The 57,671-nt window shown below is 69.0% G+C and carries 46 protein-coding genes and 4 pseudogenes (2 of these 50 running past the window's edge); 19 read left to right on the top strand and 31 right to left on the bottom strand.

The window, feature by feature from the left end:
• The 7 genes from K4B79_RS42585 to K4B79_RS42555 all read left to right on the top strand — a co-directional run.
• Positions 1-1,255 carry the 3' portion of a Rieske 2Fe-2S domain-containing protein gene (locus tag K4B79_RS42585; protein WP_232032812.1) on the top strand. 95 nt of this gene lie to the left of the window's left edge, so the window shows 1,255 of its 1,350 coding nt (coding positions 96-1,350); its start codon lies beyond the left edge, outside the window; the stop codon is at positions 1,253-1,255.
• Entirely contained in the window at positions 1,252-2,487 is a 1,236-nt protein-coding gene (locus K4B79_RS42580) for a M24 family metallopeptidase (RefSeq protein ID WP_232032811.1), read from the top strand. The genes K4B79_RS42585 and K4B79_RS42580 overlap by 4 nt, the downstream gene beginning before the upstream one ends.
• 121 nt (positions 2,488-2,608) lie before the next feature.
• On the top strand, positions 2,609-4,000 hold the full coding sequence (locus K4B79_RS42575) for an aldehyde dehydrogenase family protein (protein ID WP_232032822.1): 1,392 nt from the start codon (positions 2,609-2,611) through the stop codon (positions 3,998-4,000).
• A 259-nt stretch (positions 4,001-4,259) separates the two neighbouring features.
• Positions 4,260-4,727, top strand: coding sequence for a DUF6069 family protein (locus K4B79_RS42570; RefSeq protein WP_232032810.1), 468 nt, complete (start codon positions 4,260-4,262; stop codon positions 4,725-4,727).
• Between the two features lie 307 nt (positions 4,728-5,034).
• Entirely contained in the window at positions 5,035-6,237 is a 1,203-nt protein-coding gene (locus K4B79_RS42565; protein ID WP_232032809.1) for a hypothetical protein, read from the top strand.
• Between the two features lie 365 nt (positions 6,238-6,602).
• Complete coding sequence (locus tag K4B79_RS42560; protein WP_232032808.1) at positions 6,603-7,430, top strand: IclR family transcriptional regulator; 828 nt, start codon at positions 6,603-6,605, stop codon at positions 7,428-7,430.
• Positions 7,431-7,552: 122 nt separating this feature from the next.
• The gene (locus K4B79_RS42555) at positions 7,553-7,753 is read left to right on the top strand and encodes a hypothetical protein (RefSeq protein WP_232032807.1); all 201 of its coding nucleotides are present in this window, start codon (positions 7,553-7,555) and stop codon (positions 7,751-7,753) included.
• A gap of 254 nt (positions 7,754-8,007) precedes the next feature.
• On the opposite strand, the gene K4B79_RS42550 is transcribed toward K4B79_RS42555, so the two are convergent.
• From K4B79_RS42550 to K4B79_RS42510, 9 genes and pseudogenes are all read right to left on the bottom strand, one after another.
• Positions 8,008-8,466: a hypothetical protein gene (locus K4B79_RS42550; protein WP_232032806.1), complete on the bottom strand. Its 459-nt coding sequence runs from the start codon at positions 8,464-8,466 to the stop codon at positions 8,008-8,010.
• 346 nt (positions 8,467-8,812) lie between these two features.
• The gene (locus K4B79_RS42545; RefSeq protein ID WP_308280630.1) at positions 8,813-9,193 is read right to left on the bottom strand and encodes a carboxypeptidase-like regulatory domain-containing protein; all 381 of its coding nucleotides are present in this window, start codon (positions 9,191-9,193) and stop codon (positions 8,813-8,815) included.
• Positions 9,194-11,434: pseudogene (locus tag K4B79_RS42540) on the bottom strand (MMPL family transporter); the annotation flags it as partial.
• 120 nt (positions 11,435-11,554) lie between these two features.
• Positions 11,555-12,175, bottom strand: a complete 621-nt coding sequence (locus tag K4B79_RS42535; protein WP_232032805.1) for a TetR/AcrR family transcriptional regulator — start codon at positions 12,173-12,175, stop codon at positions 11,555-11,557.
• 390 nt (positions 12,176-12,565) lie between these two features.
• Positions 12,566-14,008, bottom strand: coding sequence for a carotenoid oxygenase family protein (locus K4B79_RS42530; RefSeq protein WP_232032804.1), 1,443 nt, complete (start codon positions 14,006-14,008; stop codon positions 12,566-12,568).
• A 662-nt stretch (positions 14,009-14,670) separates the two neighbouring features.
• Positions 14,671-15,000, bottom strand: coding sequence for a hypothetical protein (locus K4B79_RS42520; protein ID WP_232032803.1), 330 nt, complete (start codon positions 14,998-15,000; stop codon positions 14,671-14,673).
• A 40-nt stretch (positions 15,001-15,040) separates the two neighbouring features.
• Entirely contained in the window at positions 15,041-15,316 is a 276-nt protein-coding gene (locus tag K4B79_RS48105) for a hypothetical protein (RefSeq protein WP_308280628.1), read from the bottom strand.
• On the bottom strand, positions 15,258-15,437 hold the full coding sequence (locus K4B79_RS48100; RefSeq protein ID WP_269464606.1) for an aldehyde dehydrogenase family protein: 180 nt from the start codon (positions 15,435-15,437) through the stop codon (positions 15,258-15,260). Before K4B79_RS48100 ends, K4B79_RS48105 begins: the two co-directional genes overlap by 59 nt.
• 17 nt (positions 15,438-15,454) lie before the next feature.
• Positions 15,455-15,658: a hypothetical protein gene (locus tag K4B79_RS42510; RefSeq protein ID WP_232032802.1), complete on the bottom strand. Its 204-nt coding sequence runs from the start codon at positions 15,656-15,658 to the stop codon at positions 15,455-15,457.
• 1,249 nt (positions 15,659-16,907) lie between these two features.
• On the opposite strand from K4B79_RS42510, the gene K4B79_RS42500 reads away from it, so the two are divergent.
• From K4B79_RS42500 to K4B79_RS42455, 10 genes are all read left to right on the top strand, one after another.
• Positions 16,908-17,402 carry a VOC family protein gene (locus K4B79_RS42500; protein WP_232032801.1) on the top strand — a complete coding sequence of 165 codons (495 nt, stop codon included), beginning with the start codon at positions 16,908-16,910 and terminating at the stop codon, positions 17,400-17,402.
• A 43-nt stretch (positions 17,403-17,445) separates the two neighbouring features.
• Positions 17,446-19,218 (top strand): bifunctional 3-(3-hydroxy-phenyl)propionate/3-hydroxycinnamic acid hydroxylase, encoded by a 1,773-nt coding sequence (locus K4B79_RS42495; protein WP_232032800.1) that lies wholly within the window; start codon positions 17,446-17,448, stop codon positions 19,216-19,218.
• Positions 19,215-20,057, top strand: coding sequence for a fumarylacetoacetate hydrolase family protein (locus K4B79_RS42490; protein ID WP_232032799.1), 843 nt, complete (start codon positions 19,215-19,217; stop codon positions 20,055-20,057). The genes K4B79_RS42495 and K4B79_RS42490 overlap by 4 nt, the downstream gene beginning before the upstream one ends.
• Positions 20,058-20,101: 44 nt before the next feature.
• Entirely contained in the window at positions 20,102-20,890 is a 789-nt protein-coding gene (locus tag K4B79_RS42485) for an IclR family transcriptional regulator (RefSeq protein ID WP_232032798.1), read from the top strand.
• A gap of 828 nt (positions 20,891-21,718) precedes the next feature.
• On the top strand, positions 21,719-23,182 hold the full coding sequence (locus tag K4B79_RS42480) for an aldehyde dehydrogenase family protein (protein ID WP_232032797.1): 1,464 nt from the start codon (positions 21,719-21,721) through the stop codon (positions 23,180-23,182).
• 87 nt (positions 23,183-23,269) lie between these two features.
• The gene (locus tag K4B79_RS42475) at positions 23,270-24,829 is read left to right on the top strand and encodes a carotenoid oxygenase family protein (protein WP_232032796.1); all 1,560 of its coding nucleotides are present in this window, start codon (positions 23,270-23,272) and stop codon (positions 24,827-24,829) included.
• A 223-nt stretch (positions 24,830-25,052) separates the two neighbouring features.
• The gene (locus K4B79_RS42470; protein ID WP_232032795.1) at positions 25,053-25,982 is read left to right on the top strand and encodes an ABC transporter ATP-binding protein; all 930 of its coding nucleotides are present in this window, start codon (positions 25,053-25,055) and stop codon (positions 25,980-25,982) included.
• A complete protein-coding gene (locus K4B79_RS42465) occupies positions 25,982-26,857 on the top strand; it encodes an ABC transporter permease (RefSeq protein WP_232032794.1) in 876 nt (291 codons plus the stop codon). Before K4B79_RS42470 ends, K4B79_RS42465 begins: the two co-directional genes overlap by 1 nt.
• Before the next feature lie 25 nt (positions 26,858-26,882).
• Positions 26,883-28,244 carry a sensor histidine kinase gene (locus K4B79_RS42460; protein WP_232032793.1) on the top strand — a complete coding sequence of 454 codons (1,362 nt, stop codon included), beginning with the start codon at positions 26,883-26,885 and terminating at the stop codon, positions 28,242-28,244.
• Positions 28,241-28,909: a response regulator gene (locus tag K4B79_RS42455; protein WP_232032792.1), complete on the top strand. Its 669-nt coding sequence runs from the start codon at positions 28,241-28,243 to the stop codon at positions 28,907-28,909. Before K4B79_RS42460 ends, K4B79_RS42455 begins: the two co-directional genes overlap by 4 nt.
• Positions 28,910-29,462: 553 nt before the next feature.
• Here K4B79_RS42455 and K4B79_RS42450 read toward each other — a convergent pair.
• From K4B79_RS42450 to K4B79_RS42385, 14 genes and pseudogenes are all read right to left on the bottom strand, one after another.
• The gene (locus tag K4B79_RS42450; RefSeq protein WP_232032791.1) at positions 29,463-30,971 is read right to left on the bottom strand and encodes a glycoside hydrolase family 43 protein; all 1,509 of its coding nucleotides are present in this window, start codon (positions 30,969-30,971) and stop codon (positions 29,463-29,465) included.
• A 559-nt stretch (positions 30,972-31,530) separates the two neighbouring features.
• Positions 31,531-33,123 (bottom strand): FAD-dependent monooxygenase, encoded by a 1,593-nt coding sequence (locus tag K4B79_RS42445; protein ID WP_232032790.1) that lies wholly within the window; start codon positions 33,121-33,123, stop codon positions 31,531-31,533.
• Complete coding sequence (locus tag K4B79_RS42440) at positions 33,120-33,977, bottom strand: fumarylacetoacetate hydrolase family protein (protein WP_232032789.1); 858 nt, start codon at positions 33,975-33,977, stop codon at positions 33,120-33,122. The genes K4B79_RS42445 and K4B79_RS42440 overlap by 4 nt, the downstream gene beginning before the upstream one ends.
• A complete protein-coding gene (locus tag K4B79_RS42435) occupies positions 33,974-34,867 on the bottom strand; it encodes a dioxygenase family protein (RefSeq protein ID WP_232032788.1) in 894 nt (297 codons plus the stop codon). The genes K4B79_RS42440 and K4B79_RS42435 overlap by 4 nt, the downstream gene beginning before the upstream one ends.
• Positions 34,864-35,793 carry an alpha/beta hydrolase gene (locus K4B79_RS42430; protein ID WP_232032787.1) on the bottom strand — a complete coding sequence of 310 codons (930 nt, stop codon included), beginning with the start codon at positions 35,791-35,793 and terminating at the stop codon, positions 34,864-34,866. Before K4B79_RS42430 ends, K4B79_RS42435 begins: the two co-directional genes overlap by 4 nt.
• A 5-nt stretch (positions 35,794-35,798) precedes the next feature.
• The gene (locus tag K4B79_RS42425) at positions 35,799-36,722 is read right to left on the bottom strand and encodes an alpha/beta hydrolase (RefSeq protein ID WP_232032786.1); all 924 of its coding nucleotides are present in this window, start codon (positions 36,720-36,722) and stop codon (positions 35,799-35,801) included.
• A complete protein-coding gene (locus tag K4B79_RS42420; RefSeq protein ID WP_232032785.1) occupies positions 36,719-39,394 on the bottom strand; it encodes a family 78 glycoside hydrolase catalytic domain in 2,676 nt (891 codons plus the stop codon). The genes K4B79_RS42425 and K4B79_RS42420 overlap by 4 nt, the downstream gene beginning before the upstream one ends.
• Positions 39,391-41,820 carry a beta-glucosidase gene (locus tag K4B79_RS42415; RefSeq protein ID WP_232032784.1) on the bottom strand — a complete coding sequence of 810 codons (2,430 nt, stop codon included), beginning with the start codon at positions 41,818-41,820 and terminating at the stop codon, positions 39,391-39,393. The genes K4B79_RS42420 and K4B79_RS42415 overlap by 4 nt, the downstream gene beginning before the upstream one ends.
• A gap of 50 nt (positions 41,821-41,870) precedes the next feature.
• Complete coding sequence (locus tag K4B79_RS42410) at positions 41,871-42,869, bottom strand: oligopeptide/dipeptide ABC transporter ATP-binding protein (RefSeq protein WP_232032783.1); 999 nt, start codon at positions 42,867-42,869, stop codon at positions 41,871-41,873.
• Positions 42,866-44,833: a dipeptide/oligopeptide/nickel ABC transporter permease/ATP-binding protein gene (locus tag K4B79_RS42405; RefSeq protein ID WP_232032782.1), complete on the bottom strand. Its 1,968-nt coding sequence runs from the start codon at positions 44,831-44,833 to the stop codon at positions 42,866-42,868. The genes K4B79_RS42410 and K4B79_RS42405 overlap by 4 nt, the downstream gene beginning before the upstream one ends.
• Positions 44,830-45,771: an ABC transporter permease gene (locus tag K4B79_RS42400; protein ID WP_232032781.1), complete on the bottom strand. Its 942-nt coding sequence runs from the start codon at positions 45,769-45,771 to the stop codon at positions 44,830-44,832. Before K4B79_RS42400 ends, K4B79_RS42405 begins: the two co-directional genes overlap by 4 nt.
• A gap of 51 nt (positions 45,772-45,822) precedes the next feature.
• The gene (locus tag K4B79_RS42395; RefSeq protein WP_232032780.1) at positions 45,823-47,346 is read right to left on the bottom strand and encodes an ABC transporter substrate-binding protein; all 1,524 of its coding nucleotides are present in this window, start codon (positions 47,344-47,346) and stop codon (positions 45,823-45,825) included.
• Between the two features lie 114 nt (positions 47,347-47,460).
• A pseudogene (locus K4B79_RS42390) lies at positions 47,461-48,426 on the bottom strand (alpha/beta hydrolase fold domain-containing protein); the annotation flags it as partial.
• Positions 48,410-48,955, bottom strand: coding sequence for a quercetin 2,3-dioxygenase (locus tag K4B79_RS42385; RefSeq protein WP_232032779.1), 546 nt, complete (start codon positions 48,953-48,955; stop codon positions 48,410-48,412). The gene K4B79_RS42385 and the pseudogene K4B79_RS42390, both read right to left, overlap by 17 nt.
• 170 nt (positions 48,956-49,125) lie before the next feature.
• Here K4B79_RS42385 and K4B79_RS42380 point away from each other — a divergent pair, with 170 nt between their 5' ends.
• Positions 49,126-49,932, top strand: coding sequence for an IclR family transcriptional regulator (locus tag K4B79_RS42380; RefSeq protein WP_232032778.1), 807 nt, complete (start codon positions 49,126-49,128; stop codon positions 49,930-49,932).
• Positions 49,933-50,008: 76 nt separating this feature from the next.
• On the opposite strand, the pseudogene K4B79_RS48880 reads toward K4B79_RS42380, so the two are convergent.
• The 4 genes and pseudogenes from K4B79_RS48880 to K4B79_RS42360 form a co-directional block, all read right to left on the bottom strand.
• Positions 50,009-50,132 (bottom strand): annotated as a pseudogene (locus tag K4B79_RS48880) (glycosyltransferase family 1 protein); the annotation flags it as partial.
• Between the two features lie 173 nt (positions 50,133-50,305).
• Positions 50,306-52,465, bottom strand: coding sequence for an ATP-binding SpoIIE family protein phosphatase (locus tag K4B79_RS42370; protein WP_232032777.1), 2,160 nt, complete (start codon positions 52,463-52,465; stop codon positions 50,306-50,308).
• 85 nt (positions 52,466-52,550) lie between these two features.
• Positions 52,551-52,712, bottom strand: a complete 162-nt coding sequence (locus K4B79_RS42365; RefSeq protein ID WP_232032776.1) for a hypothetical protein — start codon at positions 52,710-52,712, stop codon at positions 52,551-52,553.
• A gap of 378 nt (positions 52,713-53,090) precedes the next feature.
• Entirely contained in the window at positions 53,091-54,587 is a 1,497-nt protein-coding gene (locus tag K4B79_RS42360; RefSeq protein WP_232032775.1) for an MFS transporter, read from the bottom strand.
• A gap of 234 nt (positions 54,588-54,821) precedes the next feature.
• Here K4B79_RS42360 and K4B79_RS42355 point away from each other — a divergent pair, with 234 nt between their 5' ends.
• Positions 54,822-55,427 carry a TetR/AcrR family transcriptional regulator gene (locus tag K4B79_RS42355; protein WP_232032774.1) on the top strand — a complete coding sequence of 202 codons (606 nt, stop codon included), beginning with the start codon at positions 54,822-54,824 and terminating at the stop codon, positions 55,425-55,427.
• 22 nt (positions 55,428-55,449) lie between these two features.
• On the opposite strand, the pseudogene K4B79_RS42350 reads toward K4B79_RS42355, so the two are convergent.
• The 4 genes and pseudogenes from K4B79_RS42350 to K4B79_RS42335 form a co-directional block, all read right to left on the bottom strand.
• A pseudogene (locus K4B79_RS42350) lies at positions 55,450-55,560 on the bottom strand (LuxR C-terminal-related transcriptional regulator); the annotation flags it as partial.
• Positions 55,561-55,621: 61 nt separating this feature from the next.
• The gene (dmpG, locus tag K4B79_RS42345; RefSeq protein ID WP_232032773.1) at positions 55,622-56,650 is read right to left on the bottom strand and encodes a 4-hydroxy-2-oxovalerate aldolase; all 1,029 of its coding nucleotides are present in this window, start codon (positions 56,648-56,650) and stop codon (positions 55,622-55,624) included.
• A complete protein-coding gene (locus K4B79_RS42340; protein ID WP_232032772.1) occupies positions 56,647-57,615 on the bottom strand; it encodes an acetaldehyde dehydrogenase (acetylating) in 969 nt (322 codons plus the stop codon). Before K4B79_RS42340 ends, dmpG begins: the two co-directional genes overlap by 4 nt.
• A gap of 41 nt (positions 57,616-57,656) precedes the next feature.
• Positions 57,657-57,671, bottom strand: partial view of a 2-keto-4-pentenoate hydratase gene (locus K4B79_RS42335; protein WP_232032771.1) — the end only. 774 nt of this gene lie beyond the right edge of the window; the window shows 15 of its 789 coding nt (coding positions 775-789); the start codon falls outside the window, past its right edge; it ends in the stop codon at positions 57,657-57,659.

Below are 57,671 nucleotides of genomic sequence, written 5' to 3'. Positions count from 1 at the left end.
CGAGTTCGAGGCCGATGGTGCCCCGATCCGCCTGATGGCCCTGGGCGAGCGCCTCGTCGGCTTCCGCGACAGCGGCGGCCGGATGGGCATCTTCGACCACCGCTGTCCGCACCGCTGCGCCTCCCTGTTCTTCGGCCGCAACGAGAACGGCGGGCTGCGCTGCTCCTACCACGGCTGGATGTTCGACGTGGAGGGCCGCGTCACCGACATTCCCAGCAGTGCGGGAGGACGCGTGCCCACCCGCGTGCGCGCCAGGGCCTACTCGGTGCGGGAACGCAACGGCCTCGTCTGGATCTACATGGGGTCGCGCGAGACCCCGCCGCCGCTGCCCGTGATCGGCGTGGTCGCCGACGACGAGGAGCTGGAGATCCAGATGTGGCTGCGCGAGTGCAACTGGCTCCAGGGCATGGAGGGGGACATCGACGCGGCCCATCTCGCCTTCCTCCACCACGGCGGCCATGACCCCGAGGACGTCGGCGAGCACTTCGTCCTCAAGTGGGTCACCAGTGGCAGGGCCGTGGAGACCAAGGTCGTCAACACGGCCGGGGGCACCATGGAGGGCCACCGCAGGCCGAAGAGCTTCGCCCCCGACTACTGGCACTACACCCAGCAGCTGCTGCCGTCCTGGACCATCCCCGGCCAGAACCCCTTCGAGGTCGAAGAGCCCGTCGTGCGGTTCTGGCTGCCGATGGACGACACCCACTCCATGATCTTCCAGCTCAGCCGGCCTCGAGCGCTGGTGGACGGCAGGTCGGCGTTCCACGCCGGCGTCGCGGAGCTGCCGGGCGTCAAGGTCCGCATGGCAGACCTGCTCCAGCCCAACAACGACCAGGACTGGTACGGCAGGTGGCGGCTCACTCCCTCCGAGGAGAACAACTACTTCCTCGATCGGGACGCCCAGGCGAAGGGCAACTACACCGGAGTGCAAGGCATCCAGATCCAGGACAAGATGATCACTGAAAGCATGGGACCAGTCGTGGACCGAACCCACGAGCACCTGTCCGCCTCGGACCTGATGGTCAGCCGGACACGGCGGCGCCTCCTGAAGGCCGTCGACGCGTACGCAACAACCGGGGACCTCCCGGCCACCCTGGACGACACCGAGCTCACCCGCGGCCTCATGGCCGGCGGCGGTCATGTCCCCGAGGGCACCGACTGGTTGCAGTACTACCGGGACGTGGCAGAGGCGGCGGGCGCCGATCCGCGGATCCTGGAGAGCGATCTCGTCGAGGCGACCGAGGGGGTAGGGGCATGACCGCGAAACAGTATCCCGTCCTTCCCTTCGCCGCCCGCGAACTGCGCTGGCAGCGCACGCGTGACTTCATGCGGGACAAGGACCTCGACTGTCTGCTCGTCTTCGGCCTCAAGGGCCGCGAACGGTACGAGGGTTACCTCGCCAACGAGGTTCTCGACGGCGTCGTCGTCTTCTTCGCCGAACGCGACCCCGTTCACCTCACCTGGACCCACCACCGCTACACCCGCCGCCTGGCCGCGAACATGCGGGACGTGCGCTTCTGGATCGACGATGTACGCATCGGTCCGTTCGGCCGCGGGGTGGTCCAGGCACTCACCGAAGAGGGACTGACGTCCAGTCGTATCGGTGTGGTCGGCATGACCGGGAGCTCGGCGGGGGAAATGGAGGGCCTCATCACCCACATGATGTGGGACTACGTCCTCAACAACCTGCCCGAGGCCGAATTCGAGGACATGTCCCTCGACTTCGCCCAGACGATGCTGCCCAAGACGCCGCAGGAACTGGAACTGGTCCGCTTCGCCGCTCAGGCGGCCGAGGAAGCCTGCCAGACCATGCTGGAGATGATCCGGCCCGGCGTGCGCGAGGCCGAGATCTACGCGGCAGCCGTGGAGGTCCTCCACCGCAACTCGTGCACCACCACCTATCCCCACGTCATCATGAGTGTCGGCGCGGACGACCCGGGTTGGGCGCCGCCCTACTGGACCTACGCCGGCGGCGCCTCCCGGACAGTTCAGCCCGGCGACCTGGTCCAGGCCGAGATCATGTCCTGCTACGGCGGATTCGAGACACAGGTCCAGATGTCCGTCGCGGTCGAGCCTGTACCGAAGGTGCTGCACACGCTCCACGACGTCGCCCGTGACTGCTACGACGCCGGCCTCCGGGCCCTGCGTCCGGGAGCCGCCTTCCTCGACGTCGCCCGGGCCATGAGCGAGCCCCTCCTGAAGGCCGGCCACTACAACATGACCCCCCTGGTGCACAGTCTCACTCCCGCGGCCTTCGCGGGGCACATCGCGCTGAACGCCGAACAGATCCCCGGCCAGGACAGCCGCCGTGTCTTCCGTACCGTCGAGCCGATTTCCGACCTGGAACTCGTCCCCGGCATGGCGTTCGCTTTCGAACCCAACGCCTGTTCAGGACAGCACCGTGTCAACATCGGCGGCACCGTCGTCGTGGGCGAGAACGGACCGGACGAGCTCAACACCGTTCCCTGCCGCATGCACGTCGTGTCCTGACGGAACTCCGACCCCGTTCCGCCCGCGGTACTCGCTGATCTCACCGCCCCGTTCCTCACCTTCCTGACGGCTCCGGCCGCCCCTCACTCCAGGAGACACCGTGTCCGAGCACAACCACCCGATGACAGTGGGCGGCAAGGACGTCCCCACTGTCGATACCTTCGGGGTGCACAACCCCGCCACCGGCCGGGTGTTCGCCCAGGCGCCCGACTGCTCACCGGCTCAGCTGGACGACGCGGTGCAAGCCGCCGCCGATGCCTTCCCGCTCTGGCGCGACGACATGGACGCTCGCCGCAGCGCGCTGCTGGCCGCGGCCGCACGCATCGAGGAGAGCGCCGAGGAGCTCGCCACCTTGCTCACACTGGAGCAGGGCAAGCCTCTGGCCGACGCCCGTTTCGAGGTCATGGTGACCGCGATGACCCTGCGGGGCACAGCCGCCCTCGACGTGCCCCGGGAGGTGATCCGGGACGACGACGAGGAGCGGATCGAGGTGCTGCACCAGCCCATGGGCGTGGTCGCGGCGATCACCCCGTGGAATGTCCCACTGATCCAGGCCGCGATGAAATTCGCGCCGGCCCTGCTGGCGGGCAACACAGTGGTACTGAAACCGTCTCCTTTCACGCCGCTCTCCTCGCTCGCACTCGGAGTCGTGCTGCGTGACGTGCTGCCGCCGGGCGTGCTGAACGTCATCAGCGGCCGGGACCCGCTGGGTGCACAGCTCGCCGAACACCCCCTGGTCCGCAAGGTGTCGTTCACGGGTTCGGTCGCCACCGGAAAGCACGTGGCGGCGTCGGCTGCGCCCGACCTCAAGCGCATCACCCTGGAGCTGGGCGGAAACGACGCGGGCATCCTCCTCGACGACGTCGACCTCGACGCCATGGCCGACAAGTTGTTCGGGGGCGCGTTCGTCAACTGCGGGCAGATCTGCATGGCGCTGAAACGTCTCTACGTACCACGCGCCCGGTACACCGAGGTGGTCGACGCCCTGGCGGACCGGGCACGGTCGGTCCAAGTGGGTGACGGCATGCTCCCCGGCGTCCAGATGGGCCCGCTCGCCACCGCGCCGCAGTTCGCCAGGGTCCAGGAGCTGGTGTCGGACGCGCTGGCCGGCGGTGCCACCGCGGCCGCAGGAGGCCGGCGCCTGGACGGTGACGGCTACTTCTTCGCGCCGACCATCCTGAGGGATCTCGAGGACGGCGTGCGCGTCGTCGACGAGGAACAGTTCGGGCCCGTTCTGCCGGTGATCCCGTACGACGACGTCGAAGAGGCGGTGGCCCGGGCCAACGGTACGCACTTCGGGCTCGACGGCTCGGTGTGGAGCGCGGACCCGGAGCGGGCCGCGGCGGTGGCGGCCCGGCTGGAATGCGGGACCTCCTGGGTCAACACGCACGGCATGCCGGCACCGGGCGTGTCTTTCAGCGGGCACAAGTGGAGTGGCCTCGGCGTGGCCGGCGGACTGGCCGGCCTGCTGTCCTACACCGAGACCAAGGTGCTGCACGTCGTGCGCGGTTGATAAGCACCGGCGTCCGCGTGCGTGCTCGATGAGCAGCCGGCGTCGGTCAATCCCCTCGAAGTGCGGAGCCCTTCCTATGCGGCCAGTCCCACGGTGGGTTCGGCCCAGTACTCGTTCCAGTAGTCGATCCGGCTCTTGAACCCGCACATGCTCTGTAGGTGGCGGGTGGGGTATACAGCCGCTTCCGAAAACCGCCTGACGCCAGGGCGGAACACAGGGCCTCAAGCGGCCGACCGCCCGTCAGCGAAGGAGTCTTCCCATGTCCACCACGCCTTCCTCCGCCACCCCTGCACCCGCGCGGTCCATACGCTCCGCGCCCAGCCGGGCCGCCGCCGCGGGATGGCTGATCGCGGGCACCGTGGCCGCGATCATCGCCGACGCGCTGATCGCCCTGGTCTCCCGGGCGGCCGGAGCCTCCGACGACTTCGAGCCCCTCCAGCCCGGGCCATACGTCACCTTCACTGTCCTGGGCGTCATCATCGGCGCAGTCGGATGGGCGGTGATCCGCCGGTGGTCGGCCCGGCCGCGCGCCCTGCTGTCCTGGCTGGTCCCCGCCGTCGTGGTCATCTCCTTCGTCCCCGACCTGCTGATGCTCGTCAGCGACTACATTCCGCACGCCGATGCCGCCGGGATCATCGGACTGGTGCTCATGCACGTCGCGGTCGCCGCGGTGGCCGTCGCCGCCTATCACCGCGCCCTGCCTCTGAACGACACGCCCCGAAGCTGACCCACAGCCGCCCATCCATCACCCCACACACCACTTGACCTCTTCAGGGTGCGGCCATACGGTCCAACATAGTCCCAATTAACAGAATAATGTCCCGCCTATCAGGACATTCACTGGCGGGGCGTAAAGGCCCCCGGCGGCGCGCTCTGCTCTTGCCATAACCCGCATGATTCGGCGCCGGCGAATCATGGCCGGCGCGCTCCCGGCGTTCGGAAGAAAATATCCGACCGCGAGATCCCAGCAACCGCGGCCCCGGTTCCATCCCGGGCGCTGGTCCCTTCCTTCCGTTCCCCATCTGGAGGCCGGCATGCCGTCCGACACCGTCACACCCCCTGTTGGCCGCAGTCTGGTTCCACTCGGACTGTTTCTCCTGGCCGCACAGAGTTACCAGCTCGTCGCGTTCCCCAACTTCCTCGATTCCCTGCAGACCGAGCCCGGCTGGCACCTGTCACCGAGCACTGCGGGACTGATCGGGAGCACAGCTTTTCTAGGCGTTCTGGCAGGCGTCCACTCCGCAGTGGCGCTGGCCCGGCGCCTCGGGCTCCGGCAGGCGACACTCGCCGCACTCCTGTGGCTCACGCTCTGGTCCGGGGCTTGCGCACTCGCAACCGCCCCTTGGCAACTGGGACTTTTCAGCATGCTCGCCGGAGTCGGCACAGGCGTCGCATTTCCCCTGACCCTGAGTCTCGTCAAGGACTCCGCCACCAGGATCGGGGCCGCGCGCCAAAACGCCGCCCCCAAAGGCAGGCGCGCCCGCGCGGACGCGGCCACCCGCGCCAGGCGTTCACTCGCAATAGTTCCGCTAGGAATACCCATCGCGGGATTCGTCGCCCAGAACACGGCGGGCGCGCTGCCGGTCGAGAACGCGTGGCGCCTGATCACGGCCATGGGAGCCAGCCTGGGAATCATCGCCGTTGCCCTGGGCCTGTGGCTACTGCCGCGCGGTACCGACGTGTCCGTCCTGGCCTCTGGCCAGGACGGACAGCGCGAGCCGGGCCGGCGGGTCATCGTGTGGACGGGCGCCCTCGTGATCGGAGCGAACCTGATCGCCTGGTCAGGCCTGACGGGACTCGCCTCCGTCGACCTGCGCTTCAACGCCGCGCTGAGCGCGGGCGCGGTTGTGGCGATCTTCGTCGTGGCGTGCATGGCGATCCATCGCAACGGGACGTCCACCTCCCGCTCGGAGACCGCCCGGGCCACCATGGCTTTCATCCTGCTCTATCCGCCGGTCACGGTACTGACCGCTGCTGTGGTGCTGAGCCTCCTCGCAGGCCAGCCACTCTCCTTCGTCATGCCGCTGATCGGTGTGTGGATAGCCGACGGCTACCTTCGGTCGCTGACGCTCTGTACGGCACCGCGCGTGCTCGACGGCCGTCCTCACCCCGCCCTTCAGGAGCACGTCGGCACCATCGCGGACGCCGGGCACATCACCCCGCTGCCATCACCGTTTCACCCGGGCCCGAAATGTGACGGCGAGTTCACGACACCACCCCGCCCGAACCTGCCGTAGTTCGACCTGGCGCTGTTCGAGGCGGCGTTCTGCTTCAGCTGCCACGAAGTCCGCATGCATGGAACCGCCGTGCCACCCGCACTGGCCACGCAGTTCTTGGACGCGGGCGCCCCGCAGCCGCACACCCTCCTGGCCCTCTTGCGCGAGGCAGCACCGTAGCGGGTCGGCCCCAGTCGCTCAACAGGTCGCTCATCCGGTCAGAGACGAGAACGTGCTGATCGTCGTACGGTCCTGATCCCGCGTTGTTCGCCAGGACGTGGGCATGCCCGAACACTACAGGTGAACGAAGAAGGCCTAGCCCGTCAACCAGCAATGCCCGCTACGCGAGACGCCGTTGTCCCGCCCGGCAGTCGCATACTGGGCGAGTGACACCTGACGCTACGCACAAGGAAGCCGCCGCGCAGGACGGCGGCGAAGCCGGAATCAAGATCATCGGGCGGGCTGTCGCGGTGCTCCGCGCCCTCGCCGGCGAGCGGGAGGGACTCAGCCTCTCCCAGCTCGCTGAACGCACCGGGCTCCCGCGCTCGACGATTCACCGGCTGGTCTCTGCCCTGGAGGTCGAGGGCGTGCTGGTCGCAGCCTCTGCTACGGGCCGCGTCCGCATCGGTCCCGAATTGGTGCGATTGGCCGAGGCCGGCCGACCGGAGATTCGCGCCCTGCTCCGACCGACGATGGAGCACCTCGCCCAGACCCTGGAGGAAACCGTCGACCTCGCGGTCCTGGAATCGGGCCGACTGAGAATCACCGATTCGATACAGGGGCAGCACACATTGCGTGCCGTATCGGTGGTGGGAAGCAGCTTGCCGCTGCACTGCACCGCCAACGGCAAAGCCGTCCTCGCGAAGTTGAGCGACGCCGAGATCGCGCGCCTGCTCCCGGCACGACTGACTCGGCTCACCCCCTCCACGATCACGCGACGGGCCGCCCTCGTGGAGGAACTCACGCAGGTTCGGCGAACAGGCATGGCCTTCGATCTGGAGGAGAGCACTCCCGGCGTGTGTGCCGTCGCCATCGCCGCCCAGGACACCTACGGCAGACTGGCGGCGCTCTCCGTGCCGATCCCCGCCATTCGCTTTCATGGCCGCGAGCAAGACATCGTCGCTGCACTCAACACGGCACGGGAGCAGGTCTCGTCAGTGCAGTCCGACACGCTGCCCGAATCCGACACGTACGACGCATCGCCTCCCTCATGACTGCGAACAGCGCCTACCGGCCCAGCAGTCACCAGCCGGCACAGCGATCCGCGCCTGGGTGAACTCGCAGGCTTCCGCAGCTTGCCGAGGTCGAGCGACCGCACATTCGACGACGCGGGTGCGTGGGCGTCCGGGCAGCCCGGTTGGCCCAGGGCCACGGGTCGGGCGAGCGGCTCGCCGGTGCGGACCGCGTCGGCGGCGGCCCGGTGGACGTACGGCAACAGGCCGGTGCGCAGCCGGGGCGCAGGACGGCCGCGTACTCCTCCTCGCCGAAGTCCCAGGGCAGCCGGGACGTCATGCCGTGGAAACCGCCGATGTCGTGACTCCAGAAGGAAGGAGAGCGAGAGGCCCGCCCGCAGAGTCGAAGTGACGTCCTGCCAGGTCGCGTCGGGGTCGCCGGTTTTTTTGGCGCCGTGCCGCTGGCCGCCAGTCCCATGAGAACCTATTTCTGAACCTCGTATCAGCAGACCAGAGACCGCAGGCCCGAAACGAGAGCTTCATGGAAGCGTTCGTGGAACGGTCGCGGCGACCGTTCCACGAACGCAACGACTGATATGACAGTGACGTCAGCGAGAGCTCAAGCGTCTGCCCGACCGCTGCCATGTGCGGGCACGCGGACATGGTCGTCGGCGCGCAGGAGAGAGTCGGGCAGTACCGACAGCAGGGGCGGCCACCACGTGGGATGCGCTCGGAGCAGATGGCGGAGAGCGTGGCTGTTCTCAACGGTATGGCGGCAGTAGTCCGCCCACGGGCCGGCGCTGCCGCTTTCGAGGATCAACTGGTGCACATGCACTCCGCTGGTCATCACGTCAGCGAGCAGTTCCGCAAGGGTGATGACGGCCTCACGTTGGGGGCCGGCTTCGGGGAGCGGCTCACCGCCGTAGAAGTGCTCCCGCATACCCTCCCGCTCCAGCATGAGGATGTGCACCTCGCGCAGGGACCCAAGTACCGTGTCGTTCGCCGACGCAGCCGCCACGGCATTGCTCACCTTGGCCTGCCCGATGGCCACCTTCGTCTGCCTGGCCAGATGGAGCATCGACCACGCGTTGAGACACAGAACTGATCGGCTCTGATTCGGCCCTGTCGACAGTTTGGTCGGCGAGCTCAGCTGGCTTCGCCGCCCCACTAAAGCGCCACCGAGCTGAAGAGCACGATGCCGACGAGCAGGTTCTTCCTCATCATGCTCGCGATCCCAGCGATGCAGCCAGGTGCACCGGGTAAGCCACTTCACCCGGGGGCCGGTCCCCGGGTGAAGTGGCTGTTTGACGATCAGCAAGTGGCGCGCGGTGGGGTCACTGTCGACGGTTCGCCGACGGAGCAGACAAGCTGAGGAACGGACCTGACCGTCGCCGGCACATCTCCGTGCACATCGGTGACAACAATCAACGCGCCCTCGGCAGGCCCGCGTCGTCCGGCCCGCCGGTCCCGGCTAGCAGCACGTCGTACGCCAGCGGCTCCTCGCCCACCTCCAAGGTGGCGGCCCGCCGTTGATGGCCGTCGGCCGCCGCGGTCAGGACGTACGAGCCGGAGGCCGGCGTCGGCATCGAGTACCGGCCGTCGAGCCGGGTGACGGTACTGCCGAGCTGACGCCCGGTCAGGGAGGTCAGTGTCAGCGTGGCGCCTTCGACGCACGTACCCTCCGCGTCGCGCACCTGGCCCTCGATGGACGGCCCGCTCGTCGCGGGAACGGAGGCAGGCGCGCTCTCGGTGGAGGCGTACGCCGCCTGTGGCTCGGCCTCCGTCGACTTCCGCAGGGCACCCACTAGCACCGGCTGCCGCTCCGTCTGCGGCTCCGTGGGCGGGGCCTGCGTGTTCCCGCTCTGGTGCTGGTCCTGTGCGCGGAGCCGCTCGCCCTCGACGTCCACATTGGGCAGGGCGCGGTCCAGCCACTTGGGGAGCCACCAGGCGCTCTTTCCGAGCAGTGCGAGGACGGCCGGGACGATGGCCATGCGGACGATGAACGCGTCGAAGAAGACCGCGGCCGCCAGCCCGACGCCCATCATTTTGATCATGGACTCGCTGGAGCTGATGAAGCCGGCGAAGACGCACATCATGATGATCGCGGCGGCCGTGACCACGCGTGCGCTGTGCTTGAAGCCGGTCACCACCGCCTCCTTGGGCTCCTCGCCGTGGACGTAGGCCTCACGCATCCGGGTCACGAGGAACACCTCGTAGTCCATCGCCAGGCCGAAGACCACGCCGATCATGAAGATCGGCACCAACGACATGATCGGGCCGGATTCCTCGACACCGAGCAGACCGGCCAGCCAGCCCCACTGGAAGACTGCGACCACGGCGCCCAGCGCCGCCAGCACCGACAGCAGGAAGCCGAGGGCCGCCTTCAGCGGGACGAGGATCGAGCGGAAGACCACCATCAGGAGCAGGAAGGCGAGGCCGACCACCAGCGCCAGGTAGGGGATCAGCGCGTTGGTCAGCTTCTGCGAGAAGTCGATGTTCATCGCCGTCGTGCCGGTGACCAGCACCCGGGCGTCCGTGTCGGCCTTGATGCCGTCGGCCTTGTCACGGATGGCGTGCACCAGGTCCTCGGTCTGCGTCGAGGATGGCTTGGAGTCCGGGATGACGGTGATCGTCGCCGTGTCGCCAGCCTTGTTGAACATCGCGGGGGTGACCGTCGCGACGTCCTTCAGACCCTCGACTTCGTCGGTCACCGAGCTGGCGGCCGCCTTCGGGTCGCTGCTGTCCTTCGTGTCGACGACGATCATCAGCGGGCCGTTGAAGCCGGGGCCGAAGCCTTCCGAGAGGAGGTCGTAGGCCTTTCGCTGAGTCGTGGACGCCGGCTTCGTGCTGTCGTCGCCCAGCCCGAGTTGCAGCTGGGTCACCGGGAGGGCCATGACCCCCAGGGCGACCACGCCCAGCACCAGGACGGCGGCAGGACGGCGGACGACGAAGCTCCCCCAGCGGGTACCCATGTTGGGCTTGCCCTCGGTGTTCTCCTGCGCCTTCCTGCCACCGAACCGCTTGCTCTTCTTGCCTGTCGGCTGGATCTTCCGGCCCACGTAGCCGATCATCGCGGGGATCATCGTGAGGGCGATCAGCACCGCGAGCACGACCGTGCACGCCGCCGCGAGACCCATCTTGGTCAGCACCGGGACGTCGACGACCGAGAGGCCGACGAGTGCGATCACGACCGTCAGCCCGGCGAAGACCACTGCCGAGCCCGCCGTGCCCGTGGCCCGTCCGACCGCGTCCTCGCGTTCGCGACCCTCGGCCAGTTCGGACCGGTAGCGGGAGAGGATGAACAGGGCGTAGTCGATACCGACGGCGAGGCCGATCATCATGGCCAGGATGGAGGTGGTGTCGCCGAGGTCGAGCGCGTTGGCGAGGGCCGTGATGCCGGCGAAGCCGATACCCACCCCGATGAGGGCGGTCAGCAGCGGCAGCCCGGCCGCGACGAGCGAGCCCAGCGTGACGACGAGGACGACCGCGGCGACGGCGACACCGATGAGCTCTCCGGCACCCGACGAGGGCGAGTCGTCGAGCACGTCACCGCCGATCTCGACGGTCACCCCGGAGTGCCGGGCCTTTTCCACCGTCTTCTTCAGGAAGTCCTTGGTGGAGTCCTTCAGTTCCTTGGCCGGGGCGGTGTACTTCACCTGCGTGTAGGCGATCGTCCCGTCCTTGCTCACCGCGTTGTGCTGTGTGAACGGGTCGGTGACGGAATCGACCTCAGGCCCCTTGCCGAGGTCCTTGACGGTCTGCTCGACGAAGGCCTTGTTGTCGGCGTCTGTCATCTTCTCGCCCGCGGGAGCCTTGAAGACGACGTTCGCGTTCCCTCCGTCGGCGCTCGAGCCAGGCGAACGCTGCGCCAGCAGGTCGTAGGCCTTCTGGGACTCGATGCCGGGGATCGAGTAGGACGATGAGCCTGCGGCGGGCGCGTTGAAGGCCGCGACGCAGGCGGCGGCCAGCAGGGCGGCCCAGAACAGGGCGATGTAGTGCCGTCGCCGGAAGGCGAATCGGCCGAGTTTGTACAGGAAGGTAGCCACGGGACGTGCTCCGGGTCAGTCGTGGATGGTTCAGGGCAGCGAGCAGGCCCGACGACGATGGGGGCCCCACATGCCCTGGAGGCAGGGGGGAGGTTGCGCCAAGTACGGCTGGAGAGCGGCTTACTGCTGGGGACTGGAAGAAGGGGAGAGCCTGACGCCGAGGGCGGGGAAAAGCACGGAGTCGGCATACTCAGCCAGGAACGCCCGCGTCGGCGGGCGATCGTCGATCAGAGTGCGGGTGAAGTAGCCGCCGATGAGTACGTGCGGCACATAATCCAACGCAGGGTTGTCCGCACAGATCTCGCCTCGGTCAACGGCACGTTGCAACACCCGGTTGAATTCGGCCCGTTCCGGTTCGATGAACAGTTCCCGGAACGCCCGCCCGAGGTCAGGGTTGTGGTGTATCTCCATGACCAGGCCGCGCATCAGCGCGGAGTTCCGTTCCATGGCGGAGTCGTCCTCGATGGACAGCGCAGCCAGAAAGTCTCCCCGCAGCGATCCGGTGTCGACGCCCCTGACGCTGGCGCGCTTGTTGTGACGCATCGCCTTGACGACCAGCTCGGCCTTGCCACCCCACTGACGGTAGAGCGTCGCCTTGCTGCAGCGGGTGCGTGCGGCCACGGCGTCCATGGTCAGCGAGCCATAGCCGACCTCACGAAGCAGATCGAGCACAGCCACGTACAGCTCGGCCTCGCGCTCGGGGGTGATCCGACCGCGACGCGACATTGCAACCTCGACCATCACACCCCCTTAGAAACGAAACGGTTTCGTACGGATCACCGTACAGCCATGACCATACCGCCAATCCGATGAAAACGAAACCGTTTCGTACGCGAAACGCGTTCAGGCCTACGTGAGCCCCATGGCGCCCCTCCCGATGGACCGCGGGGCCAAGGCTTCGCCGCGCCCGAGCGGACTCGAACCTCAGCACCTTGCCGTATCGGGTCTGACGTGGGACGCAGCATGCCGCCAGTGGGACGATGCCGCGGACTTACATCGCCGCGAAGAACGCGAACAGCACTTCCCCGGCCCTGGGGGTCGTAGATGTCAGGCACCGGGACGGCCGTGGGTGGGGCATCCGCTGGCCGACGGGAAGCGTCGTCGCCCCGCCGGCCAGCGGATGCCGGGGGCTCAGGAGCCGCATATGGCGGCGTCGAGATCAGCGGCGTCCGACCAACTGCCGTGGGTTGTCAGGGGAACTCGGTGGTTGAGCTTGATCCGGGCGATGGGCGCAGCTGTGAAGTCCTGGGCCTCCTGAACGATGACCTCGCTGCGGTCAGTGGTGGGGTCCCACCAAGTCGACAGCAGCCAGCCGTCGTCCTCGGCCGTGGCTCCGGGGCGGGGCACGAACTCAGGTTCGCTGGGGGAGGTCAGCACACCGTCGGCTGTCTGCATCGACGTCTCGCCCGTGAGGTAGTCGTGCTTGGCCAGGCCGTCGATGAACCAGTCGCCGGTTCCCCGCGTCGTCGCGTAGTAGCCGTATCGGTGGCGCTGGCCGGTGCGCTGATCGTTGATCCGGGGGAACTCACCGAGGATGTCGTTGACCTGACTGTCCGTCGCCTTCCCTGTGGCAAGGTCGAGTTCCCAGCGCCAGGGGGTGGCGACAATGTTCTTGAACCACCAGTTCCAGTCGCCGCCCGGCGGCGGTGACTCGAGCTCCTTCCAGGTGGGGCCGAAACGGGGGGTGCGGTGCCCGTCGACGACGATCTTGGAGCCGTCCTGGTAGGCATTGAGGAAGTGGGTCTCCGTGAAGGCGTCGGGCGCCTCGACCCACGTTACCTCGCCTGTCCTGCGATGCAGGACAGCCCAGCGGCACGTGTCCAGCGTTTCCGGCTCCCAAACCGTGGACGGGACACCCTTGAGATAGTGCTCGAAGCGGACCATCGCCGGATTCACCAGGAAGATCGCATAGTCGGTGGTGACGGCGTAGTCATGGGTGAAGGTGGGGACGCCCAGATCGACCGTGTGAAGGTCGAGGACCCGCCCGTGGCGGTCGGCCCGGAACCAGGTGACCGAGCCTCCCCTGTTACCGAAGGTGAGGATGTCGCCGTTGGCCGGATCGATCTTGTGGTGGGCCGTCAAGGGGGGTCCGCTGAACCCGCCGTGGAAGTCGTAGCGCTGACTGACCGTCTCCAACGTGTCCGGCCGCAGCTCGTGCGGAACATCAGCCTCACAGAAGACCAGCAGGCGGTTGTCGAAGAGGCTCACGTGCGTGTTGGCGAGGTTCTTCGGAAAGGTACCGGGCGGCAGGGGGAACTCGCTGGGGTTCATGAAACCGCCGTAGAGGGACCGGCCCTCCTGCCTCTCCCGCTGCAGGCCGACGGTCTCCACGTAGCGGTTGCGGTAGCTCGCCCTGCCGTCGCGCAGGAAGAGGGCGTGGACCATGCCGTCACCCTCGAACCAGTGGTAGCGGCTCGGATCCTTAGGCCGGTACATAGGGTTCGCGCCCACCCGGAAGAGCGCACCGTTCAGCTCGTCCGGGAGCCGGCCGTCGATCTCCAGATCGAATGCCTCACCCTCTTCTCGCCAGGGTGCGTAAGGCCCGTTGAGAAACATGTTGTTGGAGTCCCACATGGACACCCCTCCTTGTCATGAACCATGCGATCCTGAATGTCAGAACATCATCCCTATATTTGGGACTGGTAGTGACCGTATAGCCGGTAGCTCGAAAGGGTCAATCCCTTCACAGCCGCAAGGTTCGGGGTGGAGTGAGTAATTCCTGAGTAATTCCCGAGTGATTCCTGTGAATGTGAATCCAGTAGCCACGTCTATTGCCAGGTGCCGTTTTATGGGCCTACCGTCCCTCTCGGCAAGGCCATCGTCCTCATCTGTGGATTCCCTATGACCGATGCCACTGTCAGCGCCGCTTCCGCACCCCCCGGCAAGACCTTGTCGTGGCCCACTTCGTTCGCCGGCCTGCGGGTAGCAGGTGCGTCCCGAGCCCGCCGCTTAGGCCGGAACCGGTAGGATTCTGGCCTGAAGTCGGCCCCGGAGACCGGCTCCAGAACCAGCTTCAGCGCGGCCTGGACGACCCGGTCGGCGATCACGGGAATCCCCAGCCGCCGAACCTTTCCCGACCCACCCGGTTTGGGAATCTTGCGCTCCCGCACAGGTAACGGCCGGAACGAGCCCTGCTTGAGCTCGGCCCGTAGGCCGTCCAATACTACAGCAGCAGATCTTTTGACGGCCACCGCTACGAACCGGGCGGTGGCCGCCGATCGGATTGCTGTATGCCGCTACGCGGCCGCCCGACGGCCGCTGAACGGCGTTTTGGGAAAGAATCCGGCCTTGGCGTGGCCGGATATATCGTCTCCGTCGACCTTGGCGGTGAACGTGACTTTCACGGCCACCGGCTTGGTCGCGTCGACCTTCCACGTCGCCTCGTCGCCGTTGACCGAGCCGTCCTGGATCTCGGTGGTCTCGCCCATGGACGACTGTGTGCCGGTCAACGTTTGACCGTCAGACCGCAGTTCCAGCTGCAGCACCTGGGTTCCCATCGGGGTCTTCATAGTAATGTCCCAGATTCCGTTGACGCTCAATGTCTGGCAACCTTTCTCAATCTTCACTGGATGACGCGAACGAAGGTTCGCAAATGAGCACTCAGATTCACGGCTTGCCGTGGCTGGTGTTCGAAGCCGCCTGGTTCAGTCGGCATGCACACTCAGCTTTAACGGAGCGTGGTTTCGTTCGGTGCCCCTCCCCGGATGGTGTGCAGGACCTTGGTGTTGGTGAACGACAACAAGCCGGGCATTCACCCTCCCCGCCTAGCCCACTCCACTTACTCCCGCCCGGTGTCGGCACGGCGTGGGTGTTGACCCAGGACTTACCGCATTCCAGCCGGGTAGCGAGCGCCGCGGCCCGTTCCGGATCCGCGCTCCACACCGCACACCGAGCCGTTCAGCCCGAAGCGGGTGTCATTGGCACGCGCGAGCGCGTCCTCGACATCGCCGTACGCCATGACCGGCAGTACAGGCCCGAACCGTTCCTCAGCGACGACCCGCATCCGTTCATCGAGGTCCGTCAGGATGGTGGTGCGAAGAAGTAGCCGTCGCCATCCATGCGTCGGCCACCGGTCTCCAGCGAGTCGACCCGCCAGCAGACTTGGGGGGTGAGTTTGCCTCCGTCGGACGCGGTCCGGCCGCGCTGCGGCACGAATTCATGGTGCTCCTGCTCGGGCTGCGCGGACGGGAAGACGATGCCGAGTTCCTCGTCCTCGTCGGTCACGGGCCGAACTCACGCATCTTCTCCAGGCCGTTGACCCAGAAACCGGTGTGGCCGAGTCCGGTGATCGCCATGGTGCCTCCGTGGCTGCTGTGGGTGGGGCCCGTCCGTGTCGCTGCGGCCCGGACCGTTCCTGGGTCCTTGCATGAGCTGGAGCAGGCCGCAGCGACCGAAGGGGACTACGCCAAGCTGCACAGGGCAGGCCTCGTCGGCGTTCCGGTCAGACCCGCGAGCAACCCGACGTGGACCCTTACTCGATTTCCGCAAAGCAGGACTACGGTCTTACTAAAGAGGACACTAACGCTCCTGCGGTATCGAGGTCAACAAGCCGCCCTGCAGCTCAACCGCTGCCCCTGGGACCAGGACCGAGTAGGCGGCCCGCTCGAAGCGGGTCCGCGGACGGCAGCCCGCCGATCGCGTGTCGCGCTCCCTGACCGGCCTCGCCGCGCGCCGGTGCTGCTGTATCGATCGGGCCTGCCCAGCCGCGATCTGCGCCGGGCAGATACCCGTGCTCACAGCGCAACCGGGCGCGAACTGGGTCGGCGCGAGTCGGGCGCACCTGCGCGAAGCTCGGGGTCAAGGGCGGGATCGGATGCGTCGCAGAGATGCAGCTGCGCCTGGCGCGCGCTCTCCTGGAGCCGGCTGCAAGAGGTCACAGTGCGTGTGGCCGACGACTTCGCTGCCGCGCAGCGCGAGATCGTTGAGCGCATCGCACGGGCGGAGTCATGATCGCCATCCGGCGGGATCGAGGTCGCCGGCGGAAATTGCGACGGAATGATCGGGGCCCGGACAAAGCGTCCGGGCCCCGATTCGTCAGGAGTTCGCGTGTCAGCGCGACATGTCGCCCGAGACAGCAGTCTGCGCGGCGCGGTCATGCGATCCGGGGTCGGCCTCGCTGACGAGTGCGGCCGTCTGAGCCGACTCGGAATCATGGCCGTGTCCCTGGCCTGAGTCCGGCGGACAGGTGCGGCAGGACGCGGTCTAGCCAGCCTGGGATCCACCAATTGGCACGGCCGAGCGTCTGCATACACGCGGGCGCCAGCACCGTGCGCACGATGAACGCGTCGAGGGCCACTGCGGCGGCCAGGCCGATGCCGGATTCCTCGACCGTCACGCGCTCGGCCGGTCCGCTCCTCGCCATGACATCAGGCCACGCGCCGCGCTCGTCCCACAGTCAACAGTTGACGTCTAGCTCGGCATCCACCTATCGTCCTGTAAAACAAGACTCTAATCCTGAAAAAGGAGACACGCCGTGGCGATTACTGGTCTCGGTCACACCGGTTTCTGGGTTCACGACCTCGACGCGATGCGCGACTTCTACACGCGGGTCCTCGGCCTGACCGTGACCGACGAGGACGAGGAGCTGGGCATCGTCTTCCTCTCCTCCCGCCCTGAGGAGGAGCACCACGAGTTCGTCCTGCAGCGCGGACGGACCGCCCACGACGGCGCCAAGCTCACGCATCAGGTGTCCTGGCGGGTGGACTCTCTGGAGTCGGTCATCGAGTTCCACCACCGGTTCCGCGCCGAGGGCATCCAGGTGCAGCAGGAAGTCACCCACGGCAACGCGATCGGTATCTACTTCTTCGACCCCGAGGGCAACCGCAACGAGGTGTATCTGCGGGTGGAGCGCGACGTGCGACAGCCGTTCCGCAAGACCCTCAACCTCGACCAGGAGCCCGCCGACGTCATGGCCGACGTGGAGCGGCTGCTGACCGAGGGCGGTCCCGCCTATCAGCCGGTCCAGTAGCACACCGCGCTCTCACACGCCGCCGACCGATGGAGTCCCACCCATGAGCAACCCCCAGCCACCGCATCCGGAACCGCGGCGAAGATTCGCTTCGGCAGCCCCGGTGCAAGCCGACGTGCTCGTGGTCGGCGCCGGTCCGACGGGGCTCACGGCCGCCCATTTGCTCGGCTCACTCGGCATACGCGTCCTGCTCGTCGAGCGCAATCCGACAACGAGCGACGACGCCAAGGCGATCAGTCTGGACGACGAGTCGCTGCGCACGCTGCAGTCGGCCGGCATCGACGGGGCGGTCTACCCGATCATCGTGCCCGGCACGGGAACGAAGTACTTCGACGTCGGTGGCCGACCCCTCGTGCACGCCCGCGGCCTCGGCGACCAGCGATTCGGACACCCGTTCAAGAACCCCTTCGCCCAACCCGACCTGGAGCGGGTACTGGTCGAAGAGTTGCGCCACCGCCCCAATGTCGAAACCCGTTTCCACACACGGCTGTTCTCGCTAGAACAGCACTCCGACCGGGTACGGGTCGGAGTCGGGCCGAGCGATGGCACGGAACCGGCCGAGCACTTCGACGTCTCGTACGTCCTCGGATGCGACGGCGGACGCAGCACCGTCCGGGAACTGCTGTCCATCCCCATGCAGGGGCGCAGCTTTCCCGACGTGTGGCTGGTCGCCGACACAGTGGAAGATCCCCACGACCAGCGCTACGGCATGCACATGGGAGACCCCAGCCGCCCCACGGTCATCGTTCCGGGGCGCGACGGCCGGTGCCGCTACGAGTTCCTGCTGCACCCCGGGGAGGGCCTGCCCGGCGATCCTCCACCGTTCGAGCTGGTACGCGATCTGTTGCGGCCCTACCGCGAGATCACCCCGGACCAGGTCGAGCGCGCCGTGTCGTACACGTTCCACGCACTGCTGGCCGACCGCCTGCGCGACGGACGCTGCTTTCTTCTGGGCGACGCCGCCCACATGATGCCGCCCTTCGCGGGCCAGGGACTCAACTCCGGCGTGCGAGACGCGGCCAACCTCTGCTGGAAGCTCGCCGACGTCCTGGCCGGACGCTCGGCAGACACCCTCCTCGACACCTATGACACCGAACGCCGCCCACACGCTCAGGCCGTCATCGACCTCTCGGTCCGGCTCGGCCGCATCGTCATGACGACCAGCCGCAGCCGCGCGCGGCTGCGCGACCTGTTGGTGCGCATCGCCATGCACACCCCGCAGGGGCGCCGGTACCTCACCGAGATGCGCTACCGGCCGAACACCCGCGTTCGTTCGGGCGCCGTCGTCCCCTTCGACGGCAAGAAAGGGTCACCGGTGGGCACGTTTCTTCCGCAGCCACGCGTCCTGCACGGTCCGCAGCTCCAGGTGACCCGGCTCGACAACGTGCTCGGCCGCGGCTGGAGCCTGCTGGGCGTAGGCCTCACCGACGCCGACTGGAACACTGCCGCGCACGCCGGTCTGCCCGCAGGCACACGGGTGTCGGTCGTCCTCGACGACCGCTACCCCCGCGACCGCCCGGGGCGCACTGCCGTAGCCGACGCCGACGGCCGACTTCAGGCGCTGTTCGGCGGGCTCACGGGACACTTCCTGCTGGTGCGCCCTGACCGGCTGATCGCGGCCGTGTTCCTAGCCGACCAGGCAGAGCGTGTCTCGCAGAGCCTGCGTCGTTTCGCGCCCGCTCCAGGGCGCGATCTCTCCCTTGCCGCGTCAGACGGTCCGGCGGAGATCAGTCACGAGGTCGTCCGACCGCGGCCCGCACCGACCGCACACCCCGTCACCAAGAGTGTTTCCAAGCCCCAAGGAGGGCCCCGATGAGGCTCAGCACCGTCCGGCTGCACGACGAGCGCGGCACAGCCGCTGCCCGCCAGGAAGGGGACGAGTTCGTTCTGCTGCCCTACTCCGACGTCGGCGAACTGCTGTCGAGCGGCGACGACTGGCCTGAACGCGCGGCCGCCGAGGACGGCGACCGCATCTCCCTGTCGACCGCGTCCCTCGCTCCCGTCGTCCCTCACCCGAACAAGATCGTGTGTCTGGGCCTCAACTACGCCACGCACATCAAGGAGATGGGCCGGGCGACCCCGGCCCATCCGACGCTGTTCGCCAAGTACGACGGCTCCTTGATCGGACCCTACGACGACGTGCACATTCCGCCAGTGAGCGACGACCTGGACTGGGAGGCTGAGCTCGGTGTGGTGATCGGACACCGCGCACGTCACGTGTCGCCGGACCAGGCGCTGGCGCAGGTCGCGGGCTACACCGTCCTCAACGACGTCACCGTCCGGGACTGGCAGCATCGCACCCGTGAGTTCCTGTCCGGCAAGACCTTCGAGGCCACCACCCCGGTAGGACCCTCGCTCGTCACACCGGACGAACTGCCGCGCGGTGCGTCCGGACTGACGATCAGCTGCCTCGTGGACGGCACCACGATGCAGAAGTCCAACACGGCGGACCTGCTCTTCGACGTCGCCACGATCATCGCGTACGTCAGCACCATCATCACGCTGCTGCCGGGCGACCTCATCGCCACGGGTACCCCGGGGGGCGTGGGTGCCGGCCGCGACCCCAAGGTCTTTCTCCGGCCGGGGCAGGAACTCGTCACGGTCGTCGAGGGGATCGGCGAACTGCGCAATACAGTGGTCAAGGACCGATTGTGACGCCCGGTGCCCGAGACGCCGCGACACCCGTTACGATGTCTCGCATGTCAGGAACAGCGTCCACCAGCTATCGCGAGCGTAACTCCACGGCCGACCGGGCCCTGGACATCCTGCTCATGTTCACCGACACCCACCTCGTCGTCTCCGGCACCGCTGTGGCCGAGCGACTCGGCGTGGCTCGCTCGACCGCGTACCGGTACCTCCAGAGCCTCGTGAGCAGCCGCTTCCTCGAGGAGGCGCCGGGTGGAGGCTTCCGGCTGGGGCTGCGCGTCATGGAGATCGCACGGCTGGCACGCCGCAGCTACGGCCTGTCCGAAGTCGCCCTCCCGGCGATGACGGCGCTCGCCGAGGACGTGCGGGAGACGGTCCTGCTCACCAGGCGGACCGGAGAGCTGGTCGTGTGCGTCGATCGGGCCGAAGCAGGGACGGGCGCCGTGCGCATCTCCTACGAGAGGGGCAGCACTCTCCCCCTCAACGCGGGTGCGGCGGCACTCGTCCTGCTGGCCTGGATCCCCGACGAGGAAGCCCGCCAGCTTCTTGAATCAGCAGACCTGCGCCGTTTCACTCCCGCTACCCTCACGGACGTCGACACTCTCATGCAGAGGCTGGCCCATATCCGGCGCGGCGGCTACTCGGTCACTCGTGGCGAACTCGACGCCGACGTGATGGGGGTCGCCGCTCCCGTGCGTGACGAGCAGCAGCAGGTAGTGGCAGCGGTGAGCATCGCGGCCTTGGCCTCTCGTGTGTTCCCCGAGGCGGAGGCGGAGCTGGCCCGGAAGGTTCAGGAGACGGCACGGGAGATCGGTGAGCGACTGACAGCCGTCGGGGGCTGACACCCGGGCGGTGCCGAACGAGGTGTACGGACGCTGTGGCGGTTCGGGCTCGAGCTAAGGGCCAACGGGGGGTCTTTCCCCCGTGGCGCTGCACTCCTTCCCAGGCGTGGCGGCCTCCTACCCTTGCTGAAGGAAGGGTCCCGCCCATGGCGGATGCCGGGGCCGCTGGCAGCGGTCCCGGCATCCGGCGGTTGTCTCCGGGCCGAGGCGCCGACTGTGGCCACGCCGCCGGAGGGTCCCGTCCAGGCCGCAGTCGCAGGCCGCCATCCCATGGCGCCGGGCGCCCTGTCGTCCCTCATAGGCGTTGAAGAAGTGAGTCGGGGCGAGGCCGTCGGACGCCTCGATCCACTGGACCACGCCGGTGTGACAGTTGAGCGCCCCGAAGCGGGGAATCCCGAAGTGTGGGGCCAATGCGTCGTTGCCCATTGGCACCCCAGGGCCGTCCTCCCTCGATCCGTGGATCAGCGGATGAGACTGGTCCCTGACTCACCTTCATCATCATGCAATTCGCCACATTTCATGCAAATACTTGCTTGCTGCAAGCTTGCCGCGTCCCGGCGCTCCTCCAGAGCCGACACTGCAGCACCACCCTGGGCATGCCGGCACGACGACCTGTCGCCGCCACCTTGGACATACCGCTTGACATTCAACAGCAATGTCCTGTTAATCAAGATGCGAGTCCTGTCCAACCGGACATCCCACTATTCCCGAACGGGCCGAGGCCGGGTTCCGACCGAGTGACCAGCGCCACCCGGCGCGATGCCTCCGGGACCGAGGGGCGGCGCAGACGGTGCGCCTTCCTGTGTCATCTACGCAGAACGGAACACCATGACCCTTCTCGATGCAGCCGACTGGCAGGAGCAGATCTTCTCGGGCGGATGGGTCAAGGGCTCGGGTGAGCCGTACGACTCCACCGAGCCGGCGACCGGAAAGACGCTGGGCCGCGTTGGCGCAGCATCTCCCGCCGATCTGGACCGAGCCGTGGCGCACGCGCAGCAGGCCCAACGCGCATGGGCGGCGGTGCCGTACCTGGAGCGTGCACGGGTGCTGCGGCGTGCCGCGGCCCTCTTCGAGCGGCACCAGGCGGAGATAGCGGAGTGGATCGTGCGCGAGTCGGGCGCCCCGCGGCTGTTCGCGGACACCCAGGCGACTGATGGTGGGGCCGAGGAGTGCTACGAGGCCGGCGCACTCGCTGCGGCTCCCTTTGGTGAAGTGCTCCGGTCAGCTCAGGACCGTCTGTCGTTCTCGCGGCGGCGCCCGGTGGGCGTGGTCGGTGTCATCTCCCCGTTCAACGCGCCGATGCTGCTGGCCATGCGTGCGGTGGCCCCGGCGCTGGCCCTGGGCAACGCGGTCGTCCTCAAGCCCGATCCGCGCACCGCGATCTGCGGCGGTGTCACCATTGCGCGGGTCTTCGAGGAGGCAGGGCTTCCCGAGGGCGTCCTGCACGTCCTGCCCGGTGGCGCCGCCGTCGGCGCGGCGCTGGTGGAGCACCCGCGCGTGCCCGTCATCGCCTTCACCGGGTCCACCCGGGCCGGGAAGGCCATCGCGGCGGCAGCCGCGCAGCGGCTCAAGCGGGTCCACCTGGAGCTGGGCGGCAACTCGGCGCTGGTCGTCCTGGACGACGCCGACCTCGACAAGGCCGTGTCCGCGGGCGCTTTCGGCTCCTTCTTCAACGCCGGGCAGGTCTGCATGGCCGCCAGCCGTCATCTCGTGCACTCCTCGATCGCCGAGGAGTACACAGCCCGCCTCGCCGAGCACGCCGACGCCACACCCGTGGGTGATCCGATGACCGGCACGGTCCTCATGGGCCCCATGATCGACGAGGGTCAGCTGCGGGCCGCCCACGCCGTGGTCTCCGACACTGTCACCGCGGGAGCACGGCTCGCTGCCGGTGGTACCCATGAAGGCCTGTTCTACCGGCCCACCGTCCTGGCTGACGTCCCGCTCACCGCCCGCGCCTACGCGGAGGAGATCTTCGGCCCTGTCGCGCCCGTAGTGACCTTCCAGGATCTCGACGAGGCCGCCCGGCTGGCCTCCGACAGCGAGTACGGGCTCTCTCTCGGCATCCTGACGCGCGATGTTGCCAAGGGCCTGGCGCTGGCCGAGCGCATCCCGACCGGCCTTGTGCACATCAACGACCAAACAGTGAACGACGAGTCGACCATCCCGTTCGGCGGCGTCGGCGACTCCGGCAACGGCTCCCGCCACGGAGGCGCTGCCGCCAACCTCGAGGCATTCACCGAGCAGCAGTGGGTCACCGTCCGCCAGGAGATCCCCTTCTACCCGTTCTGACCATGGCCTCCCAGACAGGGCGGCCCGGCCAGGGCCGCTCCCGCTCCCGCAGACCGACTCTCTCCCACCCGCACCTGGAGCACTCCGATGACCTCAGTCACCTCCGGCCCGGGTCTGATTCCACCCGACCCGATGACGATCGCGCCGCGTGCCGCGCTCCGGCCGTCGGTCCCACGGCTCGCACAGGACGCCGCCGGCTGGGCGCACCACAACAAGTTCCTCGACGGCCCCTTCACCCCCTGGACGGAGGAGACCGAGGCCTACGACTTGGAGGTGGACGGGGAGATCCCGGCCGACCTCGCAGGGGCTCTGTTCCGGGTCTCGTCCAACCCCCGTTTCCAGCCTCGCGATCCCGGTCGCTATCACTGGTGGGAGGGCGACGGCATGGTGTGCGGAATCTATCTGCGCGAGGGCCGGGCCGCGTTCCGCACCCGCTGGGTGATGACCGATTCCATGAAGTTCGAGGTCGAGCAGGGCATGGCCGTCTACAGCGGATTCGCCAACGGCGGCACACCCGGTCCACTCCCCCAGGGCGCTCCACCCGCGAAGAACGTGGCGAACACCAACGTCGGTGTCTTCGGTGACCACCTGCTCGTCTATTACGAGGGCGGTCTGCCGTACGCGATGCACCCCGAGACCCTGGAGACGTATGGCACCCACGATTTCCACGGTGGCATCGACGTACTGTGCACCGCCCACTACAAGATCGACCCTGACAGCGGCGACATGCTCTTCTTCGCCGCAACCGGGCCGGTCGTCACCTGGTACCGGGCGGATGTGAAGACCGGGCACGTCGTGGAAAGCCACAGTCTCGACATCAAAGTGCCCGTGCTGATGCACGACTTCGCCGTCAGCGACCATTACGCGATTTTCTTCGTCACCCCGGCCCAGTTCCGGCTGGACCACATCATGCAGGGAAAGCCGGGAGTCGTCTGGGATGAGGCATCGCTCCCGCACGGCGTACAGATCGTGCTCATGGACCGCCGCACCCACACCGTCACCTGGCACGAGGTGGGCGGCCACTGGGCAAACACCCACTTCTACAACGCCTACGAGTGCAATGGGCAGGTCATCGTCGACGGGCACCGCATCACCCGCCTGGGCACTCCTGCCGGCCGGCTCGACACCCCCGTCACCTCCCACTCCTGGTTCCCGCCGTCCCTGCCCCACCGCTGGCGCGTCGACCTGGCCACCGGATCGGCGACGGAGGAGATGACCAGCGGTGTCGCCGGTGAGTTTCCGCGGATCAACGACGCGTACACCGGCCGGGAGCACCGCTACGGCTACTTCGTCACCACGCGCGCGCTGGCCGAGGACACCATGAGCGACGGCCTGGCCAAGCACGACTTCCTGAGCGACGCCACGACCGTGGTCGAGGGGCCCGATGCGCTGACCAGCCCTGGTGAACCCGTCTTTGTGGCCCGCCAGAACGCCACCTCGGAGGACGATGGCTACCTGCTGACCCTGTGGTGGAACCGCCTCACCGGGTTGTCCGAGCTGCTCGTCCATGACGCCGCCGACCTGCGCCGTACTCCTCTGGCAAGGGTCAAGCTCCCGAGCCGCGTTCCCTTCGGCTTCCATGGCAACTGGGCCGATCACGCGACCCTGGACCGTGCCGTCGCGGCCTCGCGCGGCAACACTGGCTGAGACTCTCGAAGTAATAATGATCCAAGTATCAGAACTGGTGACCTCCGACGGGAGCGGCGCACGGTGACCCCCGGCGCGGGTGGTGCTCAGTGGTACTCGGGTACCACTCGGACGCCGAAGATTCCCCCGTGGTCCCAGGGTTTGAACCTGCCGCACTCCTAGCGTCGAACGCAGACACCGCGGCGCGTCCGCGGCCGAGGTCGAGACGGGAAGGGCCCACCCCATGATCGAGGTAAGTGAGCTGACGAAGCGGTACGGCGACAAGACGGTCGTCGACAACCTGAGCTTCACCGTCAAGCCCGGGGAGGTGACCGGCTTCCTGGGCCCCAACGGCGCGGGCAAGTCCACGACCATGCGCATGATCGTCGGCCTGGACTCCCCCACCAAAGGCTCGGTCACCGTGGGCGGTCGGCCCTACGCCATGCAGTCCGCACCGCTGCACGAGATCGGCACCCTGCTGGAGGCCAAGTCCGTCCACCCCGGGCGCAGTGCGTTCAACCACCTGATGGCGCTCGCGTACACCCACGGCATTTCGCGCAGCCGGGTGGACGAGGTCATCGAGCTGGCCGGCCTGACCAGCGTGGCCGGCAAGCGGGTGGGGGCCTTCTCGCTCGGCATGGGTCAGCGGCTCGGCATCGCGGCGGCCCTGCTCGGCGACCCCGCGATCGTCATGCTCGACGAACCGGTCAACGGCCTCGACCCCGAGGGCGTGCTGTGGGTGCGCAACCTGCTGCGCTCGCTGGCCGACGAAGGGCGGGCCGTGATGCTCTCTTCGCACCTGATGAGCGAGACCGCGCTGATCGCCGACCACCTGGTCATCATCGGACGCGGTCGGCTGCTCGCCGACACCACCGTCGACGACTTCACCCGGGAGGCGAGCGGCGGCGGTGTGAAGGTCGCCACCGCCGAGACCGCGAAGCTGCGCTCGCTGCTGTCCGGCCCGGATGTCACGATCACCTCCTCCTCCACCGAGGAGCTGCTGGTGCTGGGTCGCGACGCCCGTGAGATCGGAGCGATCGCCGCCCGGCACGGGGTGGCGCTGTACGAACTCACCCCGCAGTCCGTCTCGTTGGAGGCGGCGTTCATGGAACTCACCCGCGACGCCGTGGAGTACCAGAGTGCTCCGGCCGACACCGAACGAGAGGCCGCCTGATGCCCACCACCTCACTCCGTCCCAATCGGCGCCCTGGCAGGTACACCCAACTCTCCACGGCGCCCGACGCCCCCACGTCCGCTACTGCCTACAAGGTGACCGGTCTGCGGGTGCTGCGCTCGGAGTGGGCCAAGTTCTGGTCACTGCGCTCCAGTTGGATCACCCTGGGTGTCGCCGTGTTCCTGCTGGTCCTCTTCGGGACGATAGCCTCCTACACCTACAGTCCGGGCGCAGCGACCGGCGGGCCGCCGGGTGGGGCCAGCGTCGACAGCACCGCGGTGAGCCTGGCCCTGACTGGTGTCACGTTCGCCTCGCTGGCCGTCGGCGTACTCGGGGTGCTGCTGTCCGCGGGTGAGTACAGCACCGGCATGATCCGCTCCACCCTGGCCGCGGTACCACGCCGGCTGCCCGTCCTGTGGTCGAAGGCCGCCGTGATCGGCCCGATCGCCCTGGTCCTCACCAGCATCGGCGCCCTGGCCGCGTTCCTGCTGGGCACCCCGGGGCTGGACGGCGAGAACATCGCTCTGTCCCTGGGGGACGACGGCGTCCTGCGCAGTCTGGCCGGCGCCGGTGTCTACCTCGGCCTGGTCGCCGTGTTCGGCGTGGCCCTGGGCGTTCTGATCCGCTCTTCTGCCGGAGCCATCGCAGTCCTGGTCGGTATCCTGCTCATCCTGCCCGGCCTGGCCTCGCTCCTGCCGGACTCGCTGTACGACAACATCAACCCCTACTTCCCCAGCAACGCGGGCTCGGCCGTCTACGCCCTGCACGAGGCCTCGGGCTCCCTCTCACCAGCAACGGGCCTCGCGGTCTTCGCCGGCTGGGTGGCCCTGACACTCGCCGGGGCAGGTTACCGCCTCGTCAAGTCCGACGCCTGATCCGGCGACGGAGGCACTGGTGTCCATGAGTTCGCATCGTTCGGCAGCCGCCGGGGCCGGCACCCGGGGGACGGCAGCGGTCACGCCGTCCCTCGGGTTCGGTGCCGCCTGGGCGCATCCGCTGCTCGGCAGGCTGCTGCGCGACCAGGGTCGCCGACAGCGGCTGGACCGCCGGCATCCGTGGCTGCTCGACACCACAGTGGTGCTGGCCGTCGTCCTGTTCAGCCTGCCGGTCCTGCTCCGGGGCGACGGCAACGCCCCTTTCGGGGACACCACCACCCGTGACCAACTGACCTCCGGCGCCCTGTTCGGCTGCCACGCCGCTCTCATCGTTCCGCTGTGGTGGCGCCGCAAGGCCCCGGCGCTCACGTACTTCGTGATCGCGGCGGTCTCCCTCGCCCAATGGACGATGGGTCTCTGGCTGCCGACGAGCGCCAGCGCACTCATCGCTCTGTACACCCTGGCCCGGAACGGTTCGTTGCGGGCGCTGGGCTGGGCAGCCGCTCTGACCGTCGTCGAGGGGATCCTGGTTGTCTTCTTCCTGGCGTCGACCGAACATCCATTCGTCGGCAGCTTCTTCCTGCTGGCCACGGTCACGGCGGCCATCGCCGTCGGCCTGACACTCCGCATCCGACGGATGTACCTGGCTGCGCTGGAGGACCGCGCCCGACGGCTGGAGATCGAGCAGCACCAACGCATGCAACTCACCGCGGCCGCCGAACGCTCCCGAGTCGCCCGCGAGATGCACGACATCGTCGGCCACAACCTCTCCGTCATGGTCAGCCTCGCAGACGGCGCCGCGACCCTCGCCGCCAACCGGAACGAGCAGTCCACCGACGCCCTGCGCATCCTCGCCGACACCGGCCGCCAGGCCATGAGCGAACTGCGCCGGGTCCTGGGGGTCCTGCGTGAGGAACGGGACGGTGAAAGGACGCTCAGCCCTCAGCCCGGCATCCGGGATCTGGACCCCCTACTGGCACGGGTGCGCGCAGCAGGCCTGCGCGCGGCCTACCGGACGGTGGGCGATCTCGACTCGCTGGGCAGCGGCGTACAGCTCACCGTGTACCGCATCGTGCAGGAGTCGCTGACCAACACGCTCAGGCACGCGGGGACCGCCACGACCGCCGAGGTCGACATCACCGCAGAGGCGGGAGAGGTACGGATCCGAGTCGCCGACACCGGCAGACCCCCCGGGTCTCCCCCGCCACCGAAGCCGGCCGCACATGAACACGCACCCGGCCACGGCCTGGTCGGGATCCGCCAGCGAGCCGCCATGTACCGCGGCACGGTGATCATCGGACCGCGCGACACCGGCCACGGCTGGGTCGTTGACGTCGTACTTGAGGCGACGCCCGCGCCGGAAGCATCGGGAGAACTCCCGCGATGACCACCGTGCTGATCGCCGACGACCAGCCCCTGCAGCGCATGGGCGTGCGCATGCTCCTTGAGGGCACCCCGGGCCTGCACGTGGTCGGCGAGGCCGAGCACGGTGCGGAGGCCGTCCGCCTGGCCGCGGAGTTGCGCCCCGACGTCCTTCTCATGGACATCCGTATGCCCGGAACGGACGGCATCGAGGCCACTCGCCGCATCATCGCCACCGGCGGTCGCACCCGCGTCCTCATCGTCACCACCTTCGACCTCGACGAGTACGCCTACGAGGGCCTGCGGGCCGGCGCCAGCGGATTCCTGCTCAAAGACGCCCGCCCCGAGGAACTCGTCGCGGGTATCCGTGCGGTCGCGACGGGCGACGCCGTGGTGGCCCCCCGCCTGACCCGCCGTCTACTGGACGCTTACGCCCACCACGTCCTCGCCCCGGCCGAAGCCCCCACCGCCGAGGACCCCAGGTTGCAGACCCTCAGCGACCGCGAACGTGAGGTCTTCGTCGCCATCGGCCGGGGCTGGACGAACACCGAGATCGCCCAACGACTCGTCCTCACCGAGTCCACCGTGAAGAAGCACGTCGGCCGCGTCCTCACCAAGATCGGGGCCCGCGACCGCATCCAGGCCGTGATCGCGGCGTACGACATCGGGCTGGTCAGGGCCAAGCTATAGCTTGAGGAGGGCCACTTTCACGTGCAACACCCTGCCAGTCGATCAGCCGTCGGGCGCCTGCTCACAGCCGTTCCAGACACGTACGGCTTCTTCCTCAGCTCTCTGCCGACACTGACGGCGGCGCCCTGCAGAGCAGGGCTACCTGACCGGGTCGCGATAGCTGCCTGCCGCGACGTTGTTCGTGCCGTGCTCGGCCTGGCGTAACAAGTCGGCCAGCACGTCATCGCCCGCGCCAACCGGGCCTGGCGGCTGATCGCGTTGGGCACAACGTGGGCATCCGCGCGACCGTGGCCACCGGCGAGGGCAAGAGGTGGGCCCCTCGGTGGCCGGCATCCACCGAGCGCCCGCCGGGCACGCCCAAGCGTGAGGTGCATCCAAAAGCCGTGGAACAGGCCCACGCGGACTTCGCCGTTCTCCACGCTGGCCAGCCCCCTGAACCGTGTACCGCGACGGCATCCAGCACAGACCATGATTGTCCTCGTCGATATCCGCTGCAGGGCCGGAACACATCCGCGTGACCGGCTGACTAGCCGTGGGCACCGACCGGCTGGTGTCACGCCTCCGTCTCGTCCGTACCCTCGTAGCGGGTGCTGGACATGACGAGTTCGCCGCGCGCGCACCAGATCCCGTAGAGGCGCCCCGTGAAGCCCCCGGTAAGCTCTGTGGACAAGTAGCGGCCGTCGATGTCCCCCAGATTCAGGACCTCGGCGCCCTGCACAAGCGCCGCCACGACGCGGTCCGGGCCGCGCTCGGAGCTCAGAATCTCACCTCGGGCAGGCTCAGTTCGCAGCTCGAGTGTCACGTCCTGACCTGGGTAGACGGGGCACCGGCCGAGAACCGAACGGGCCGGACCGATCCGGACCACGGCCCGCACCTCGTCACCCTCGACCTCCAGATCGAAGTGGTGCCGCGCGTCGATGCGGATGCTGATGCCGCCGATGGTGCCCTGCGGAGCGGACACGACGGCGCGAAACCTGCTTAGCATGTGCTGCTGTCGACGGCCGATGAAGGCGACATCGTCCTGACGCGACTTCAAACCGTCCGCCAGCGCTCGCAGCAGCCACCCCTGACCGCTGCTCAGAACTTCCCCGGGAAAGCCGCCTGGGCGCACCCAAGTCGGCGGCAGCGCCGCAGTGTCGCCGGCGGAGATGTTCTCAACGACCACAACCGAAGGCGACTCTGCCGGTTCGATGGGGCCTGTGACATACGGCCACCCGGCGTCCCAGTCGATCTCGACGGCGAAGGTCTCCCGGCCCACGACGTGCCAGCTGGGAAAGGCACCCCGCGCGCGCACTCCGAGATGCACCATCGCCCAGGATCCGTCGGGGCGCTGCACGAGGTCGGCGTGGCCGGTGTTCTGCACGGCGGCCGAAGTGCCCCGGGCGGTGAGCACCGGGTTGTGCGGGCAGGGCTCGAACGGCCCCCAAGGGCCGGGGCCGCGAGCGATGGTGACCGCGTGTCCCTGTCCGGTGCCTCCCTCCGCGATCAGCAGGTACCAGTGCTCGCCGACGCGGTACAGGTGCGGTCCCTCGGGGAACTGGCCGCCGGTGCCCTGCCACAGTGCGCGCGGCTCGGTGAGCAGTTTCCCTGTCTCCGGGTCAAGCACAGCCTGCGTGATACGTCCGTACTGGGACCAGGTCAGGTAGCAGGTGCCGTCGTCGTCCCACGCAAGGTCCGGGTCAATGCCCGGAGCACCAGTGACGCGTACGGGATCGCTCCAGGAGCCTGCCGGATCGTCGGCGGTGACCAGAAGGTGACCGTCACCGTCAGAGAGGTTTGTGGTGATCATCCAGAACCGGCCGTCGTGGTGCCGCAGCGTGGGGGCGAAGATGCCACGCGATGCCTCGGCTCCGGACACCGCCAGCTGCGCGGGCCGGCTCAGCACGTTCCCCGCCTGGGTCCACGACCGCAAATCGGTTGAGGTGAAGATCGGGACGCCGGGAGCGTACTCGAACGACGACGTTGCGAGGTAGTAGATGTCGCCGACTCGGCAGACGCTCGGGTCGGGGTGAAAGCCGGGGATGACTGGACGCTGTGCGAGGTGCACATGGGTACCGACCATTGCTTCTCCTTGGTGTTGTTCGGGAAATCACCCATGGCTTCCGGCCGCCATGCACGCTCCTGGACCGACCACGCGCGGGCAGAGGCGCAGCCAGGAACGGCGGACCAGCCGACGCAGCCCACATCGACGCCTACAGCGGTGACGCCTGGCCGCCCGAGGTCTTGCACTCGTACGAGCGTGCCCTCTTGCTTGCTCGTGAGGAGGTCGCGCGCGGTCATCGCTCCAGGCGCTCCAATCCTGCTGTCGGTACTTGCTCCTGACCGACACAGGCACGGGACTCTCCCGCTGCGGAGACCCGGCGATGACGGCCGCCGTCTTCCCATCACCGACTTGGGCTTGGGCACGTCGGTCATCCGTAACCTCTGCCGGGTCACGCCGGTCTTCGACGCGACGGTCGTGTTCGCAGCGCGGTAGTCGGGCAGCCGGTGTTTCGACATCGCGCCCCGTTGCGGACTGGGCCCTGCGGAAGGCCGGCTGGGAGCCTTCTCCCGAGGTCGGCTGCGACGCCAGCCTCAGCTTGGCCTGCGGCATCATTTGCCGGCTGGCGGCTGAAGAACTTTCACTCTGTCAGGACGTCGACAAGTGCTCCACGTGCGGTGTCGATCAGTCGTCCGGCGTGCGCCGCAGTAGCGCCGCGCCAGGCGATGTGCTGGTCGGGCCGGATCAGGAGCAGTGGTGCGCCGTACCGGTCGGCCAGCTCGAGTGCCGAGAGGTCGACGGTGGTGAGCGGTACCCCCCGGGTACGGGCCGCCTGTTGCAGCGGGGCCGGATCGGTGGTCTCGGACAGGCGCAGCAGGGTGAAGCCCTCGCCGAGCAGGTCGTAGAGGGAGCGTCCGTCGGGGAGCCAGGTGTGGGGCAGGCGGGTGCCGGGGCGTGATGAGGGGTGGTAAGTGGTGAGCTGGTGGGCCGGTGTCGGTGAGCCGTCGTCGACGATGACGGGGGAATCGGCGTAGTGGTAACCGAGTACCAGGCCTTCGCTGTGGAATTCGCTGCGCTTGGCCTGAAGTGCGGTGGCCAACTGAGCGTCGTCGGCGTCTGTGAAGGACGGGGCGAGCAGCCGCTCCTGGGCCGCGCTGTCGGCGATGGTCTGCGCGGCGACCGGCCGACGCTCGGGTTCGTAACTCTGCAGGAGTCCCGGGCCGCCCCAGCCATGGATGACGGCGGCGAGTTTCCAGGCGATGTTCACGGCGTCGCCCACGCAGGTGTTGTAGCCGTGACCGCCCCATGGCGGGTTGAGATGGGCCGCGTCGCCGACAAGGAAGACCCGCCCATGCTGGTAACGGTCGACGAGCATCATCCGGGCGACCCAGCGGTCAGTGGCGACGACCTGTACATCCAGATCGTCAGCGGGGCCTCCGATGAGCGAACGCACCAGCGCCTCGGGGGCAGGTCCGGACGCCCGCGTGTCGGCGTGTTGGACGATCGCCCACCATTGGTCCGCCAGATCGAGTCGGCCCATCAGCCCGGAGGCCTCGGGGCTGACGATCCAGTACTGCACGGCCCGATCCAGAGTGATCCGCTGTGCCAGTCCGGGTGCGCGGAAGACGATGTTGAGGTTCGGGCGTTCACCGGACGTCCCGGTGTACGTGGCGCCGATCGCCGCACGGCTGATCCCGCCCGAGCCGTCGCACCCCAGCAGGTAGTCGGCTTCGACGATGCTGGACGATCCGTCACCCGAGGTAACGGTGGCGCGCACCCCGGCCGCGTCGTGATCGACGGAGGTGACGGTGTGACCGATGAGCACGTCCACTGCGGCGAGTTCGGAGACCGCCTTGCGCAACACTCGCTCGACGATCGGCTGGGGCACCTGCTGACCGGCTTCTGCCCAGTGTTCGCTGCGGCCCTCATGGAGCCCGAAGGCGTTGCGGAAGCGGGTGAGTTCGGTGCCGAGCAGGGAGGTGCAGAAGATGACGTCCTGGGACCATGCGACGGGCATCGGCGCTGCGGCACGCAGCCGTTCGGCCAGGCCCCACCGGCGCAGATGCTCCATGGTCCGGATGCTGGTCGTCTTGGCACGGGGCCTGCCGTCGTCGACGGTGAGGCGGGGTTCCACCAGGCAGGTGCGCACCCCGCGCCGGCCGAGTTCGATGGCGGCCGCGAGTCCGGCCGGCCCGCCACCCGCTATCAGCACCTGTGCTCTCGTGTCCGTCACGCGCTGGACCTCGCCGAGGCGTCGGTGATCGGGGTTCGCAGCAGGCCGAGCCGGTCGATCTCGACCTCGACGACGTCGCCAGGGGTCAGTAGACGCGGTGGCCTGCGGACGTAGCCGACTCCTTCCGGTGTGCCCGTGGCGATGATGTCGCCGGGATGGAGTGTCATGGTGCGGCTGATCCGGGAAAGCAGCTCCGGCACGGCGAAGATCATGTCGCGGGTGTTCCCGTCCTGCATGACCTCGCCGTTGACCCGGGTGACCAGACGCAGACCGTCGGTGAGACTGCCCGTCTCGTCGATCGTGACGATGGGGCCGAGCGGACCGCTGAGGTCGGCGTTCTTGCCGAGAGTCCACTGGGCGGTGAGCTTCTGCGCCGTACGGGCGGTGAGGTCGTTGAAGGCTGCGTACCCCAGCACTCCTGCCTCCGCTTCGCTCTCGTCCGCATCGCTGAGCCGGGCGCCGACGACGGCCGCGACTTCGCCCTCCCAGTCCAGCCCCGGTTCGTTGGCGGGTACCGGCACCGGACGTCCGCTCACCGAGAGCGAGGCCGTCCAACGTCCGAAGACGGTCGGATGCTCGGGCACCTGGAAGGCGCCCTCGGCAGCGTGCGCACGGTAGTTGAGCCCGATGCACAGGACCCGTGCCGACGGCGGTACCGGCGGCTCCGGCATCACGTCCGCGAGCCGGACGGAGCCACGACGGACCTTGCGCGCCCGCTCCAGCCATCGCGGCAGGTCCTCGTAGAAGTCGACGGCATCCACGAGGGGAGTCACCCGGTCGTCCACGACGACACCGACCATGACCTGCTGTCTGCCGCGCCGTGTCGACGGCGGACGCAATCCGATGAGCTTCACTGGACGGGTCCTTCCGCCGCGAGCCGGATATCGAACCGGGCCTGCAGGAACGCACCTTGGCCGCTCATGCCGAACCGGTGGGCCGTCTCCGGGTCGGTGCACGGTACGAAGGGCGCAACGAGGGCGTCCTTGACGGCGAAGGCCGCGTCGGAGCCGAGATAGGGGTCCGCGTCGACGAAGACGTGGGTGGTGAGCGGCCGGTGGCCGGGCGCCTCGACCCTGAGATGGACGTGGGCGGGGCGCATCGGGTGCCGGCCGAGGGCACGGAGCAGCTCGCCGACCGGGCCGTCGGTCGGGACCGGGTAGCTGCTGGGTCTGACCGTACGGAACCAGTAGGCGCCGTCAGGGCCGGTGGTGAGCAAGGCCCGCAGATTGCCGTCGGGTTGCTCGTCGTCCTGGCTGTCGTACAGGCCGGTGTCGTTGGCCTGCCAGATGTCCAGCACAGCGTCGGTGAGGGGCACTCCGTCGCAGTCGGTGACCCTGCCGTGCACGACCGCGGCCTCGCCGCGTTCCCGCTCAGGACCTTCCGCGATCCAGGCGCCCATGGGGCGCGGCGGTGCGGGTGAATGGAAGGGTCCCTCGACGGAGCTGGGTGTCATCGTGGGCGGCCCGGCATGGTTGACCTCGTCCACCGCGGAGGTGAGGCCCAGCATGTCGGAGAGCAGGATGAACTCGTTGCGGCGGTCGGTGCAGGCGGCTCCGGTGCGGACCAGGAAGTCCATGGCCCGCTGCCACTCGACTTCGGTGGGCCGGGCTTCCCGTACGAAGGCGTGCAGGTGAGTGACCAGGCCACCGGCCAGCTCGCGCAGCCGTGGGTCCTTGCCCTGGAGGGATCCGAGTACCTGGCCCAGCAGCTCGTCGAGCTGCCGGTCGGGGGAAGTGGTCGTCATCGGTTTTCCTCCCGTAGGTGCGTGCTGAGGAAGGCGACGGTCTGCTGGAGCAGCGTGGCGAGTTCCGGTGCCCCGAACAGTCCGTGGTCGGCGTCGTCGACGGGTACCAACTGGACTTCGGCACTGTGGGCCAGCAGGGACTTTTCCAGGAGAAGACTCTGCTCGAACGGCACCAGCCTGTCGGCTGTGCCGTGGATCAGCAGGAAGGGCGGCGCGGCGGCGGTGACATAGGTGACCGGGCTCGCCGGCATGGCCAGTTCCGGATCGGCGACTCCGCCGAGCAGTTGCTCGATCAAGTCCTGTGCCGTGTCCGCGGGCAGGGTGATGTCCGGGGGGAGCACAAACGTGGGCAGGGCGGCGAGATCGTAGATGCCGTACCAGCCGACGGCGGCCACGACCGTGCTGTCGGGCCCGGTGACACCGATGTTGCCCGCCAGTTCCACACGGTCTGCGGTGAGGGCGAGAAGCGCGGCGAGGTGCGCGCCGGCCGACTCTCCCCACACGGCTGTCCGGCTGCTGTCCAGGCCGAGTTGATCCGCGTGGCGGCGCAGGTAGCGCACTGCGGACTTGGTGTCGTGGAGCTGCGCGGGGAAGGTCGCCTCGCGAGAGAGCCGGTAGTCGATGGACGCGACAGCCAAATCGGCTGCCAGCAGCAGGTCGATCACGGCGGAGGTGTCGTGGGCGGGCAGCAGGTCGCCGCGGTCGCCGAGCGCCCAGGCACCACCGTGGACGAAGACGACAACCGGGTGAGGTCCCTCGCCCTCGGGCACCCACAGGTCGAGCTTGAGGGGGCGGTAGCCGGGCAGGGTGGCGTAACTGATCCCCGGATAGTGCCGCGAGCCGTCCGCGCGGCGGAGGGGTTCGGCCGGAGGCAGGAAGCGAGGTGGGGTCCACGCCTGTGGCTGGTCCTGGTGCTGTTCTGTCATCACGGTCACTCCTGCAGGTGCTTGGTCAGGAAGGCGACCGAGCGGGCGATCAGAGCGGGGATGTCGGTTGCGCCGACGAAGATGTGACCGGCGCCCTCGACCGTCACCAGTTCGGATTGCGCCCCCGCCGCGAGCAGCGCCGCGTGCAGAAGGCTGCTTTGTTCCAGTGGTACGGGAATGTCGTCGGTGCCGTGGATGAGCAGGAAGGGCGGTGCGTCGGCGCTCACGTGGGTGATGGGGCTCGCTGATCTGGCCCGCTCCGGGGTGGTGCCGCCCAGCAGTTGCTCGATCGGATCGGCTGTACCCGGCGGCAGGTCCGGGGGGACCTCCAGCTTGGGCATGGTGGCCAGGTCGCTGACTCCGTACCAGTCCACGACGGCCCGCACCGAGTCGAGAGGCTCGGCGACGACGGGGTCTCCCTCCTGTGCAGTGCGACCCGCGGTGAGGGCGAGAAGTGCCGCGAGGTGTCCACCGGCCGATTCGCCCCACACACCGAACCGCTCGGCGTCCAGACCGAGTTGAGCGGCGTGCCGGCGCAGATAGCGGACGGCGGACTTGGCATCCTGCAGTTGTGCAGGGAAGACGGCCTCGCCCGCGAGGCGGTAGTCGATCGAGGCGACCGCGATCCCGGCCTCCAGCAGCGCGTGGTAGACGGCGTCGGTCTCAAGGGTCGGTGGCAGATAGCGGCGATCACCGAACTGCCACGCTCCGCCGTGGATCCACACCACCACCGGATGCCTGCCCCCTCCCGCCGGTACCCACAGGTCCAACTGGAGGGGGCGGAAGCCGGGCGGGAGGGCATAGCTGATCCCGGAATAGTGCAGCGAGCCGTCCTCGCGCGCAACGGGGCCGGCAGGTGGCAGGAAGCCGGGTGGAGTCCACTCAGGAGGCTCGGAATCGGTTCGTTCCCGCTCGGTGCTGTGGGTCATCGGGAGGCTCCCGTCGTCGTCAAGGCGGCGGGCGCAGCACAATGGTAGGTATGCGTGCCCGGAATGGCGGTGCGCCGCGTGCCGTCAGGCAGGACGACCTCGGCGGTGGTGCCCGGTGGCACGGTGACGTCGAGCCGGAAACGGTCACCGTCGACTTCCCAGGCGGATTCAATCTGTCCGTACGGGCAGTGGTGTTCAGCTCGTGCCCAAGCAAGGCCGCCGCCCGGGCGCGGTGCCACGGTGAATCGCTGATAGCCCGGGAAGTCCGCGTCCGGCTCGATTCCGGCGGTGTAGCGATGCAGGAAGGAGACGACAGCGCCCTTGGAGTAGTGGTTGAGGGAGTCGCGTGGTGTGCCGTCGTCGGCCACACCCTCCCAGCTCTCCCAGATCGTGGTCGCGCCTCGGTCGATCATGTGCAGCCAGGACGGTGCGCTGTCCTGGAGCAGCAGCTCGTACGCCACGTCGAGGTGCCCGGTGTCGGCAAGCACAGGGAGCAGGTCCGGGGTCGCGAGGAAGCCGGTGCCCAGATGCGTGCCGGCGTCCCGTACGAGCTCGGCGAGCCGCTCCGCGGTCCGGGCTCGCAGTTCTTTCGGCACCAGGTCGAAGGCGAGGGCGCGCACGTGGTTGGCCTGGGTGTCGGGGCGCAGTGAGCCGTCGGGCGTGATGAACTCGGTTCGCCAGGCCTCGCGTATCCGCTCGCTCAACTCTTCGTAGGCCGCCGCCTCTTCGTCTCGGCCGATCACCCGGGCGATGCGCGCTGCCAGCCGGGTGGAGTGGGCGTAGTACGCGGTGGCGATGTCGGCCTTGTCGCGCTGCGCGTACTGGGGCAGGTCATCGCCGATATGCTCGCCGGGCACGAGCCATTCGCCCCAGTGGAACCCGGTGTCCCACAGATACCGCTCGTGCGGGGCGGGTTCGGCGGAGCGCAGGACCCGGTCCGGGTGGCGTGCTTCGCGTGCCACGCGTTCGGTCCGCCCGAGCCATGCGGTCATGGTCGGCCACAGCTCCTCCAGCACGGCCCGGTCTCCGTAGGCGCGGTACATCTGCCAGGGCACGATGATCGCGGCGTCGCCCCAGCCGGCCGAGCCGTTGAGGTGGGCCACGGGGCCGTTCGGGCCTTCGGTGCGGCAGGCGGGCGAGATGTTGGAGACCGTGCCGTCCGGCCACTGGTCGGCTGCGACGTCGCGCAGCCACTTGGCCGAGAACCCGGCGACGTCGTAGAGGAAGGCTGCGGTGGGGGCGAACACCTGCCAGTCCCCGGTCCAGCCGGCGCGTTCGCGGGTGGGGCAGTCCGTGGGGATGTCGCAGACGTTGCCGCGCATGCTCCACACGGCGGCTTCGTGCAGCCGGTTGATCCGCTCGTCTCCGCAGTCGAACCAGCCGGTGCGCCGCAGGTCGGTGTGGACCACTACGCCCCGCAGGTCGTCAGTGGTCAGCTCACCGGGGTGGCCTTCGATGCGGACATAGCGGAAGCCGTGTGTGGTGTGCCGGGGCTCGAAAGTCTCGCCCGGGCGGCCCGCCGAGACGACGTGGTCGACCTGGCCGGCCGGGAGGGGCTCGGGCAGGAAGGACAGGTCGACGCGGAGGTGGTCCGTCGTCACGTCACCGTCGTGGTCGAGTGATTCGCCGTGCGTGAGGGTGAGGCGGGTGTCTTTGGGGCCGAGGTCGCGCAGCCTTACCCAGCCGTTGATGTTCTGGCCGAGATCGAAGACCTGCCGGTCGGGACGCGGCCGGGTCACCGAGACGGGGGCGAGTTCCTCGACGCGTCGCACGGGCGGGGCCGGTGAGGTGACCAGTCCGGCGTAGCCGTGGTCGGCGACGTCGACCGGTCCCCACTCCTGGCCGTCGTACCCGGGTACGTCCCATCCCGTGCGTGTCCGGCGCAGGTCGCTGAACTGGCCGGTGATGAGGTCGGTTTCGACGATGTGCGCGGTGGCCGAGCGCCAGTGCTTCCCGGTGCACACGACGGTCGTGGTGCCGTCTTCATGTTCCAGATGCAGCTGCGCCAGGAATGACACCCGCTTCCCCCACTGGTCGTGGGCGCGGGTGATGCCGATCTGGCCGCGGAACCAGCCATCGGACAGGAGTGCCCCGAGGACGTTGTCGCCCTCCCGCACCAGTGCGGTGACGTCGTACGTCTGGACCTGAAGCCGTACGTCGTACTGCGTGAAGCCCGGCGTCAGTTCGGCGTCCCCGATCCTCTCGCCGTTGAGGAACGCCTCGTACAGCCCCTGCGCGGTGGCGTAGAGGCGGGCCCGGCGGACCGGGGACGTCGTCGAGAAGGGGGTACGCAACACATGGGCCGGGCGGTGTCCGGCGGGCGGCACCTCGGTCTCGACGGGCTCGATCCACAGGGCCTGCCAGTCGGAGGGGTCCAGCAGCCCGGTCTCGAACCAGGCCCACTCGGACCAGTCGCTCTCGCCGACGTCGGTCCAGACCTTGACCTGCCAGGTGATCCGTTCGCCGGAGCCAGGCGGAGGGCCGCCGTACGGCACATGGACACTGTCGGCCCCCTCGACGCGGCCGGAGTCCCAGCCCTCGCAGGTTCTGATCCGATGGGCCAGCTGCACGCGGGAGTCGGCCGGAAGCCGCCAGGAGAGCCGGGGCCGTCGCGTGCCGATGCCCAGGGCGTGTTCCAACTGTTCGGCACGCAGACAGGTGGGCGAGTTCATTCTGAGACCACCGTTTCGTCCGTGAGGATCGGCCGACCGGCTGATCGACTGGCGGAGAGAAGGAACGCGCCGCTCTCGGTCCGCCACTGACGACGGGTCACCGACCAGTGTTGGAGGGCTCGCGCGGCGATGCGTATGGGGACGTCCATGGCCTCGCCCGGGCCGGCCTCGGCGACGGCGAAGCCGGCCAGCCACAGTTCGGGGCGTTCGACGGCCGAGTCTGGCCGGGCGGCGTAGACCTGTACGACCTCCTTGCCGCGCCGCTCCCCGCTGTTGCGCAGGCGCACGGTGACGGTCAGGTCCTCGCCGGGGTGCACGTGGGCGGGTACGTCGAAGGCCTCGTAATCCCAGGTGGTGTAGCCCAGGCCGTGGCCGAACCAGTACGCGGGTTCGGTGCCCGCGCGCAGGTAGGCGCGGTGGCCGATGTGCAGGCCCTCGGTGTACTCCAGCACTCCGTCCCGGGGGGTGGTGTTCCACACCGGGACGTCCTCGTCGCGGGTCGGCCAGGTGGTGGGCAGGCGGCCGCCGGGCTCCGCGACGCCGAGCAGTACGTCCGCCAGCGCGTTGCCCAGTTCCATGCCTGGGAACCAGGCCAGCAGCACGGCGGCGACCTCATCCCGCCAGGGCATCTCCACGGGAGCACCGGAGTTGACCACGACGACGGTGCGCGGGTTGGCGGCAGCCACGGCGTGTACCAGGGCGTCCTGGTCACCGGGCAGCCGCAGGGTCGTACGGTCGAAGCCCTCGCTCTCGACGGCCTCGGTGGTGCCCACGACGACGACGGCGACGTCGGAGGCGGCGGCGAGTTCGACGGCGCGGGCGAGCTGCTGGTCGGCGGGCAACCTGGGTTCGCCGACCACCAGGCCGACCCAGAACAGCATGATGTCCTGGCCCCAGGTGAACCGCAGCCGCACGTCGACCTTCTGGCCTTCCCTCAGCCGCCGGGTGATGTACTCCTGCGGCGCGGCGCCGACCACCGAGCCGATGTCGAGTGGGTCGCGGACGATGTGTGTGTCGATGACCGTCTCACCGTCGAGGTCGAGGACGAACGCGCCGACGCCCCTGATGCCGAGCTGCCAGTCGCCGGTGGTGTCGGCGGTGAAGACGGTGCGCAGTTCGAACGAGACGCTGCCCTCCTCGACAGATTTCAGGTCGCGCACGAAGCACGTGCCCGCCGTCGGCTCCTCTTTGAGGCACGCTCCGGTCGCGTCGAGCCACCGGAGGGTGCCGGGTTGGGAGAGTTCTCCGGGGCGGGGGGTGCGCAGGTCGTCGCTGAGGGAAGCCCCCGGCGCGGTGACCAGTTCGACGCGGTCGCCAAGTGCCGAGCGCAGTCCTTCCAGCGGGCTGACGACATACGGCGGGAAGACGGTCGCGCTGCCCCCGCCCAGCGGCCGGGCGTCCAGCGCTCCGGGGCCCAGCAGGGCGACGCGGGACAGCCTGTCGGTCGCGAGAGGCAGCAGGTCCCCGTGATTGCGGACGAGCACCATGGCGGCGGTCGCGGCCTCACGCGCCAGTGCCCCGCCCTGCGCGACCGTGCCGGGACCGGGGCGTCCGGCGGCGGCGGGGTGTCCGTCGAGAGCGCCGACGCGGGCCGCCAGCCGTAGCAGCCTGCGCACCTTGTCGTCGATGGCGGCCTCTGGGACACGGCCCTCGCGTACCGCGGCGAGCAGCGGCTCGCCCCAGTGCTCCGACGGTCCCGGCATGGCCAGGTCGAGCGCGGCGGAGGCGGACTCCTCGGTGCCGTAGACGGCGCCCCAGTCGGAGACGACCAGACCGTCCCAGCCCCACTCGTCCTTCAGGACGTCACGCAGCAGTGGGCTCTCCGTCATGGGCGCGCCGTCGACGCCGTTGTAGGCGGCCATCACGGTCCAGGGGTCCGCCTCGGTGACGAGGTGGTCGAAGGGGGCGAGGTAGAGCTCGCGCAGGGTACGTTCGTCCACCCGGATGTCGACCGTGGTGCGGTCGGTCTCGGAGTCGTTGGCGACGAAGTGCTTCGGGCAGGCGCCGACCCCGTTGTCCTGGAGGCCGCGGACATATGCGGCCGCCATCCGGCCGGTCAGGAGCGGGTCCTCCGAGAAGCACTCGAAGTGCCGGCCGCCCAGCGGGGAACGGTGCAGGTTGACCGTGGGGCCGAGCGCCACGTCGACGTCCTTGCGTACCGCTTCCGCGGCGAGCAAGGCGCCCACCCGGTGGAGCAGTTCCTCGTCCCAGGTGGCGGCCAGCGCACTGGAGGAGGGCAGGTTGGCCGACCAGTCCCGCTCGTCCTCGACCGGGCCGCGGACGCCGACCGGCCCGTCGGAGACGCTGATCGGCCGCAGACCGATCTCCTCGCAGGCCTGAGTGGCCCAAGCGCCCGCGCCGGAGATCAGCCGGAGCTTGGTCTCCAGGTCGAGCTTGCGTACGAGATCGTCGAGTGTGGGGTCCATGGGAAGAGCTCCTGGGGTCGTGAGCGTGGGGCAGTCGTCGAGGAGGGAGGTCAGTCGGTGGCGTGATGGCAGGCGACATCGCTGTCACCGACCCTGCGCAGTGCGGGCCGCTCGGCGCGGCACACGTCGGTGGCGAGGGGACAACGCGACGCGAACGGGCAGCCGGCGGCGGAGGGAGTTCCGAGTCCGGCCGCTCCGATGCCCATCGCCTCACGCGCGGCGCGCCGGGCCGCCTGTTCGGCGGGGCGGGGCACCGGGGCGGCGGCGGTGAGGGCCCGTGTGTAGGGGTGGCGGGGTTGTTCGACCACGGCCGCCGCGGCACCGGTCTCCATCACCTGGCCGCGGTAAAGGACAACCACCCGCTGAGCGAGGAAACGGACCACCGCGAGGTCGTGGGCGACGAACAGGTACGACAGACCCCGCTCATCACGCAGGTCGGCGAGCAGGTTGAGCACCTGCGCCTGGGTTGACAGGTCCAGTGCGCTCACCGGCTCGTCGCACACCACGACCTTCGGGTCGCACACCAGGGCACGGGCCACCGCGATGCGCTGCCGTTGGCCGCCGGAGAACTGGCGGGGCCGACGCTCGGCGGCGGAAGCGGGCAGCCCCACGCGCTCCAGGGCGGTGCGCGCCCGCCGGGCCGCCTCCGCCTTGCCGACGCCCATCAGGCGCAGCGGTTCGGCGAGGGTCTCGCCGATGGTCATGGCGGGGTTGAGGGAGGAGTACGGGTCCTGGAACACCACCCGCAGCTGGGCCGCGAGGGCCCGCCGCCGGGCCGGGGCGGCATGGGTGATGTCGTCTCCGAAGAAGGAGATCGATCCACCGGTCGCGGACTGGAGGCCCAGGACCGCCTTGCCGATGGTCGACTTGCCCGAGCCCGACTCTCCGACCAGGCCGATGGTCTCGCCGGGGGCGATGGAGAACGACACGCCGTCGACGGCCGGAGGCACCGGCTTGCGCCGGGAGCGGCGGCCGTAGTGGACGGTCAGGTCCCGCACGTCCAGGGCGAGGGCCTGCTGGGTGTCGGCCGGGGCCGTGGTGGTGCTCATGCCGGGGTCCTCTCGTCCGGGTGGGCGGCGGCCACCGCGAGTTCGGTGGCCCTGACACAGCGCACGGTGCCGCCCCGGTCGGCCGCTTCCAGTGCCACGGGCTGCCCACAGGCGTCTGTCGCGTAGAGGCAGCGGTCACGGAAGCGGCATCCCTGCGGCCAGCTGCCGGGCGCCGGCACCTGGCCGGGGATGGCCGTCAGCCGGTGCGAGGGCGTCACGGTCTCACCCGCGTGCGGGTTCGCCCCGAGGAGCGCCTTGGTGTACGGATGACGGGGGGCGTCCAGTACCTCGGTCACCGTTCCGGATTCGACGATCTCGCCGGCGTACATCACCGCAACGTCGTCGCAGAGGTCGGCGACGACACCGAGGTCGTGGGTGACGATCACGACCGAGGTGCCTGACTGGCTGACGAGTGAGCGCAGCAGGCTGAGGATCTCCGCCTGCACGGTCACGTCGAGGGCCGTGGTCGGCTCGTCGGCCACCAGCAGTTTCGGGCCGCCGGTCAAGGCGAGGGCGATCGCCACTCGCTGGGCCATGCCGCCGGACAACTGGTGGGGGTAACTGCGCATGACGGCCTGGGGGTCGACGATTCCCACCCGTTTCAGCAGGCTCACCGCGCCGTCCCTCGCCTCCGCGCGGGACAGCCCGCGAAGTCGCCGCAGTGGTCCGGTGAGCTGGTAGGCGACGGAGAACATGGGGTCGAGGGCGACCATCGGCTCCTGCGAGACGTAGGCGATCTCGCGTCCGCGGACCGGGCGCAGGTGTCGCTCGTCGAGGTATGCCAGGTCGCGGCCCTGCCAGTGCAGCGCGCCGCCGGTGACCGCGACTCCGGCGGGCAGCAGTCCGAGTGCGGCCAGCGCGGTCATGGTCTTGCCACAGCCGGACTCGCCGACCAGGCCGAGCACCCGGCCGGGCTCGACCCGGAAGGAGACACCGCTGACCAGCACCGGTCCGTCGTCGACGGCCACCGTCAGGTCGCGTACGTCCAGTACTCCCGATCCATCGGGCTCGGCCGGCCCTGCGGCGGCCCCGCCGGCCCGCTTCCCGGCCCGCCGGGCGGTCCGGGGTGCTTCCTCCGGGTCGGTCAGGGCGTCGGCCACCAGGTTGGCGGCGATCACGGTCAGGGACAGCACCAGTCCGGAGGGCACCATCAGCCAGGGTGCGTCGTAGATGTGCTGTGAGGCCGTACCGATCATGGCGCCCCAGCTGGGCGCGGGCGGCTTCGGGCCGAAGCCCATGAAGGCGAGGCCGGACTGGATCAACAGGCCGATGCCGAACAGCAGGGCCGCCTGCACGGCCAGGACCGTCCGCATACCCGGCAGCACGTGGCGGAGGTTGACCCGCCAGGAGCCGAGGCCGTTGACCCGTGCCGCGTCCACGTACAACTGCTCCCGCAGGGAGCGCGCCACCCCCAGCAGCACCCGGTACATCCCGGAGGAGATCAACACGCCCAGCACGGTCATGATGAGCACGGTGTCCACACCGAACACCCCGATGAACGCGAGGATGATCACCGTGCCCGGCAGGGCCATCATGATCTCGGTGGTGCGGCTGATGACCGTCTCCGTGTGCCCGCCGCGCTCGGCGGCGACGAGCGCCAGGGGGACAGCGATGGCGTAGGCCACCGCCACGGTCAGCAGGGAGGCTCCCAACGTGCTCGCCCCGGCTGCGAAGATCCGGCTGAGCAGATCGCGCCCCAACTCATCGGTACCGAGCCAGTGTTGGGCACTGGGGCCCTGCAACGCGGCCGACAGTTGCTGGTCGTTGGTCCCGTACGGGATCCACCAGGACGCCGTGAGCGAGAGCACGACCAGCAGTGCCAGCCAGCCGAGTCCGAAGATGCCGCCCGGCCTGCGCAGCAGCCGGGGCAGCTGGTGCCGGGCGGGCTGCGACGCCTCGGTGGCGGTGTGCTCGGGTGGTTCGAGCAGTTGTTGTGCCGGCTTCGCCTGAAGGTATTCGCTCATGCCGCACGCAACTTCGGGTTCAGGGCGCTGATCAGCACATCGAGCGCGACGTTGGTGACCACGACGACGACCGTCGCGATGATCACGACTCCCTGCACGGACGGGAAGTCGTGGGAGGTGACTGCGGCCTGGGCGACCTGTCCCAGACCCGGCAGAGCGAAGATCTGCTCGACGATGACGGTGCTGCCGAACAGCCCGACGAACTGCATGCCCAGCCCCGCCACCACGGGCACACTCGCGTTGCGCAACGCGTGCACGTACAGCAGCCGCCAGGGCGGAATCCCCGTCGCGCGCAGGGTCCTGATGTGTTCCTGCCCCAGGGCCTCGACCATGGAGGCGCGTGCCTGCCGCGCCACGAGGGCAGCCCCGCCGATCGCCAGGCTGAGCACCGGAAGGGCCAGGCTCTTGGCCCAGTCGACGGGCGAGTCCGTGAAGGGGGTGTAGCCGGTCGCCGGGAGCCAGCCGAGCCGGATGGAGGCGATGTAGACCAACAGGATGCCCAGCCAGAAGGTCGGCAGGGACACCACGATCCCGGAGAAAGCGGTGATGAACCGATCAACGAGACCGCCGCGGACCGCCGCCACCACTCCCGAGACAATGCCGAGCACACCGCTCAGGGCAGTGGCGCCGAATGCGATGGCCGCGGTCACCGGGAGCCGGGACGCCAGGTCCGGGCCGACCTCGTTGCCGCCGGTGAGGGAGGTGCCGAGGTCTCCGCGGACCGCGTGGGTGATCCAGTCCCAGAACTGGACGGCCAGCGGCTGGTTCCAGCCGAGCAGTTCGTTCTGGGCGTGGATCTCCTGCGCGGAGGCTCCCGGGCCGAGCATCACCGCGCCCGGGCTGCCCGGAATGGAGTGAACGAGTGCGAAGGTCAGGACGATCACCGCCAGCAGCGTCAGGACCGCCATCGCGGCCCGCCGGGCGAGGAATCTGGTCACGGAGCCTCCTCCTTCCTCTTTTCTTCGAGTGGTCCCCGACCGGGCCGGTCGTCAGGAGGCCGGCTTGATCGAGGACAGCAGCGGGTAGGCGTCGTTGCCCGCGAAGGTGAGGGGCTTGACCTTCTTGGTGTTGTAACCGGCGTAGGAGTAGCTCTCGTACAGCGGGATCAGCCAGCCCGCTTCCACCAGACGGGTGTTGAGCTTGGTGAGAGCCTCTGTCCGCTTCGCGCCGGTGGCGCCCGCGGCGGCGTCCGTGTACTCCGTGAGCTGCTTGTCGGTCGCCTTCTGGGTGTTCAGGAACCCCCCGAGGACGACGGCCTGCATGGCTACCACCGGTTCCGGCCAGTTGAACGCGAGGTAGCCGAGCGGGGTGGTGTTCACGGCCGCGAAGGCCTCTTCGGTGGAGGCGGCGGCCTTGAGCTTCATGTCGATCCCGACTGCCTTGAGCTGCTTCTGGATCGCTTCCAGGTCGGTCTGATTGGCCTGGCTGGTGATCACCGTGAAGGAGAAGCCCTTGGCGTATCCGGCCTCGGCGAGGAGCTTCTTGGCCTTGTCCGGGTTGTAGCCCCAGGTGGTGTTGAGCGCGGCGTCGTAGCCGTCGAAGGAGGACGGGAAGGCGTTGGAGGTCGGCTTGTCGCCCTTGTGGAGACCGCTCACCAGGTCCTGGCGGTTGATCGCGACCTGGATGGCCTGGCGAACCCTCTCGTCGCCGAACGGCTTGGAGACCGTGCCCTTCTTGTCGAAGACCGGAAGGGTCACCACCGTGCCGCCCAGGGAGGACAGCCCCGTGCCGCGCGACTTGACGAACGAGGAGGTCGAGCCGGCGACCGCGGCGACGTCCACCTGACCGGACACCAGGGCGTTGGCTCTGGCCTGCGGGTCCGGCAGAGCACGGTAGACGACGGTGTCGTAGGCGAAGGCCGCGGAGTTCCAGTAACCCTTCCGGCGCACCATCGTGTACTTGCTGCCCTTGACCGATCCCGACTTGTCGAGGGTGTAGGGGCCCGAGCCGTAGGGTGCGGCGCCGAGGGCCTTGCTGTCGGCGAGTCCCTTGGCGCTGACGATCATTCCGGCGTCGGAGGCGAGCTGTTCCTGGAAGGTCGGCTGGGCCTTGGCGAAGGTGAGGACGACGGTCTGGTCGTCGGGTGCGGTGACCTGCTTGATCTCGGCCTGTCCGCCCTTGGCCATGTTCCCGTACGCGACCAGGGCGGCGTCATTGCGTCGGTCGAGGTTCTTCTTGACCACGGCGGCGGTGAGCGTGCTGCCGTCCGCGAACGTCACTCCCTTGCGCAGTGTGAGGGTCAGCTGCGTCTTGTCCTTGTTGTACGCGAACTTGGTGGCCAGGCTCGGCTTGACGCCGCCGTCGGCGGTCTTGACGAAGAGCGAGTCGTACACGCTCTCGAAGAACTGCCGCATCTCCGTGTACTTCGCGGGGTCGTAGCCATTCGCGGCCGAGTCGCCGTCCATGCCGACCGTGAGGGTGTCCGACGCGGACGCCGAGGACCCGCTCGCGGAGGACGAGCTGCAGGCCGTGACACCGGTGGAGGCGAGGGCGACGGCGGTTGCCAAGAGCACGCTGTTTCTTGCCGAGGAGAGTTTGAAACGATTCATTACCGAGGCTCCTTTGCCTACGACCTGGGCGGGTCGATGCCGGCGGGCGGGGACGGGGGGTGGGGACGGGGGGTGGAGTCAGAAGGCGCGCACGGCGGCGGGCCGGCGGGGGGTGCGTGCCGCGATCGGGGCGCAGACGCGCAGGGCGAAGTCCAGGGCCTCGTCGAAGACGGTCCGCGGATCGGGCAGACCGGCCCACAGGTGGTCCACGGAGTCGATGAGCCGCAAGGTCACCTCGCTGCCGCTGGCCCTCAGCGCCTGGGCGAGCTGTTCACTCTGGGCGCTCGGGACGAACCGGTCGGCCGTGCCGTGGGCGAGCAGGAACGGCGGAGCGGCGGAGCAGACGTAGGTGACCGGGCTCGCCTCCGCAGCAAGCCGGGGCGCCTCGGGTACGGGCGCCCCGATCAACTGGGCCTCCCGGGAATCCGCCGCGTCGGGCACGGTCACGGCGTCGGGGCGGGACTGGCTTTGCATGGTCCGCAGGTCGGCGGGCCCGTACCAGTCCACGACACCGACGACGCCGGCGTACGGACCAGCCACCACGTAGTCGGTTTCCGGCTCCGGTCGGCAGACCGTCAGTCCGAGCAGTGCGGCGAGATGGCCGCCGGCCGACTCGCCCCACAGCACGACCCGTTCGGCGTCGAGCCCCAGCTCCTCGGCGTGCTCGCGCACCCAGCGCAAGGCGGCTTTGCCGTCGTGCAGTTGAGCGGGGAAGACGGCCTCCGCGCTGAGCCGGTAGTCGATCGAGGCGACCGCGAAGCCGGCCGCCGCGAGCAGGTCGAACGGACTGACCTCCCACGCCTCGAAGGCCGACCCGAACCGAGCGCGACTCCCGGTCCGCCAGCCCCCACCGTGCAGGAAGACAACGACCGGCACGGGGCCCCCGGCAGGGTGCGCGGCGGGGAGGTGGAGATCGAGCAGGAGCGGGCGGAAACCGTCCGGTGTCGCGTACTCGACCCCTCGCAGCAGCCGGGTGCCCGCCGGTGTGACTTCCTCGGTGGGCACCGGTGTGGCGTGCCTGGCCATGTCAGCCGTCCAAGGGACGCAGGTCGAACCGGAAGTCGTTGCCGTACTCGCGCGCCGCGCGGCCGATCTGCTCCGGGGAGGGGACGTACGGCGGCTGCGGCAGTTCCAGGGAGTTCGTACGGGTGCCGGACGCGGCGAAGAAGCGCTCGAAACCGCCGCTGGACACGCCCATGATCCGGGTGTCGTCGGCCTCCACACGGAAGGTGTGCAGGCAGCCCGCCGGGACGTAGCCGAAGTCGCCGGTCCCCAGCAACTTCTCGTGTCGCTCACCTTGCGCGTCCTGGATCCACACGCGAGCCCGCCCGGAGAGTATGAAGAACGTCTCGTGGACATCGGCGTGCGCATGTGTGGGGATCGCGTCGCCCTTGGGAGCGGAGTAGGTGAACACTCCGAACTGTCCGTCGGTCTCATCTTTGCTGAGCAGCACGGTGATCAGTGAGTCGTACAGGTGCGCCCGCTCCCCCTCACCTGCCTCCAGGAAGAAGGGCACAGGCTTGCCCGGAAGGGAGAATTGCTCCACACCGCTCTGTGTGAACTCCGCAGTCATGGGTCTCCTCGGAATCGGCTCGGCTCGGAACCTGAGAGGCGGCTCGTCGACGTGTGGGGTAACAGTGGGAGATCGACCAGATCGGCACCAGCGGCAATTTCATTGAATGGCATGCGATCGAAACCTTGCCGCAATGTACGGGGAGCGGCCCGAAGAGTGAGACTGCAGGCATGACGAACCCCCCCAGCGTCTCTCGGGGTCGCCGGCCGGCCCATGGCGATCCGGTGATCGACCGGGCGTTCGCTCTGCTCACGGCCTTCAACGAGACCCGCCGCGCCATGACTCTCGCCGAACTGAGCCGGGTCACGGACACCCCGCCCAGTACGACACTCCGGCTCGCCCGGCGCCTGCTTCACTGGGGGGCTCTGGAACGGGACCCCGACGGCCGTTTCGTGGTCGGTCTGCGTCTGTGGGAAGTAGCCTCGCTCGCCCCGCGCGCCCACGGCCTGCGCACGGTGGCGCTCCCGTTCATGGAGGACCTGTACGAGGCGACGCACCAGCACGTCCTGTTCGCCGTCCTGGACGGCATGGAAGCTCTCCTGGTCGAACGTTTGTCGGCGCGTGAAGCCATCGATGTGCTGTACCGCGTGGGCGGCCGTCTGCCGCTGCATTCCACCGGGGTCGGTCTCGTTCTCCTCGCCCATGCCGACCCGGACTTCCAGGAGACCTACCTCGCCCAACCACTGGTCCACGAACCGGAAGGCGTGCCCCTCTCCTCGGCCGCGTTGCGCCGCGCCCTCGCCGAGGTACGCCGCAACGGGATCGCCGTCGTCAACCGACAGGAACCTCGCCCGCTGCTCGCTGCCGCAGTGCCGGTGCGAGGCGCGGCCGGAGACGTCGTCGCGGCACTCTCGGTTGTCGTACCGGCGGGCCACACAGAGTCACGGTTCATCTCTCCCGCTCTGCGGGCCACAGCCCGCGCCCTGTCGCGGGGCCTCGGTGCCCCCGTCCCCGCCGCGCCGACGCCCAGGGCCTGAACACCAGCATGCAGGACGGCTAAACCTCGGCTGGAAATCAGTTGGTGCCTCTGCTCTTCCGACACCCGTGCGGAGATGACCACGCCGGGCCCGGCCTGCGCCTGGAGTCTCTGCCGTTCGGGACCGTGACCCACGATGACCAGCCGGCCGCCGGTGACCGGGCGGACTCGTTCCCACAGCCGCAGCAGGAGATCTTCCCGAGGAAGACGCCAACTCCCAGCAGGGTGTGTCCGTGGACTGCTGACGAGAGCACAGCCTCGGTGAGAAACCCGCTCCTCATCCCGTCGCGCAAACGGGCGCCGTCAGCGCAGCAACGCCATAATGCATGCCGTGGCCAGTTGCTGGTCTCGCAGCTCGCCCCACTCGGCGCCGACTACAGGCGGAAGGCCGGCTCCGAGGGCTCGGCGTGATTCTCCTCGCCCAGCTCGGCCCAGACCGTCTTGCCCTGCCGGGCATGACGCGTTCCCCAACGTTCGGTGAGCTGGGCGACGAGCAGCAGGCCGCGTCCGCCTTCATCGAAGGCGCGGGCACGGCGCAGGTGGGGGGTGGTGCTGCCAGCGTCGGACACCTCGACCAGTAGGGAGCAGTCCCGAATGAGGCGCAGGCGGATGGGGGGCCGGCCGTAGCGGATGGCGTTGGTGACCAGTTCGCTGACCACCAGTTCGGTGACGAAATCGAGGTCCTCCAGTCCCCAGGCGGCCAGCTGCCGGGCTGCGCTCCTACGGACCTGGGCGACGGCTGCCGGGTCGGCGTCCACGTCCCAGGCTGCGACCTGGCCGTCCCCGAGGACGCGGGTGCGGGTCAGCAGCAGGGCGATGTCGTCGCGAGGCAGACCTGCTGCGGGCAGCAAGGCCTGGAGCACGCTGTCGCAGGCGGCCTCCAGGGATGCGGAGGGTTGCGCGAGAGCGTGGCAAAGGAGGGTGAGGCCCGCCTCGATATCGCGGTCGCGGGCTTCGACCAGGCCGTCGGTGTACAGAGCGAGGAGGCTACCTTCGGGAAGGTCGACCTCCGCCGCCTCGAACGGCAGGCCACCCAGGCCCAGCGGCGGGCCGTGCGGCATGGTCAGGAGATCGACGGTTCCGTCTCCGTGCACTACGGCGGGCGGCACGTGCCCCGCGCGGGCCAGGGAGCAATGGCCGTCGACAGGGTCGTAGACGGCGTACAGGCATGTGGCGCCGATGTCCCCGGTCGTTTCGGCGTCCGGGTCGGCCGAGACTTCGGCGGACAGGCGGATGACGACGTCGTCCAGGTGTGTCAGCAGTTCCTCGGGAGGCAGGTCGATGTCGGCGAGGGTGCGGACCGCGGTCCGCAGGCGCCCCATCGTGGCGGCGGCGTGGATGCCGTGGCCGACCACGTCGCCCACCACCAGGGCAACCCGAGCACCGGACAACGGGATCACGTCGTACCAGTCGCCGCCCACACCGGCCTGGGCACCGGCCGGCAGGTAGCGGCAGGCGACTTCGACGGCAGCCTGCTCCGCCGTACGCCGTGGCAGCAGACTGCGCTGGAGAGTGAGGGCCGTGGCACGGGCGTGTGTGTAGCGGCGGGCATTGTCGATGGCCACGGCCGCCCTGGCCGCGATCTCTTGGGCGAGGAACAGATCCTCATCGTCGAAGGGAACCGGGTCGTGGTGACGGCAGAACCTCGCGACGCCAAGAGTGACGCCGCGTGCGCTCAGCGGCACCACCAGCGTCGAGCATGCAGGGCGAGTGCCGAAGTCGTCGGCCGGATCCGTCGGTGTCGCCGTGTACCGGGAGGGCCGGCCGGTGGTCAGGGCGCGGGCCGTGACCGATCCGTCTGGGCAGGTGTGGCACTCCCCCACCCGAATCGTCGGCTCCTGGCCTCCTTGCAGCGTCGACGCCTGCGCGGCCCGGTTCAGTACTCGCGGACCCGGCGCCGAAGTGCCGTGCCCGTGCACCACGGAGTCGAGCAGGTCGACGGTGACCAGCTCGGCGAAGTGCTCGAGGGCGAGGTCTGCCAGTTCCTGGGTGGTGCGAGCGATGTCCAGGGTGGTCCCGATGCGCAGACCGGCCTCGTTCACCAAGGACAGACGCCGCTGCAGTCGCCGGTCTCGCTCCTCCTGGAACGCCGTGACACCCTGCTCGGACGCGTCGTCCACGTATCCGTTCGCCATCACGAGCAGGAGGCGCGATGCTTCGCTGACCAACTCCGCGTCCTTCGTCACCCGCGCGATTTCGGCAAGCATTTTGTCCAGGACTATGCCCTGACCGAGCCGGAAGGCCCGCAGCAGCGCTGTGACCGGCGTGCCGTAACGGGCCAGTTGACGTGCGCGTTCCAGCTCGGCGGCCGGCCGATCTATCTCGCGCGGGTCGATGCCGTATTCCAGGCCGGCCAGCACGCCGACGACATGCTCGGCGACGTTCTCAGACGTCATGCGGACGAGATCCGGATTACTCCACAGCTCAGGAACCTCACTCCGCAGGCACCGCAACACGTCGGCGATCACCTCGTCCGCCTTCGGCCCGAGGTCGCCGGCGACACGGGACACGAGGTGTGCGGCCGTGTACTGCACACTGTCGACGGTACGCCCCACAAGAGGCCCGTGAGCTGTCGGGCATCGACAGCTTCGCTCTCCAGGCGGCGCCCGTCCCGGTCCGTCAGCCTTCGGCGATCGCCACCCCGGTGTACGCCACCGCCGTCAGGGCCAATACGACGGCGGGCAGGCCCTGCACGAGCGGGTCGCCATGGCGCAGGTGCACCACCGCGCCAGCCACCATGAGCACAGTCAGCCCGGCGGCTGCGGGCGCAAACGCGACCATGCCCTGCTCACCTCCAGCCTGGACGAGGTCAAGGAGAAGCTCCGCGAGTCCGGAGAGCGGCTGCTGCGCAGCATCGGGCCCGCAGGCCCTCAGGCCTGACACCCCCAACATGCTCAAAGCAGGAACCGCGTGCTGGCGGGCACAGCACTCCGTCCTCGCCGGCACGACGGCCGCCGTCCCCAGCCCTCGGATCTCGGCCTGACCATCGTCCATTCCCTGGTCGCCGCCCACGACGGCCACGTCGAGGTCGACTCGGCCCCTCGCCAGGGCACCACCTTCCGGATCCTGCTCCCCCGGCTCAGCGACGAGCCCACCGCACCGGTGTCGGAAAGCGGCTCGCCGGAGGTCCGGCGAGCCGCTCCGCACGGTGAGGGGACCTCACATGTGCACCGCGGGTGCGGCATTGGCGTCCACGGCGGGCGCCCCACGCCGGTACAGCAGCACGCTGACGACCAGTCCCGCCACGAAGAACGCGGCCGACCACCAGTAGGCAGTGGAGTAGGCCTCCAGACTGGCCTGGGCGACGACAGCGGGGTCCTTGGGGTTCCTGCCGGCCAGATAGTCCGTGGCCGCGCTGGTGGAGAGGGTGTTCAGCAGGGCGGTACCGAGGGAGCCGCCCACTTGCTGCATGGTGTTGACGGCCGCCGAGGCGACACCGGCGTCCTCCGCGCCCACGCCTGCCGTGGCCAGGCTCATGGACGGGGCCATCACCAGACCGAGACCGAGGCCCGCCACGACCAGCGGGGGCAGGACGTCCGTGGCATAACCGCTACCCAGGTCCAGCGCCGTGAGCCAGGCCATGCCGGCCGCGGCCATGCCCATCCCCAGCGGCACCACCGGCTTTGGCCCGAACCGGGGGATCAGCGCGGTGGAGGCGAGAGTGGAGGCGAGCATGAGCCCGGCGACCATCGGCAGGAAGGCCAGCCCGGTCTTGACGGGGGTGTAGGCCAGGCTCTGCTGCAGGTAGTAGGTGAGGAAGAGGAAGACACCGAACATTCCGGCGCCGGTGATGAGCACGGAGATGAACGAGGCGCCCCGGTTACGGTCGAGCAGGATCCGCAGCGGCAGCAGCGGGTGGGCCGAGCGCGTCTGCCACCAGGTGAATGCGGCGAGCAGCACGGTTCCGGCGAGCAGGAAGCCCCAGGTGGCCGAGGAGTCCCAGTCGTGGCTCTCCGCGTTGGAAAAGCCGTAGACCAGGCAGAACAGACCGCCAGAGACCAGAACAGCACCAGGGATGTCGATCGTCACGCTCTTGTCGCGCCGGGCACGCTGGAGCAGCAGCGCACCGCCGACGAAGGCGACTGCCGCGAAGGCGAGGTTGACGTAGAGGGTCCAGCGCCAGTCGAGGTACTCGGTCAGCACGCCGCCGAGGAGCAGTCCGATGGCACCGCCCGCACCGGCGATGGCACCGTAGACGCCGAAGGCCTTGGCTCGTTCCTTGGCGTCGGTGAAGGTCGTGGTCAGCAGGGACAGGGCGGCCGGGGCGAGCAGCGCGCCGAACAGACCCTGCGCGGCCCGGGCGATGATGAGCATCTCGAAGCTGCTCGCGGCCCCGCCGAGCGCGGAGGCGCCGGCGAAGCCCACAAGGCCGACCAGGAAGGTCATCTTGCGGCCGAAGAGATCGGCTATCCGGCCGCCGAGCAGCAGCAGGCTGCCGAAGGCGAGCGCGTAGGCGGTGACGACCCACTGCCGGTCCCCGTCGGAGAATCCCAGGTCCTTCTGGGCGGACGGCAGAGCGATGTTCACGATCGTCGAGTCCAGCACGACCATCAGCTGGGCGACGCCGATGACGGCGAGGATCCACCAGCGGTGGCGGTGGGACGGATGACCTGACGGCAAGGCGGTAACGGCCGTGTCAGTGGGCGTCCTGGGCATGGTGGGAACTCCGAAGCGTGGGCGAGAGGAGTGCACTACGTGCACGGCGCACTGGGCCGACACACATCTTGACACCTGTCAGATTACAGATATTCTGACAGGTGTCAAGTAATAATCCGAGGCCCCTAAGATGGCCTTTCACAGTCCGGGTCACAGAAGGAATCGGAGGCAGGGGTGGGCGCAAGAGCCGAATCCACTCGACGCCCGGGACGCCCCGGCGCGGACACTCCCGCGGTGCCCCACGAGGAGAACATCCTGCTGCGCGGCTTGGAGGCCTTCGCGGAGCTCGGATACGACCGCGCCTCGGCGCGCGAGTTGGCCCGCCGCCTGGGCGTGAGCCACAACTTCATCAACGACCGGTACGGGTCCAAGGCCGCGTTCTGGCGGGCGGTGATGGACGCCGCCCTGGGGGCGCAGCTGGAGAGCATGCCACAGGTGGACACATCGGTCGACGACGCCGAGCACCTGCGGCGAGTCATCACCGGCTTCTACCGGTCCGCCGTGGACACCCCCCTGATCGGACGGGTCGTCGTCGTCGAGTTCTCCCAGGACACCGAGCGGCTGGACTACCTGTACGAGCACTACTTCACTCCGACCCTGCGGCTCATGACCCCCAGCATCGAGCGGCTCGTGGCCGCCGGCCGTATGGCACCCGTCCCGATGGACGTGCTGTTCTTCGCCGTCGTCCCGCCCGTCTCGGGCATGCTCGACACCCCGCTGGCGAGGCGCCTCGGCAGACCGGAATCCGCCTCGCCGGAGCAACTCACGGCAACGGCGGAGTCGTTGGCGACCCTAGTGGTCAACGGCCTGCTCGCGACGGGGACAGCGGCCCCCTCCTGAGGGTGACACGGCACCGCGCTCGTCAGGCGGCTGGCCGGACCAGCCCGGACTCGTAGGCGAACGTCACCGCTTGGACGCGGGCCCGGACTCCGATCTTGGCGAGGGTGTGGCTCACGTGCGACTTCACGGTGGAACGCACTGGGCTCCTGGCCGGACGATGTGCTGGTGGGCATCGACCCGGGCCGCTGCGCCGGTCACGAGGCGGTCTCCTGGGCCTTCTGGGCGGTGAGCAGGTCGAGCGCCACGTCGGTGAGCATGTCTTCCTGGCCGCCGACCATGCCGCGCCGTCCGACCTCGAGGAGCAGGGCACGCGCGTCAATGCCGTAGCGGGCAGAGGTGGTCTCGGCGTGGCGCAGGAAGCTGGAGTACACGCCGACGTAGCCGAGGGTGAGGGTTTCGCGGTCAACCTGGACAGGGCGGTCCTGCAGCGGTCGTACGAGGTCGTCCGCTGCGTCCTGCAGGGCGAACAGGTCGCAGCCGTGGGCGTGTCCGAGCTTGTCGGCGGCGGCGATGAACACCTCGAGCGGGGCGTTGCCGGCTCCGGCGCCCATGCCGGTGAGGCTGGCGTCGACGCGGTGAGCGCCGTGTTCGACGGCGGTGAGGGAGTTGGCCACGCCGAGGGAGAGGTTGTGGTGGGCGTGGATGCCGGTCTCGGTGGCCGCATCGAGGGTCTGGCGCAGGGCGTCGACGCGTTCGGCGACCCCGTGCATGGTCAGGGCGCCACCGGAGTCGACGACGTAGACGCAGGTGGCACCATAACTCTCCATGAGCTTCGCCTGACGGGCGAGGTGTGCCGGGTCGGTCATGTGGCTCATCATCAGGAAGCCGACGGTGTCCATGCCCAACTCCCGTGCGGCCGCGATGTGCTGGGCGGAGATGTCGGCCTCGGTGCAGTGCGTGGCCACGCGGACGACGGAGGCTCCTGCGCGGTGGGCGTCACGCAGGTTGTGGACGCTGCCGATGCCGGGCAGGAGGAGCGTGGCGACCTGGGCGTGGGTGACGGCGTCGGCGACGGCCTCGATCCATTCCAGGTCGGTGTGGGCGCCGAAGCCGTACACGCAGGAGGAACCGGCCAGGCCATCGCCGTGCGCGACCTCGATGGAGTCCACGCCGGCCGCGTCCAGGGCGGTGGCTATGGTGACCGCCTGGTCGACCGTGTACTGGTGGCGGATGGCGTGCATGCCGTCCCGCAGGGTGACGTCGCTGATGTAGAGGCGGCTCATCGGGCGGCTCCCGCGGGGGTCTGCGCGCACTGCGCGTGCTGGGCGATGCGCTCTGCGGCGGCGACGGCCGCGGAGGTCATGATGTCGAGGTTTCCGGCGTAGGCGGGCAGGTAGTCGGCTGCGCCGGTGACTTCGAGCATCACCGTCACCTTGGTCCCGGTGAACTTGCCCGTATGCGGGATGTGCAGGGGGTTTTCCGGGCCGTACACGTCGAACTGAACCTTCTGCTTGAGCCGGTAGCCGGGCACGTAGGCGTGCACCTTCTCGGCCATGGCCACGATGCTGGTCTCGATGGCGGCGTGGTCGCAGTCGCCCTCGATGAGGCAGTACACGGTGTTGCGCATCAGCAGCGGCGGCTCGGCCGGGTTGAGGACGATCACGGCCTTGCTGCGCTGCGCGCCGGCGACCTCGCGCAGGGCGCGGGAGGTGGTCTCGGTGAACTCGTCGATATTGGCGCGGGTGCCCGGTCCGGCCGACCGGGCGGCGATGGAGGAGACGATCTCGGCGTAGGCGACGGGGGCGACCTGCGCGACCGCGGCGGCGATCGGGACGGTGGCCTGGCCGCCGCAGGTGACCATGTTGAGGTTCGGGGCGTCGAGGTGGGTGTCGAGGTTGACCACGGGCACGCAGTACGGCCCGACAGCGGCCGGCGTGAGGTCGAGGACGCGGACGCCGGTGGGCTCCAGCCTGGCCCAGTTCGCCTGGTGGGCGGTGGCGGAGGTGGCGTCGAAGACCAGCTTGATGTCGGCGAACTCGGGCAGTGCCAGGAGTCCGTCCACGCCGTCGGCGGTGGTGGCGATGCCCAGACGGCGGGCGCGGGCAAGGCCGTCGGAGGTGGGGTCGATGCCGACCATCGCCCCCATCGTGAGCGTGCCGGAGCCACGCAGGATCTTGATCATCAAGTCGGTGCCGATGTTGCCGGAGCCGATGACGGCGACCGGCCACGGGGCGGGGGCAGCAGGCATGAAGGAGTCCTCGAGTGAATGTGGTTAGGGCGGGCAGTACCTCAGACGAAGGTCAC

Source organism: Streptomyces lincolnensis, assembly GCF_021173675.1.
In the GTDB taxonomy this organism is placed as follows: domain Bacteria; phylum Actinomycetota; class Actinomycetes; order Streptomycetales; family Streptomycetaceae; genus Streptomyces; species Streptomyces lincolnensis_B.
The sequence above is the reverse complement of the archived record's forward strand: the minus strand, read 5'-3'. Positions and strand labels throughout refer to the sequence as shown.

What these genes read in the sequence shown, in the direction of transcription:
- K4B79_RS42455 (WP_232032792.1), top strand. Translation starts at nt 28,241, where the DNA reads ATGACCACCGTGCTGATCGCCGACGACCAGCCCCTGCAGCGCATGGGC.
- K4B79_RS42490 (WP_232032799.1), top strand. Translation starts at nt 19,215, where the DNA reads ATGAGGCTCAGCACCGTCCGGCTGCACGACGAGCGCGGCACAGCCGCT.
- K4B79_RS42425 (WP_232032786.1), bottom strand. Translation starts at nt 36,722, where the DNA reads ATGACCCACAGCACCGAGCGGGAACGAACCGATTCCGAGCCTCCTGAG.
- K4B79_RS42380 (WP_232032778.1), top strand. Translation starts at nt 49,126, where the DNA reads ATGACGAACCCCCCCAGCGTCTCTCGGGGTCGCCGGCCGGCCCATGGC.
- K4B79_RS42465 (WP_232032794.1), top strand. Translation starts at nt 25,982, where the DNA reads ATGCCCACCACCTCACTCCGTCCCAATCGGCGCCCTGGCAGGTACACC.
- dmpG (WP_232032773.1), bottom strand. Translation starts at nt 56,650, where the DNA reads ATGAGCCGCCTCTACATCAGCGACGTCACCCTGCGGGACGGCATGCAC.
- K4B79_RS42530 (WP_232032804.1), bottom strand. Translation starts at nt 14,008, where the DNA reads ATGTGGGACTCCAACAACATGTTTCTCAACGGGCCTTACGCACCCTGG.
- K4B79_RS42535 (WP_232032805.1), bottom strand. Translation starts at nt 12,175, where the DNA reads ATGGTCGAGGTTGCAATGTCGCGTCGCGGTCGGATCACCCCCGAGCGC.
- K4B79_RS42435 (WP_232032788.1), bottom strand. Translation starts at nt 34,867, where the DNA reads ATGACGACCACTTCCCCCGACCGGCAGCTCGACGAGCTGCTGGGCCAG.
- K4B79_RS42495 (WP_232032800.1), top strand. Translation starts at nt 17,446, where the DNA reads ATGAGCAACCCCCAGCCACCGCATCCGGAACCGCGGCGAAGATTCGCT.
- K4B79_RS42385 (WP_232032779.1), bottom strand. Translation starts at nt 48,955, where the DNA reads ATGACTGCGGAGTTCACACAGAGCGGTGTGGAGCAATTCTCCCTTCCG.
- K4B79_RS42480 (WP_232032797.1), top strand. Translation starts at nt 21,719, where the DNA reads ATGACCCTTCTCGATGCAGCCGACTGGCAGGAGCAGATCTTCTCGGGC.
- K4B79_RS42450 (WP_232032791.1), bottom strand. Translation starts at nt 30,971, where the DNA reads ATGGTCGGTACCCATGTGCACCTCGCACAGCGTCCAGTCATCCCCGGC.
- K4B79_RS42570 (WP_232032810.1), top strand. Translation starts at nt 4,260, where the DNA reads ATGTCCACCACGCCTTCCTCCGCCACCCCTGCACCCGCGCGGTCCATA.
- K4B79_RS42405 (WP_232032782.1), bottom strand. Translation starts at nt 44,833, where the DNA reads ATGAGCGAATACCTTCAGGCGAAGCCGGCACAACAACTGCTCGAACCA.
- K4B79_RS42580 (WP_232032811.1), top strand. Translation starts at nt 1,252, where the DNA reads ATGACCGCGAAACAGTATCCCGTCCTTCCCTTCGCCGCCCGCGAACTG.
- K4B79_RS42575 (WP_232032822.1), top strand. Translation starts at nt 2,609, where the DNA reads ATGACAGTGGGCGGCAAGGACGTCCCCACTGTCGATACCTTCGGGGTG.
- K4B79_RS42410 (WP_232032783.1), bottom strand. Translation starts at nt 42,869, where the DNA reads ATGAGCACCACCACGGCCCCGGCCGACACCCAGCAGGCCCTCGCCCTG.
- K4B79_RS42565 (WP_232032809.1), top strand. Translation starts at nt 5,035, where the DNA reads ATGCCGTCCGACACCGTCACACCCCCTGTTGGCCGCAGTCTGGTTCCA.
- K4B79_RS42460 (WP_232032793.1), top strand. Translation starts at nt 26,883, where the DNA reads ATGAGTTCGCATCGTTCGGCAGCCGCCGGGGCCGGCACCCGGGGGACG.
- K4B79_RS42415 (WP_232032784.1), bottom strand. Translation starts at nt 41,820, where the DNA reads ATGGACCCCACACTCGACGATCTCGTACGCAAGCTCGACCTGGAGACC.
- K4B79_RS42485 (WP_232032798.1), top strand. Translation starts at nt 20,102, where the DNA reads ATGTCAGGAACAGCGTCCACCAGCTATCGCGAGCGTAACTCCACGGCC.
- K4B79_RS42430 (WP_232032787.1), bottom strand. Translation starts at nt 35,793, where the DNA reads ATGACAGAACAGCACCAGGACCAGCCACAGGCGTGGACCCCACCTCGC.
- K4B79_RS42475 (WP_232032796.1), top strand. Translation starts at nt 23,270, where the DNA reads ATGACCTCAGTCACCTCCGGCCCGGGTCTGATTCCACCCGACCCGATG.
- K4B79_RS42550 (WP_232032806.1), bottom strand. Translation starts at nt 8,466, where the DNA reads ATGCTCCATCTGGCCAGGCAGACGAAGGTGGCCATCGGGCAGGCCAAG.
- K4B79_RS42365 (WP_232032776.1), bottom strand. Translation starts at nt 52,712, where the DNA reads ATGGTCGCGTTTGCGCCCGCAGCCGCCGGGCTGACTGTGCTCATGGTG.
- K4B79_RS42420 (WP_232032785.1), bottom strand. Translation starts at nt 39,394, where the DNA reads ATGAACTCGCCCACCTGTCTGCGTGCCGAACAGTTGGAACACGCCCTG.
- K4B79_RS42470 (WP_232032795.1), top strand. Translation starts at nt 25,053, where the DNA reads ATGATCGAGGTAAGTGAGCTGACGAAGCGGTACGGCGACAAGACGGTC.
- K4B79_RS42340 (WP_232032772.1), bottom strand. Translation starts at nt 57,615, where the DNA reads ATGCCTGCTGCCCCCGCCCCGTGGCCGGTCGCCGTCATCGGCTCCGGC.
- K4B79_RS42360 (WP_232032775.1), bottom strand. Translation starts at nt 54,587, where the DNA reads ATGCCCAGGACGCCCACTGACACGGCCGTTACCGCCTTGCCGTCAGGT.
- K4B79_RS48100 (WP_269464606.1), bottom strand. Translation starts at nt 15,437, where the DNA reads ATGCGGGTCGTCGCTGAGGAACGGTTCGGGCCTGTACTGCCGGTCATG.